52 protein-coding genes (1 of these 52 cut by a window edge) are annotated in these 56647 nt (G+C 71.7%); 29 read left to right on the top strand and 23 right to left on the bottom strand.

The window, feature by feature from the left end:
* The first annotated feature begins 320 nt into the window (after positions 1-320).
* The 7 genes from C4T42_RS13390 (at position 321) to C4T42_RS13420 (ending at position 6030) form a co-directional block, all read left to right on the top strand.
* Entirely contained in the window at positions 321-1070 is a 750-nt protein-coding gene (locus C4T42_RS13390; protein WP_026604896.1) for a pyridoxine 5'-phosphate synthase, read from the top strand.
* Complete coding sequence (gene acpS / locus C4T42_RS13395) at positions 1067-1477, top strand: holo-ACP synthase (protein WP_020092967.1); 411 nt, start codon at positions 1067-1069, stop codon at positions 1475-1477. The genes C4T42_RS13390 and acpS overlap by 4 nt, the downstream gene beginning before the upstream one ends.
* Before the next feature lie 188 nt (positions 1478-1665).
* On the top strand, positions 1666-2451 hold the full coding sequence (gene lepB / locus C4T42_RS13400) for a signal peptidase I (protein WP_020092968.1): 786 nt from the start codon (positions 1666-1668) through the stop codon (positions 2449-2451).
* Positions 2448-3227 carry a ribonuclease III gene (rnc, locus tag C4T42_RS13405; protein ID WP_081636475.1) on the top strand — a complete coding sequence of 260 codons (780 nt, stop codon included), beginning with the start codon at positions 2448-2450 and terminating at the stop codon, positions 3225-3227. Before lepB ends, rnc begins: the two co-directional genes overlap by 4 nt.
* On the top strand, positions 3224-4222 hold the full coding sequence (gene era / locus C4T42_RS13410; RefSeq protein ID WP_020092970.1) for a GTPase Era: 999 nt from the start codon (positions 3224-3226) through the stop codon (positions 4220-4222). Before rnc ends, era begins: the two co-directional genes overlap by 4 nt.
* Positions 4223-4370: 148 nt before the next feature.
* The gene (locus C4T42_RS13415; protein WP_020092971.1) at positions 4371-5276 is read left to right on the top strand and encodes a class I SAM-dependent methyltransferase; all 906 of its coding nucleotides are present in this window, start codon (positions 4371-4373) and stop codon (positions 5274-5276) included.
* A gap of 13 nt (positions 5277-5289) precedes the next feature.
* Positions 5290-6030 carry a 16S rRNA pseudouridine(516) synthase gene (locus tag C4T42_RS13420; protein ID WP_020092972.1) on the top strand — a complete coding sequence of 247 codons (741 nt, stop codon included), beginning with the start codon at positions 5290-5292 and terminating at the stop codon, positions 6028-6030.
* Positions 6031-6047: 17 nt separating this feature from the next.
* Here the strand turns inward: C4T42_RS13420 and C4T42_RS13425 are convergent, their stop codons facing one another.
* Positions 6048-6221, bottom strand: a complete 174-nt coding sequence (locus C4T42_RS13425; RefSeq protein ID WP_020092973.1) for a hypothetical protein — start codon at positions 6219-6221, stop codon at positions 6048-6050.
* Positions 6222-6545: 324 nt separating this feature from the next.
* Here C4T42_RS13425 and C4T42_RS13430 point away from each other — a divergent pair, with 324 nt between their 5' ends.
* From C4T42_RS13430 to dxr, 6 genes are all read left to right on the top strand, one after another.
* Positions 6546-7613 (top strand): 30S ribosomal protein S2, encoded by a 1068-nt coding sequence (locus C4T42_RS13430; RefSeq protein ID WP_020092974.1) that lies wholly within the window; start codon positions 6546-6548, stop codon positions 7611-7613.
* A gap of 118 nt (positions 7614-7731) precedes the next feature.
* Positions 7732-8658 (top strand): translation elongation factor Ts, encoded by a 927-nt coding sequence (tsf, locus tag C4T42_RS13435; protein WP_042676079.1) that lies wholly within the window; start codon positions 7732-7734, stop codon positions 8656-8658.
* Positions 8659-9160: 502 nt separating this feature from the next.
* A complete protein-coding gene (gene pyrH, locus C4T42_RS13440; RefSeq protein ID WP_026604897.1) occupies positions 9161-9883 on the top strand; it encodes a UMP kinase in 723 nt (240 codons plus the stop codon).
* Positions 9884-9996: 113 nt separating this feature from the next.
* Positions 9997-10560: a ribosome recycling factor gene (gene frr / locus C4T42_RS13445; RefSeq protein WP_042676077.1), complete on the top strand. Its 564-nt coding sequence runs from the start codon at positions 9997-9999 to the stop codon at positions 10558-10560.
* A 19-nt stretch (positions 10561-10579) separates the two neighbouring features.
* Entirely contained in the window at positions 10580-11437 is an 858-nt protein-coding gene (locus C4T42_RS13450) for a phosphatidate cytidylyltransferase (RefSeq protein ID WP_020092979.1), read from the top strand.
* Positions 11438-11456: 19 nt separating this feature from the next.
* Positions 11457-12635 carry a 1-deoxy-D-xylulose-5-phosphate reductoisomerase gene (gene dxr, locus C4T42_RS13455; RefSeq protein ID WP_020092980.1) on the top strand — a complete coding sequence of 393 codons (1179 nt, stop codon included), beginning with the start codon at positions 11457-11459 and terminating at the stop codon, positions 12633-12635.
* Positions 12636-12748: 113 nt separating this feature from the next.
* On the opposite strand, the gene C4T42_RS13460 is transcribed toward dxr, so the two are convergent.
* Positions 12749-13387 carry a TetR/AcrR family transcriptional regulator gene (locus C4T42_RS13460; RefSeq protein WP_026604898.1) on the bottom strand — a complete coding sequence of 213 codons (639 nt, stop codon included), beginning with the start codon at positions 13385-13387 and terminating at the stop codon, positions 12749-12751.
* Between the two features lie 137 nt (positions 13388-13524).
* Between C4T42_RS13460 and C4T42_RS13465 the strand changes: the two genes are divergently transcribed.
* From C4T42_RS13465 to lpxB, 9 genes are all read left to right on the top strand, one after another.
* Positions 13525-14787: an HlyD family secretion protein gene (locus C4T42_RS13465; RefSeq protein ID WP_020092982.1), complete on the top strand. Its 1263-nt coding sequence runs from the start codon at positions 13525-13527 to the stop codon at positions 14785-14787.
* 8 nt (positions 14788-14795) lie between these two features.
* Positions 14796-16382, top strand: a complete 1587-nt coding sequence (locus tag C4T42_RS13470; RefSeq protein ID WP_020092983.1) for a DHA2 family efflux MFS transporter permease subunit — start codon at positions 14796-14798, stop codon at positions 16380-16382.
* A gap of 180 nt (positions 16383-16562) precedes the next feature.
* Positions 16563-17717, top strand: a complete 1155-nt coding sequence (locus C4T42_RS13475; RefSeq protein WP_020092984.1) for an RIP metalloprotease — start codon at positions 16563-16565, stop codon at positions 17715-17717.
* Between the two features lie 422 nt (positions 17718-18139).
* On the top strand, positions 18140-20710 hold the full coding sequence (gene bamA, locus C4T42_RS13480) for an outer membrane protein assembly factor BamA (protein ID WP_026604899.1): 2571 nt from the start codon (positions 18140-18142) through the stop codon (positions 20708-20710).
* A gap of 50 nt (positions 20711-20760) precedes the next feature.
* On the top strand, positions 20761-21819 hold the full coding sequence (lpxD, locus tag C4T42_RS13485; RefSeq protein WP_020092986.1) for a UDP-3-O-(3-hydroxymyristoyl)glucosamine N-acyltransferase: 1059 nt from the start codon (positions 20761-20763) through the stop codon (positions 21817-21819).
* 109 nt (positions 21820-21928) lie between these two features.
* Positions 21929-22405 carry a 3-hydroxyacyl-ACP dehydratase FabZ gene (fabZ, locus tag C4T42_RS13490; RefSeq protein ID WP_020092987.1) on the top strand — a complete coding sequence of 159 codons (477 nt, stop codon included), beginning with the start codon at positions 21929-21931 and terminating at the stop codon, positions 22403-22405.
* Positions 22402-23220: an acyl-ACP--UDP-N-acetylglucosamine O-acyltransferase gene (lpxA, locus tag C4T42_RS13495; RefSeq protein WP_020092988.1), complete on the top strand. Its 819-nt coding sequence runs from the start codon at positions 22402-22404 to the stop codon at positions 23218-23220. The genes fabZ and lpxA overlap by 4 nt, the downstream gene beginning before the upstream one ends.
* An 11-nt stretch (positions 23221-23231) precedes the next feature.
* Positions 23232-24095, top strand: coding sequence for a UDP-2,3-diacylglucosamine diphosphatase LpxI (lpxI, locus tag C4T42_RS13500; protein WP_020092989.1), 864 nt, complete (start codon positions 23232-23234; stop codon positions 24093-24095).
* On the top strand, positions 24092-25270 hold the full coding sequence (gene lpxB / locus C4T42_RS13505; protein WP_026604900.1) for a lipid-A-disaccharide synthase: 1179 nt from the start codon (positions 24092-24094) through the stop codon (positions 25268-25270). The genes lpxI and lpxB overlap by 4 nt, the downstream gene beginning before the upstream one ends.
* A 9-nt stretch (positions 25271-25279) precedes the next feature.
* Here the strand turns inward: lpxB and C4T42_RS13510 are convergent, their stop codons facing one another.
* The gene (locus C4T42_RS13510; RefSeq protein ID WP_026604901.1) at positions 25280-25957 is read right to left on the bottom strand and encodes a hypothetical protein; all 678 of its coding nucleotides are present in this window, start codon (positions 25955-25957) and stop codon (positions 25280-25282) included.
* Positions 25958-25979: 22 nt separating this feature from the next.
* Entirely contained in the window at positions 25980-26612 is a 633-nt protein-coding gene (locus C4T42_RS13515) for a 2OG-Fe(II) oxygenase (RefSeq protein WP_103985214.1), read from the bottom strand.
* A 291-nt stretch (positions 26613-26903) separates the two neighbouring features.
* Here C4T42_RS13515 and C4T42_RS13520 point away from each other — a divergent pair, with 291 nt between their 5' ends.
* Both C4T42_RS13520 and C4T42_RS13525 read left to right on the top strand, forming a co-directional pair.
* Positions 26904-27221: a hypothetical protein gene (locus C4T42_RS13520; RefSeq protein ID WP_026604902.1), complete on the top strand. Its 318-nt coding sequence runs from the start codon at positions 26904-26906 to the stop codon at positions 27219-27221.
* Positions 27222-27369: 148 nt separating this feature from the next.
* Complete coding sequence (locus C4T42_RS13525) at positions 27370-29481, top strand: ABC transporter ATP-binding protein/permease (RefSeq protein ID WP_103985215.1); 2112 nt, start codon at positions 27370-27372, stop codon at positions 29479-29481.
* A gap of 155 nt (positions 29482-29636) precedes the next feature.
* On the opposite strand, the gene eda is transcribed toward C4T42_RS13525, so the two are convergent.
* The 3 genes from eda to C4T42_RS13540 all read right to left on the bottom strand — a co-directional run bounded on the left by eda (position 29637) and on the right by C4T42_RS13540 (position 33632).
* Positions 29637-30263 carry a bifunctional 4-hydroxy-2-oxoglutarate aldolase/2-dehydro-3-deoxy-phosphogluconate aldolase gene (gene eda / locus C4T42_RS13530; protein WP_181049165.1) on the bottom strand — a complete coding sequence of 209 codons (627 nt, stop codon included), beginning with the start codon at positions 30261-30263 and terminating at the stop codon, positions 29637-29639.
* A gap of 22 nt (positions 30264-30285) precedes the next feature.
* Complete coding sequence (gene edd, locus C4T42_RS13535; protein WP_103985216.1) at positions 30286-32112, bottom strand: phosphogluconate dehydratase; 1827 nt, start codon at positions 32110-32112, stop codon at positions 30286-30288.
* A 398-nt stretch (positions 32113-32510) separates the two neighbouring features.
* Positions 32511-33632: an asparaginase gene (locus tag C4T42_RS13540; protein ID WP_056533064.1), complete on the bottom strand. Its 1122-nt coding sequence runs from the start codon at positions 33630-33632 to the stop codon at positions 32511-32513.
* 170 nt (positions 33633-33802) lie between these two features.
* Here C4T42_RS13540 and C4T42_RS13545 point away from each other — a divergent pair, with 170 nt between their 5' ends.
* On the top strand, positions 33803-34045 hold the full coding sequence (locus C4T42_RS13545; protein WP_042674329.1) for a hypothetical protein: 243 nt from the start codon (positions 33803-33805) through the stop codon (positions 34043-34045).
* A 28-nt stretch (positions 34046-34073) separates the two neighbouring features.
* On the opposite strand, the gene C4T42_RS13550 is transcribed toward C4T42_RS13545, so the two are convergent.
* The 8 genes from C4T42_RS13550 to C4T42_RS13585 all read right to left on the bottom strand — a co-directional run bounded on the left by C4T42_RS13550 (position 34074) and on the right by C4T42_RS13585 (position 42418).
* Positions 34074-35393 carry an MFS transporter gene (locus C4T42_RS13550; RefSeq protein ID WP_042674330.1) on the bottom strand — a complete coding sequence of 440 codons (1320 nt, stop codon included), beginning with the start codon at positions 35391-35393 and terminating at the stop codon, positions 34074-34076.
* Between the two features lie 148 nt (positions 35394-35541).
* Positions 35542-36942 carry a sigma-54 dependent transcriptional regulator gene (locus tag C4T42_RS13555; protein ID WP_103985217.1) on the bottom strand — a complete coding sequence of 467 codons (1401 nt, stop codon included), beginning with the start codon at positions 36940-36942 and terminating at the stop codon, positions 35542-35544.
* Positions 36927-38390, bottom strand: a complete 1464-nt coding sequence (locus tag C4T42_RS13560) for a HAMP domain-containing sensor histidine kinase (protein ID WP_103985218.1) — start codon at positions 38388-38390, stop codon at positions 36927-36929. The genes C4T42_RS13555 and C4T42_RS13560 overlap by 16 nt, the downstream gene beginning before the upstream one ends.
* Before the next feature lie 228 nt (positions 38391-38618).
* Complete coding sequence (locus C4T42_RS13565; RefSeq protein ID WP_020093001.1) at positions 38619-38822, bottom strand: hypothetical protein; 204 nt, start codon at positions 38820-38822, stop codon at positions 38619-38621.
* A 104-nt stretch (positions 38823-38926) separates the two neighbouring features.
* A complete protein-coding gene (locus tag C4T42_RS13570; protein ID WP_056533079.1) occupies positions 38927-39280 on the bottom strand; it encodes a hypothetical protein in 354 nt (117 codons plus the stop codon).
* Positions 39281-39352: 72 nt separating this feature from the next.
* Positions 39353-40132: a YfdX family protein gene (locus tag C4T42_RS13575; RefSeq protein WP_244603203.1), complete on the bottom strand. Its 780-nt coding sequence runs from the start codon at positions 40130-40132 to the stop codon at positions 39353-39355.
* Between the two features lie 178 nt (positions 40133-40310).
* The gene (locus tag C4T42_RS13580) at positions 40311-40634 is read right to left on the bottom strand and encodes a low molecular weight phosphotyrosine protein phosphatase (RefSeq protein WP_020093004.1); all 324 of its coding nucleotides are present in this window, start codon (positions 40632-40634) and stop codon (positions 40311-40313) included.
* Positions 40631-42418, bottom strand: coding sequence for an ABC transporter ATP-binding protein (locus C4T42_RS13585; RefSeq protein ID WP_103985220.1), 1788 nt, complete (start codon positions 42416-42418; stop codon positions 40631-40633). Before C4T42_RS13585 ends, C4T42_RS13580 begins: the two co-directional genes overlap by 4 nt.
* Before the next feature lie 467 nt (positions 42419-42885).
* On the opposite strand from C4T42_RS13585, the gene C4T42_RS13590 reads away from it, so the two are divergent.
* Positions 42886-43227, top strand: coding sequence for an Hpt domain-containing protein (locus tag C4T42_RS13590; RefSeq protein ID WP_020093006.1), 342 nt, complete (start codon positions 42886-42888; stop codon positions 43225-43227).
* A gap of 21 nt (positions 43228-43248) precedes the next feature.
* Here C4T42_RS13590 and C4T42_RS13595 read toward each other — a convergent pair whose 3' ends face one another.
* From C4T42_RS13595 to C4T42_RS13625, 7 genes are all read right to left on the bottom strand, one after another.
* Complete coding sequence (locus C4T42_RS13595; protein ID WP_103985221.1) at positions 43249-44490, bottom strand: HWE histidine kinase domain-containing protein; 1242 nt, start codon at positions 44488-44490, stop codon at positions 43249-43251.
* A gap of 260 nt (positions 44491-44750) precedes the next feature.
* Positions 44751-46382, bottom strand: a complete 1632-nt coding sequence (locus C4T42_RS13600; protein WP_020093008.1) for an AarF/UbiB family protein — start codon at positions 46380-46382, stop codon at positions 44751-44753.
* Positions 46383-46536: 154 nt separating this feature from the next.
* A complete protein-coding gene (locus C4T42_RS13605) occupies positions 46537-47238 on the bottom strand; it encodes a substrate-binding domain-containing protein (RefSeq protein WP_103985222.1) in 702 nt (233 codons plus the stop codon).
* Positions 47239-47302: 64 nt separating this feature from the next.
* Entirely contained in the window at positions 47303-48133 is an 831-nt protein-coding gene (locus C4T42_RS13610; RefSeq protein WP_020093010.1) for an NAD(P)-dependent oxidoreductase, read from the bottom strand.
* Between the two features lie 45 nt (positions 48134-48178).
* On the bottom strand, positions 48179-49474 hold the full coding sequence (locus tag C4T42_RS13615) for an MFS transporter (protein WP_020093011.1): 1296 nt from the start codon (positions 49472-49474) through the stop codon (positions 48179-48181).
* Positions 49475-49635: 161 nt separating this feature from the next.
* Positions 49636-50691, bottom strand: a complete 1056-nt coding sequence (locus tag C4T42_RS13620; protein WP_234081191.1) for a lactonase family protein — start codon at positions 50689-50691, stop codon at positions 49636-49638.
* A gap of 177 nt (positions 50692-50868) precedes the next feature.
* Complete coding sequence (locus tag C4T42_RS13625; protein WP_020093013.1) at positions 50869-52176, bottom strand: alpha-hydroxy acid oxidase; 1308 nt, start codon at positions 52174-52176, stop codon at positions 50869-50871.
* 184 nt (positions 52177-52360) lie between these two features.
* Here C4T42_RS13625 and C4T42_RS13630 point away from each other — a divergent pair, with 184 nt between their 5' ends.
* The 3 genes from C4T42_RS13630 to C4T42_RS13640 all read left to right on the top strand — a co-directional run bounded on the left by C4T42_RS13630 (position 52361) and on the right by C4T42_RS13640 (position 54968).
* Positions 52361-53410 (top strand): LacI family DNA-binding transcriptional regulator, encoded by a 1050-nt coding sequence (locus C4T42_RS13630; RefSeq protein ID WP_020093014.1) that lies wholly within the window; start codon positions 52361-52363, stop codon positions 53408-53410.
* 85 nt (positions 53411-53495) lie between these two features.
* Positions 53496-54167 carry an aspartate/glutamate racemase family protein gene (locus C4T42_RS13635; protein WP_020093015.1) on the top strand — a complete coding sequence of 224 codons (672 nt, stop codon included), beginning with the start codon at positions 53496-53498 and terminating at the stop codon, positions 54165-54167.
* Between the two features lie 3 nt (positions 54168-54170).
* Entirely contained in the window at positions 54171-54968 is a 798-nt protein-coding gene (locus tag C4T42_RS13640) for a TIM barrel protein (protein ID WP_020093016.1), read from the top strand.
* 10 nt (positions 54969-54978) lie between these two features.
* On the opposite strand, the gene C4T42_RS13645 is transcribed toward C4T42_RS13640, so the two are convergent.
* Positions 54979-56647, bottom strand: the 3' portion of a protein-coding gene (locus C4T42_RS13645) for a TonB-dependent siderophore receptor (RefSeq protein ID WP_103985223.1). The gene runs 335 nt beyond the window's last position; only the last 1669 of its 2004 coding nucleotides appear in the window; the start codon falls outside the window, past its right edge — the gene reads right to left on this strand; it ends in the stop codon at positions 54979-54981.

Raw genomic sequence — 56647 nt, forward strand, 5'->3', positions numbered from 1 at the left:
GTGCGGGTGCGGACGATGACGCTGCCGGACGCCTACCAGGACCACGACAGCCCGGAGAAGATGTACGCCGAGGCGGGCCTCGACGCCACGACCATCGTCAGGACCGCCCTCGACACACTGCCCGAGCGGAAGGACAGCCGGTCGCGCCTGCGGCTCGCCTGACCGGGCGGGTCGGCCGCCGGAGCCCGCCCCCGAACCCCGACCGTCTTGCCGGCGCGCGCGATCCTCCGCATATCGCCGGCACGGGGTGAGGGCGCGCGGCGCCTTCCGACCCCCCGGTGAGCCTGTCGCGCCGCGCCGACACGGGGACGAACGAGCGGATGACCTCCGAGAAACTGCGCCTGGGCGTCAACATCGATCACGTCGCGACCGTCCGCAACGCCCGCGGCGGCGACTATCCGGACCCGGTGCGGGCGGCCCTGCTCGCCGTCGAGGCGGGCGCCGACGGGATCACCGCGCATCTCCGCGAGGACCGGCGCCACATCCGCGACACCGACATCGCGGCGCTCAAGCGCGGCCTGTCCGTGCCGCTCAACTTCGAGATGGCCGCCACCGACGAGATGGTGGCGATCGCGCTCGAGACCCGCCCGCACGCCGCCTGCCTCGTCCCGGAGAAGCGCGAGGAGCGCACCACCGAGGGCGGCCTCGACATCGTCGGCGGCCGCGCGCATCTCGCGCCGCGCATCCGCGCCCTCGCGGAGGCCGGCATCCGCGTCTCGCTGTTCGTCGAGCCCGAGCCCGCCGTCATGGACGCCGCCCGCGCCCTCGGGGCGCCCGTCGTCGAGCTGCACACCGGCAGCTACTGCGAGGCGGCGCTGGAGGACGACGACGCCCGGACCGCGCGCGAGCTCGCCCGCATCCGGCGCGCGGCGGAGCACGGGGCCGGCCTCGGCCTCGAGATCCACGCGGGCCACGGGCTTACCCTCGGCAGCGTCGGGCCGGTGGCGGCGCTGCCGCAGATCCGGGAGCTGAATATCGGCCATTCCCTGATCGCCGACGCGATCTTCGTGGGGCTCGACCGGGCGGTGCGCGACATGCGGGCCGCCATGGACCGGGCGCGGCACCCATGATCGTCGGGATCGGCTCGGATCTCTGCGACATCCGCCGGATCGCCCGGACCCTGGAGCGGCACGGCGAGCGCTTCACCCACCGGGTCTTCACCGACGGGGAGCGGGCCCGCTGCGACCGCCGGGCCGCCCGCGCCGAGGGCTACGCCCGCCGCTTCGCCGCCAAGGAGGCCTGCGCCAAGGCGCTCGGCACCGGCCTCAGCGCCGGCGTGTTCTGGCGCGACATGGAGGTGGTGAACCTGCCCTCCGGGCAGCCGACCCTGCGGCTCGCGGGCGGCGCGGCCGAGCGGCTCGCGGAACTCCTGCCGGCGGGGCACGCGGCGCGGCTCCACGTGAGCCTCACGGACGATCCGCCGATGGCGCAAGCCTTCGTGATCATCGAGGCCTTGCCGGTCCCTGTCGCCGGTTGAGGCCGCCGTCGCGGATTAGCCAGCGCCGGTCGCGCGTTGCGGGGGGCTCGCGCATGGTCTAGACCGCCGGACACGGCGGACACGATTGCGGCGCATTCCTCGGGACAACCGCACATCAGGCCGCGCGCGGCGGGGCCGCGCCCCGCGGATCGCGGGCGTCGCACCTCAATCGAAGACGGAACGCGCGCGTGGATTACGACGGCAAGCCGCTCAGGAAACCTGCCGACACCGGCACCTGGGCCAGCATCCGCGAGACGCTGAAGGTCGGCATCCAGGCGCTGCTGATCGCCCTCGTGGTGCGGACCCTGCTGTTCCAGCCGTTCAACATCCCGTCCGGCTCGCTGGTGCCGACCCTGCTGATCGGCGACTACCTGTTCGTGTCAAAATATTCTTACGGCTATTCCAAGTACTCGCTGCCGCTCTCGGAGTATATCCCGATCCAGGCCGACGGCCGGATCTGGGGCGCGGACCCGAAGCGCGGCGACATCGCGGTGTTCAAGCTGCCCAAGGACAATTCGACCGACTACATCAAGCGCGTGATCGGCCTGCCGGGCGACAAGATCCAGATGATCGACGGCGTGCTCAACATCAACGGCAAGGCGGTCAAGCGCGAGCGGATCGCCGACTACGAGACCACCGATCCCTACGGCCAGCCGACCAAGGTGCCCCAGTACCTGGAGACCCTGCCCAACGGCGTGGTCCACCGGGTGATCGAGCGCGACGGCGACAACGGCTTCTGGGACAAGACCGAGCTGTACACGGTCCCGCCCGGTCACTTTTTCATGATGGGCGACAACCGCGACAACTCCACCGATTCGCGCGATCTCGCCAATGTCGGCTACGTGCCCTTCGCCAACCTGGTCGGGCGCGCCGAGATGATCTTCTTCTCGATCGACGAGGGTACGCCGGCCTGGCAGGTCTGGAACTGGCCGGCCCACGTGCGCTGGTCGCGCCTGTTCACGACGATCCATTGACCGGCCCGGACTTGGACGACGCCGCGCAGCCCCGGGCCAACGCCCGATCCCGGCGGGCCCACAAGCCGCGCCCGCCGCTGACCGCGCTCGAAGAGCGGATCGGCCACAGCTTCGGCGATCAGGACCTGCTCACCCGCGCGCTGACCCACACCAGCAAGGCGAGCGGCCGGGGCGGCAGCTACCAGCGCCTGGAATTCCTCGGCGACCGCGTGCTCGGGCTCGCGGTCGCCGACCGCCTCTACGGCGCCTTCCCGGAGGCTGACGAGGGCGACCTCTCCCGGCGCCTTGCCGCCCTGGTCCGGCGCGAGACCTGCGCGGCCGTGGCCGCCTCCTGGGAGGTCGGCCCGCACCTGATCCTCGGCCAGGGCGAGGTCATGGGCGGCGGCCGGCGCAACCAGACGATCCTGGCCGACGTCTGCGAGGCGATCCTGGGTGCGATCTACCTCGATGCCGGGTTCGACGCCGCCCGGGCGGTGGTCGAGGCGCATTTCCATCCCGGCGAGCCGACCGCGGCGGCGCGGGGCCGCGACGCCAAATCCGCCCTGCAGGAATGGGCCATGGGCCGCAGCCTGCCGATCCCCACCTATGAGGTGGTGGAGCGCACCGGTCCCGACCACGCGCCCCGGTTCCGCATCGCCGTGCAGGTCGAGGGCCTGGAGCCCGGTCTCGGCGACGGCACGTCGAAGCGGATCGCCGAGCAGGCCGCCGCGCGGGCGCTGATGGAGCGGGAGGGAATCGGGGCCTCCGCGGACGCGGAACCGACGGAGACAGCATGAGCGCGCACGAGCAGGACGATCACGACGCGCAGGACGGGCCCGGCATCGCGCCGGCCCGGGACCCCGCGCGCGACCCGTCCACCCTTCCCGGCACGCCCGCCGACGCCCGGGCCGGCTTCGTCGCGCTGATCGGCGTGCCGAATGCCGGCAAGTCGACCCTGCTCAACAACCTCGTCGGCACCAAGGTCTCGATCGTCTCCCGCAAGGTGCAGACGACCCGGGCCCTGGTGCGGGGCATCCTCATCGAGGGCTCGGCCCAGGTCGTGCTGGTCGACACCCCCGGCATCTTCGCGCCCAAGCGCCGCCTCGACCGCGCGATGGTCCACTCGGCCTGGAGCGGCGCCGCCGACGCCGACGCCGTCTGCCTGCTGGTCGACGCGCGCAAGGGTGTCGACGCGGAAGTCGAGGCGGTGCTCGGCCGGCTCGGCGAGGTGAAGCGCGAGAAACTGCTGATCCTCAACAAGATCGATCTGATCCCGCGCGAACGGCTGCTCGATCTCGCCGCCAAGCTCAACGCCGCCGCGCCCTTCGCCGAGACCTTCATGATCTCGGCGCTCAACGGCGACGGCGTCGCCGACCTGCGCCGGGCGCTGGCCGCCCGCATGCCGGCGGGCCCGTGGCTGTATCCGGAGGATCAGGTCTCGGACGCGCCCCTGCGCATGCTCGCCGCCGAGATCACCCGGGAGAAGATCTACGACCGGCTGCACGAGGAGCTGCCCTACCGCTCCACGGTGGAGACCGACCAGTGGCAGATCCGGCCCGACGGCTCGGTGCGGATCGAGCAGACGATCTTCGTCGAGCGGGAGAGCCAGCGCTCGATCGTGCTCGGCAAGGGCGGCCAGACCATCCGGTCGATCGGGCAGGCGGCCCGGATCGAGATCGCCGAGGCGGCCGACGCCAAGGTCCACCTGTTCCTGCACGTGAAGGTGCGGGAGAACTGGGCCGACGACCCGGCCCGCTACCGCGAGATGGGCCTGGAATTTCCGCGGGGCTGACGCGCCGGGCCGCGCGGGAGGCTGGGCTTCGCGGCCGGTTCCGGTATAAACGCGGTGTTCCCCCGGATGAATCGAGTCGGGCGCGGGTTTACCCCGCTCCGCCGCGGATTCGCGTTCCGGTTTCGGCACTCCAAATCCCGAATCGTCTATGCGCCACGCCGTCTACGGCCTGCCGCCGGTGGACCTCGCCGAGGTCCCGGGCGACGCCGTCCAGCTCTCCCCATTGATCCCCGGCGCTGCGCGGCTCGAGGATCTGTCCGAGAACAGCCTCGACTCGGCCACCGTGCTGGCGCCGCCCGGAACGGTCGAGCGGCGCTACGTGCTGGCCCAGGTGCTGCGCGCCCTCGGGCCGGGCGGCCGCATGGTCGCCCTGGCGCCCAAGGATCGCGGCGGCACACGCCTCGCCAAGGAGCTGACGACCTTCGGCTGCGCGGCCGCGGACCAGCCGCGCCGGCACCACCGGATCTGCACGGCGGAGCGGCCAACGGCGCCGGCCGGCCTCGCCGAGGCGATCGACGAGGGCGGCCCGCGCCACGTCGACAACCTCGCTCTGTGCACGCAGCCCGGCATCTTCTCGTGGGACCGGCTCGATCCGGGCACGGCGCTGCTGCTCGCGAACCTCCCGGCCCTCAAGGGCCGCGGCGCCGATTTCGGCTGCGGGCTCGGGGTCCTCTCGCGGGCCGTCCTGGGCTCCGAGGCCGTGACCGCCCTGACCCTGCTGGAGATCGACCGGCGCGCCGTCGAGATGGCGCGCCGCAACGTCGCCGACCCGCGGGCGACGATCCTCTGGGCGGATATCCGGGCGTCCGGCGCCGTGCCGGATCACCTCGATTTCGTCGTCACGAACCCGCCGTTCCACGAGGGCGGGAGCGAGGATCAGGCCCTCGGCCGGGCGTTCATCGCGCGGGCCGCCGAGGCCCTGCGCCCCGGGGGGGCGCTGTGGCTCGTGGCCAACGCGCACCTGCCCTACGAGGCGAGCCTGCGCGAGGCGTTCCGGCACGTCGCGGTGGCCGTCCAGGCGAACGGCTACCGGGTCTACGAGGCCCGCCGGTGAGCGCGCCGCTTCCATGAGCGCGGCGAGATCCGTCCGCCTGGACAAGCTCCTCGCCAATCTCGGCTACGGCTCGCGCCGCGAGATCCAGGCGCTCGCCCGCGCCGGCGCGATCCGCCTCGACGGCGCGGAGCTCGCGGAGGCCGGCGACCGGATCGCCCTCGCGCCGGACCTGCCGGAGCGCCTCACGATCGACGGCGAGGCCCTGGACCCGCTCCCCGGCCTGTGCCTGATGCTGCACAAGCCGCTGGGCGTCACCTGCTCGCACAAGGAGGCGGGCCCGCTGGTCTACGGGCTGCTCCCCGAGCGCTGGCGCCGCCGCGACCCGCCCCTCTCCACGGTCGGGCGCCTCGACAAGGAGACCTCGGGCCTGCTGCTGCTGACCGACGACGGGGCGCTCCTGCACCGGATCATCAGCCCGAAGGCCCAGGTGGCGAAGCGCTACCGCGTGACCCTCGACCGGCCGCTGACCGGCCGCGAGGCGGAGGTGTTCGCCGCAGGGACGCTCGTGCTGGAGGGCGAGGAGCGGCCGCTCCTGCCGGTGCGGCTCGACGTCGAGGATGCCACGCGCTGCGCGGTGACGCTGACGGAGGGCCGCTACCACCAGGTCCGCCGGATGTTCGCCGCCGTCGGCAACCACGTCGCGGCGCTGCACCGGGACCGGGTCGGCGGTCTCGCTCTGCCGGCGGACCTGCCGGCGGGGGCGTACCGGGTGATGACGGCCGACGACGTGGCGGCGGTGTTCGCGGGCGGGTGATCCGGGCTGCGGGCCTGTCAGTGCGGCGCCCGGGCGAGGGCGACGACCGCGCCGATCACAGCGAGTGTCTGGAGGCCGATCAGGCCCGCCACCCAGCGCACGATTTCGGACCGCGTATCCGCCAGCTCGGCGCGCAGATCCGCCTTCGTGACGAGATCGCCCTGCAACGCTTCCGCCATGGCATCGGCCATGGCCCTCCGCCTGTTCCGGGGAGAGCTTGGCCTTCTCCCGGAGGACCCGGGCGAATTTCAGGGTGTCGAAGGCGACCGCCGCCATGGTCCGAACTCTCGCGAGGCGAGCCCGCGTGTTGCAAGCGGTCTGAACGCAGGCTGTGATTGAGGGCTGGCCCGCGCCGCCCCGGCGCTTCTTGCCTTCGGACCCGCCCTCTGCTAAGCGCCCGCCCATCCCACACGCGGAGCCGGCCTCATGCCTGAATGAGGCGTTTCCGGTGGTCGTCCGAACTCTCGGCCGACCGCATCCCTCCGCGGCGGATATAACCGGAGAGCACAAGAGCCATGGCCGTCGATTTCTCTATGCGTCAGCTCCTCGAGGCGGGCGCCCATTTCGGTCACCAGTCCCACCGCTGGAACCCGAAGATGCAGCCGTACATCTTCGGCACCCGCAACAACATCCACATCATCGACCTCGCCCAGACCGTGCCGGCGCTGCACCAGGCGCTCCAGGCGGTGAGCGACACCGTCGCCAAGGGCGGCCGTGTGCTGTTCGTCGGCACCAAGCGCCAGGCGGCCGACACGATCGCCGAGGCGGCCAAGCGCTCGGCCCAGTACTACGTCAACTCCCGCTGGCTGGGCGGCATGCTCACCAACTGGAAGACCATCTCGGGCTCGATCTCGCGCCTGCGCAAGGTCACCGAGACGCTGGAGACCGGCGGCCCGGGCCTGACCAAGAAGGAGCGCCTGATGCTCTCCCGTGAGAAGGAGAAGCTCGAGAAGGCGCTCGGCGGCATCAAGGACATGGGCGGCGTGCCGGACCTGCTGTTCGTGATCGACACCAACAAGGAGCAGCTGGCGATCAAGGAGGCGAACCGCCTCGGCATCCCGGTCGCCGCCATCGTCGACACCAACTGCAACCCGGACGGCATCAGCTACATCGTCCCGGCCAACGACGACGCCGGCCGCGCGATCGCGCTGTACTGCGACCTGATCGCCAAGGCCGCCATCGACGGCATCTCGCGCGCCCAGGGCTCGTCGGGCATGGATATCGGCGCCTCCGAGGAGCCGATGGCCGAGGAGCTGCCGGCGAACGACGACGCGGCCGTCACGGTCGAGTCCGACGCCCTCGACCCGGCCGACGTGGCGATGCTCGCCGAGTCGACCGAGCACTTCGAGCTGCTCGCTGCCCCGCGCGGCGCGCCGGACGACCTGACCAAGCTCAACGGCGCCGGCCCGCAGATCGTGCAGAAGCTCAACGACGCCGGCATCTACCACTACTGGCAGCTCGCCGCGATGACCCCCGAGGACGTCGCCAAGGTCGATGCCGACCTGAAGCTCAACGGCCGCATCGACCGCGATTCGTGGGTCTCGCAGGCCCGCGGCTTCGTCGAGGCCGCCGCCGCGGCCTGATCCAACGGGGCTTCGCGGCGGCACCGTCATCGGGCCGTCGCGGATCCAGGCATACCGGGCCCGGCCGCTCACCCGCGCGCCGGGCCTCTCGCATCCAGACCACACGAAAGGGACCGCCATGGCCAACATCACCGCCGCGATGGTGAAGGAGCTCCGGGAGAAGACCGGCGCCGGCATGATGGACTGCAAGGGCGCGCTCAACGAGACGCAGGGCGACATCGAGGCCGCCGTCGACTGGCTGCGCAAGAAGGGTCTCGCCAAGGCCGCCAAGAAGGCCGGCCGCGTCGCCGCCGAGGGCCTCGTCGCCGTCGAGTCCGCCGGCCGCCACGCCGCCGTGGTCGAGGTGAACTCCGAGACCGACTTCGTCGCCCGCAACGACGCCTTCCAGGCCTTCGCCCGCGAGGCCGCCAAGATCGCGCTCAACACCGACGGCACGCTCGAGGGCCTCCAGGCCGCCCATTTCCCGGGCGCCACCGAGACCGTCTCGGAGAAGCTGCAGGCCCTGATCGCCACGATCGGCGAGAACATGAACCTGCGCCGGGTCACCAAGCTCGAGGTCAAGAAGGGCGTCATCGCCTCCTACGTGCACAACCAGATCTCCGAGGGCCTCGGCAAGATCGGCGTGCTCGTGGCGCTCGAGTCCGAGGGCGACGTCGACGCGCTCTCGGCGCTGGGTCGCCAGATCGCCATGCACATCGCGGCGACCAACCCGGTGGCGCTGGACGCCTCGGGCGTCGACGCCGCCACGGTGGAGCGCGAGTCGAACATCCTGCGCGAGAAGAACGCCGGCAAGCCGGACCACGTGATGGCCAAGATCGTCGAGAGCGGCCTGAAGAGCTACTACAAGGAGGTCACCCTCCTGGAGCAGCCCTTCGTGCACGACGGCTCCAAGACCGTGAGCCAGGTCCTCAAGGAGGCCGGCTCCAAGGTCGGCGGCCCCGTGACCCTGACGGGCTTCGTCCGCTACGCGCTGGGCGACGGCATCGAGAAGGAAGAGGGTCCGGACTTCGCCACCGAGGTCGCCCAGCAGGCCGGCCGCGCCTGACACCGACCGCGAACGCCCGGTTTGCCGGGCCGTCATCGTGAGATCAGCCCCGTCCGGCACGCGCCGGGCGGGGCTTCGCGTTTCCGGAGGCGCCCGATCGATCCGCGCGGGGTCGTGTTGCGCCGCACACCCCGCCGTGCGGCGCCGCGCTAAGGTCCGGGCATGCCTCTGAAGCCCTTCTCCTACCTCATGATCGGCGTGTTCGCCTCCGGCCTCGCCATGACCGTCTTCGGCGCCGTCGGCGTCCTGGCTGGCAGTTGAGAACGGGCGCCGGCGCGGCGGATCGCCGTCACGCCGGCACCGCATCGACCGGGATCCCGCCGTTCCGGACCCGGACCGCGAAGGCGGCGCAGACATCCTCCACGGCCGCGCGCCGTTCGCGCGGCGCAGGCCTTGTACCCACGATCCCCGCCGGATCCGGGCCGGGCCCCTCGACGGCGCTCGGGCGGTTGACGTAGAAGCCTCCCCGCTCACGCGATGCGGGATGGAGCCGGGGGCCCAGATGCCGGAGACGACGCCGTTTCGCCGTATCCTCGTGAAGCTGTCGGGGGAGGCGCTCGCCGCTCCCGACGGCTACTGGTTGCATCCGCCGACGCTGGCGGCGCTCGCCGAGGACATCGCCCGCACGATCGAGTCGGGCGCCGAGATCGCCATCGTGGTGGGCGGCGGCAACATGATCCGCGGGGCGCGGATCTCCGCGGCCGGCTGGATCGACCGGGCGACCGGGGATTCGCTCGGCATGATGGCCACGGTGATGAACTCGCTGGCGATCGAGACGGCGCTCAACGCCGCGGGCGTGCAGGCGCGGACCATGTCGGCGGTTTCGATGCCGACCATCTGCGAGACCTATGCCCGCCAGCCGGCCCTGCACCACCTGGACAAGGGCCAGGTCGTCGTCCTCGCCGGCGGCACCGGCAACCCGTTCTTCACCACCGACACCGCCGCGGTGCTGCGCGCCGCCGAGCTGCGCTGCGACGCGGTCCTCAAGGCGACGCAGGTGGACGGCGTCTACTCGGCGGATCCGAAGAAGGATCCGAGCGCCACGCGCTACGACCGCATCACCCACGACGAGGCGATCGCCCGCGACCTGAAGGTGATGGACACCGCCGCCTTCGCGCTGGCCCGGGAGAGCCGCCTGTCGATCGTGGTCGGCTCGCTCCACCCGCCGAGCTCGATCGCCGCGATCCTGTCGGGCGACGCGCCCTCGACCCTCGTGGCGCCCTGACGCGCGGCACGACCGGGCCGCGACCGTTTGCGGCCCTGAAAAAATTCGTCCATTGAGGCCGCGACTGCCCGCGCCGGGCTCAAGACCACGTCAGACGTCTCGGGACGACCCTCATGGCCACACCGGAATTCGATCTCAACGACATCAAGCGCCGCATGCAGGGCGCTGTGTCCTCGCTCTCGAAGGATCTCGGCTCGCTGCGCACCGGGCGCGCCACGCCGTCGCTCCTCGACCCGATCCAGGTCGACGCCTACGGCTCGATGATGCCGATGGCCCAGGTCGCCACCGTCAGCGTGCCGGAGCCGCGGCTCCTGTCGATCTCGGTCTGGGACCGCAGCATGGTCACGGCCGTCGAGAAGGCGATCCGCGAATCCGACCTCGGCCTCAACCCGCAGACCGAGGGGCAGACCATCCGGCTCCGCATCCCCGAGATGAACGAGCAGCGCCGCAAGGAGATGGTCAAGGTCGCCCACAAGTACACCGAGGAGGCCCGCGTCGCCGTGCGCCACGTGCGCCGGGACGGCCTCGACCATCTCAAGAAGCTCCTGAAGGACAGCGTCATCTCGGAGGATGACGAGAAGCGTCAGGCCACCGACGTGCAGAAGGCGACCGACCAGTACATCGCCGAGATCGACGGCGTGCTGGCGTCCAAGGAGAAGGAGATCATGCAGGTCTGAGGCGAAGGGCAGGACGCGCGTGACCTCCGCCGCCGCACCGGCCGCGCGTCCCTCGGGACGGCGCGAGCTGTGGCTGCGCGTCGCCTCGGGCCTCGTGCTCGGCGCCGGCGTGCTGGCCGCTCTGGTCTATGGCGGCTGGCCCTTCGCGGGGATCTGGCTCGCCGCCGGCATCGTCGGCTTCGCCGAGTGGATGGTGATGAGCCGCACCGAGCCCCGCGAGGTGCTGATCGCGCTGGGCGCGGCGACGCTCGGCGCCCTGCTGCTCTGCCAGCGCGGCGGCGCCCCGACGCCGGCCTGCCTCGCGGTCCTGCTGCTCGGCGCCGCGGCCTGCGCCACGGTGGCGCGGACCGGACGGGGCCGGCTCCGCGCCTTCCTCGGCGTGCTCGGCGCGGCGGCGATCGCGGCGGTGCCGGTGGCCCTGCGCGACGACCCCGCCATCGGCCTGGTCGGGCCGGCCTGGATGTTCGCGGTGGTCTGGTCCACCGACATCGCGGCCTACTTCGCCGGCCGGAAGATCGGCGGCCCCAAGCTGATGCCCCGGGTCTCGCCCAACAAGACGTGGTCGGGCGCACTCGGCGGCCTCGTCGGCGCGGTCGCCGCCGGGACGCTGGTCCCGGTGGTCGCCGACCTCGCCGGGATGACCCTGCCCAGCGCCGCCTCTCTCCCGGTCGTGGCGGGCGTGAGCGCGCTCGCCTCGGTGCTGAGTCAGGCCGGCGACCTGATCGAATCCGGACTGAAGCGCCATTACGGCGTCAAGGATTCGGGCAAGATCATCCCCGGCCATGGCGGCGTCATGGACCGGCTCGACGGATTCTTCGCGGTCGCCGTGCTGGCGGCCGTCTATCTCGCCCTGCGCGGCGGCGGTCTGATCACGTGACGATGAGGGAGTTGAACCCGTGACCCAGGTCGTCACCGTCTTCGGCGCCACCGGCTCGATCGGCCGCTCCACCGCCGACCTCCTGGCGCAGCACGCCGACCGGTTCCGCGTCGGCGCCCTGGTCGGCGGCAAGGATCCCGTCGCCCTGGCCAAGGTCGCCCGCGAGCTCAACGCCTCCTTCGCGGCGCTCGCCGACGAGGCCGCCGGCCCGGCGCTCGCCGAGGCCCTGTCGGGCTCCGGCATCCCGAGCGGGGCGGGGGAGGCGGCCGTCATGGAGGCCGCCGCCCGCGACGCCGACATCGTCGTCGCCGCCGTGAGCGGGGCGGCCGGGCTGAAATCGACCCACGCCGCCCTCCGGCTCGGCCGCAAGGTCGCGCTCGCCAACAAGGAGAGCCTGGTCTGCGCCGGCGACGCCTTCATGCGCGACGCCGCCCGCTACGGCGCCACGATCCTGCCGATGGATTCCGAGCACGACGCGCTGAGCCAGGCGCTGGCCGGCCGGCCGCTCGCCGACGTCCGCACCATGATGATCACGGCCTCGGGCGGCCCGTTCCGGACCTGGACCCGCGAGCGGATCGCCGCCGCCTCCGCGGCCGAGGCCGCCGCCCATCCGACCTGGTCGATGGGCATGAAGATCAACATCGATTCGGCCAGCCTGATGAACAAGGGGCTCGAGCTGATCGAGGCGCACCACCTGTTCGGCATCGAGCCCGAGCGCCTCGACGTGGTCGTGCACCCGCAATCGGTGATCCACGGCCTGGTCTACTGGCTCGACGGGGCGGTGACCGCCGAGCTGGCGCTGCCCGACATGCGCGTGCCGATCTCGCACTGCCTCGGCCTCGGCGACCGGCTGACGATCGAGCGCGGCCGGCCCCTCGACCTCGTGAAGCTCGGCTCGCTGACCTTCGAGGCCGCGGACGAGGCGCGTTTCCCGTGCCTGCGGATCGCCCGCGCGGCCCTGGCCGCCGGAGGCGCGGCGCCCACCGTGATGAACGCCGCCAACGAGATCGCGGTGGCGGCCTTCATCGCCGGCCGGATCGGCTTCTACGGGATCAGCGATCTGGTCGAGCGCGCCTGCACCCACTTCGCCGGCCAGTACCGGGCCGCACCCGCCGACGTCGACGAGGCGCTCGCCATCGACGCCCACGTGCGGATCTGGAGCGCCGAGGCCCTGCCGGAGCTGCGCGCCGCCGGCTGAGCCGTCATTGCGAGCGTAGCGAAGCAACCCAGGGCGGCGCAACATTCTGCGAGCGTGGCGCCGCTGGGTTGCTTCGCTGCGCTCGCAGAGACGTTTCCCGCCTGAGCCGCGCCTCAGCGCGCGGGGCCGTACCCGGCCAGGAACACCCGCACCGCCTCGTCGACCTGATGGCGCATCTCGGCCTCGCCGGCGATGCCGCCCGCCGCGAACAGCAGGCGGGTCAGCAGACCCGCCTGGCAGAGATGCAGGAAGTGCCGGGCCGCGAGCTCGGTGTCGGCGATCGTCAGGCGTCCCGCCTGGACCTGCGCGTCGAGGTAGCGCGAGAGGCGCTCGACGCCGCAGGCCGGACCGGCCTGGTAGTAGACTTGCCCGAAGCGCGGAAACTTCTCGCTCGCGCCGATGACCATGCGGACCAGCGAGACGTGCGCCGGCCGGCACATCTCGGTCAGGAAGCTGCTTCCGAGCCGGGTCAGGACGCCCGGCACGTCGGGATCGTCCGCGTCCAGGGTGAACAGGGCCTCGGCGAGGCTGGCCTTCTCCTGGATGGTCAGCGCCTCGAACAGGTCTTCCTTGTTCTCGAAGTAGACGTAGAGCGTGCCCTTCGAGACCCCGGCCGCCCGCGCGATTTCGCCCATGCTGGCGCCGTCGAACCCCGCCGCCAGGAACACCGTCCGCGCGCCCTCGAGGATCTGCTGCCGCTTGTCGCCCTCGTGCTGGGCCTGACCCCGCTCCAACGCCGCACCCTGAGCCATGATCCCGCTCCGCACCGTGACACCGTCACGCTTGACCGAACCGTTCGGTCAAAATAACCTGCGGCTTCTTCGGGGGCGCGTCAAGCCGTGCCTCGTTATTGACCGAACGGTTCGGTCATTGATGTCGAGGCGCTGATATGTCCCTCCGCGAGGACGCCGATCGGCCGAATTCCGGTCTCGATGCCGCTATTGAGGCCCGAATCGAGGCCGGGGACGAGGCGCGCGCCGAGCGCACGGCGCCGGCCGCGCCGGCCCCCGCCGCGGCGTCCCTGCCGACACCCGTGCCGGTCGAGGCGCCGCCCGCCCGCAAGCGCTCCGTGAAGCGGCTCGTCCTGCTCGGACTGCTGACGGCCTCCCTGGGCGGCGGCGCGTATCAGGGATGGCAGTGGTGGACCGTCGGGCGGTTCTTCGTCTCGACCGACGACGCCTACGTCCAGGCCGACATCTCGGTCCTGGCGGCCAAGATCCCGGGCTATCTCCAGTCGGTCCCGGTCGTGAACGGCCTCGCGGTGAAGAAGGGCGACGTCATCGCCAAGCTCGACGACGGCGACTACCGCCTCGCGCTGCAGGCGGCGCAGGACAAGCTCGCCACCCAGGAGAGCACGATCGCGCGGATCGGCCGGCAGGCCGAGGCGGCGCAGGCCCAGGTCGCCCAGGCCGCCGCGCAGCTCGACGCGACCCGCGCCGACGCCGTCCGCGCCCAGGCCGACTTCGCCCGGTCGACGCAGATGCAGGCGGATTACGTCGCCAAGTCGCGCATCGACCAGACCCGCGCCGACCGCGACCGCACCGAGGCCTCCGTGAAGGCCATGGAGGCCGGCCTCCTCGCGGCCCGCGCCAACGTGGACGTGCTCCAGGCGCAGAAGCGCGAGGCGGAGAGCCTCGCGGCGGAGCTCCGCACCGCCGTCGACCGGGCCCGGCGCGACCTCGACTTCACGGCGATCCGCGCGCCCTTCGACGGGGTGGTCGGCAACAAGGCCGTCGAGGCCGGCGCCTATGTCGGGCCCGGCACGCGGATCGCCGCCCTGGTCCCGCTCCAGAGCGTCCGGATCGACGCGAACTTCAAGGAGACCCAGGTCGAGCGCATGCGTCCCGGCCAGCCGGTGACCGTGACGGTCGACGCCTATCCGGACCGCGAGATCCACGCCGTGGTGGAATCGTTCTCGCCGGCCTCCGGCTCGGTGTTCAGCCTGCTGCCGCCCGACAACGCCACCGGCAACTTCACCAAGATCGTCCAGCGCCTGCCCGTGCGGGTGCGCGTGCCCGAGGAGGTCGCCCGCGAGGGCCTGCTGCGGCCGGGCCTGTCGGCGGTGGTCCGGGTCGATACCCGCACCGGCGCGGACCGCTCCGTCCTCGACCGCGCCTCCGCGCCGCGGCCGGTCAGCACCGCCAGCCGCTGAGACCGGCGATGGCCGCCAGTGCCGCCCTCGCGCCCGGCGCGCCGATCCGCGCCGCCGAGCCGCCCCTCGACCGCCGCCGCATGGTGGCGTTCGTCTGCATGGTCTTCGGCATGTTCATGGCGATCCTGGACATCCAGATCGTCTCGGCCTCCCTGAACGAGATCCAGGCCGGCCTCTCGGCCTCCGGCGACGAGATCCCCTGGGTCCAGACCAGCTACCTGATCGCCGAGGTCATCTCGATCCCGCTCTCCGGCACCCTGTCGCGGGTGCTCTCGACGCGCTGGATGTTCGCCATCTCGGCGGGCGGCTTCACCCTGATGAGCCTGATGTGCGCCACCTCCTCGTCGATCGGCGAGATGATCGTCTGGCGGGCGCTCCAGGGCTTCATCGGCGGCGGCATGATCCCGACCGTCTTCGCCGCGGCCTTCACGATCTTCCCGCCCTCGAAGCGGACCATCGTCTCGCCGATGATCGGCCTCGTGGCGACGCTGGCGCCGACGATCGGGCCGACGGTGGGCGGCTACCTGACCGACCTGATGTCCTGGCACTGGCTGTTCCTGATCAACGTCGTGCCGGGCATCTTCGTGACGGTCTCGACCTGGATCCTGGTCGATTTCGACGAGCCCAATTACGGCCTGATCCGGTCGTTCGACTGGGCCGGACTCGCCTTCATGGCCGGCTTCCTCGGCTGCCTCGAATACGTGCTGGAGGAGGGGCCCAACCACGACTGGCTGCAGGACGAGGCGGTCTTCGCCTGCGCGGTCGTCTGCGGGACGTCGGCGCTGCTGTTCTTCTGGCGGGTGTTCACGGCGAAGCAGCCGATCGTCGATCTCAGGGCCTTCTCGGACCGGAACTTCGCCAGCGGCTGCGTGGCGAGCTTCGTGCTGGGCATCGGCCTCTACGGGCTGACCTACATCTACCCGGTCTACCTCGCCCGGGTGCGCGGCTACTCGGCGCTGATGATCGGCGAGACGATGTTCGTCTCCGGCCTGTGCATGTTCGCCACCGCGCCGATCGCCGGCCGGCTCTCGGGCAAGGTCGATCCCCGGATCATGATGGGGATCGGCTTCGTCGGCTTCGCCTGCGGCACGTGGATCGTCACCGGGCTCACCAAGGACTGGGACTTCTACGAGCTGCTCGTGCCGCAGATCCTGCGCGGCTGCTCGCTGATGCTGTGCATGATCCCGATCAACAACATCGCGCTGGGCACGCTGCCGCCGGCGCGGATGAAGAACGCGTCGGGGCTGTTCAACCTGACCCGCAACCTCGGCGGCGCGGTCGGGCTCGCGCTGATCAACACGATCCTCAACGACCGCTGGGACCTGCACCTCGCCCGGCTGCACGAGCGCTTCACCTGGGCGAACACGGCCGCGCTGGAGCGGCTCGACGCGATGCAGCGCGGCTTCGACGCCTACGGCAGCGCCGCCTCCGACATGGCGCTGAAGGCGATGACCAACACGGTGCGGATCCAGGGGCTCGTCATGGCCTTCGAGGACGTGTTCCTGTCCCTCACCGTCCTGTTCCTCGCGATGGCCTGCGCGGTCCCCATGATCCGGCGGCCGAATGCCGGCGCGGGCGGGGGCGGCGGCCACTGACGGGCGGTCCCCGACGGGCGGGACCGACCCCGCGCGATCGGCCGGTGCGGAACCGGACGGCGCGTGCGACCTTCCGCGGCCGGGCCGCAGGATTGCGTTGGCGGTCGGCACCGCCGATCTGCTAGACAGGGCGGATGGCCGGCCCGAGAAGCCGGCGCCGAGACGGCCAGGATACGGCTTATGGACTTCCTCAACGCGATGGGCGGAACCGCCGGCGGTTTCTTCGGCGCCGTGATCCCGTTCCTGTTCGTGCTCACCGTCGTGGTGTTCGTACACGAGATGGGCCACTTCCTGGTCGGGCGCTGGTGCGGGGTCGGCGTGCACGCCTTCTCGCTCGGCTTCGGTCCCGAGCTGTTCGGGTTCAACGACCGGCGCGGCACCCGCTGGAAGGTCTGCGCGATCCCGCTCGGCGGCTACGTGAAGTTCCACGGCGACGTGAACGGCGCCAGCATGCCCGATCCCGAAGCGGTCGCCCGGATGAGCCCGCACGAGCGGGCGATCAGCTTCCCGACCCAGCCCGTGTCCAAGCGCGCCGCGATCGTCGCCGCGGGCCCGGTGGCCAACTTCATCCTGGCGATCCTGCTCTTCGCGGGCGCCATCTGGCTCGGCGGCCGCTACGAGCTGCCCGCCCGGGTCTCGTCGGTGGAGCCGAACAGCGTCGCCGCCCAGGCCGGCTTCCAGCCCGGCGACGTGATCACCGCGATCGACGGCGAGAAGATCGGCGACTTCAACGCCATGTACCGCACGGTGACCGGCAGCGCCGGGACGCCGCTGACCTTCACGGTGGAGCGCAACGACCAGCCCATCACCATCCAGGCGACGCCGGCCACCTTCGAGGAGAAGACGCCGTTCGGCCGCCACCGGATCGGCCGGCTCGGCATCCGCTCGCCCGCGGGCTCCGAGGCGCGACTGGTGCAGTACGGGGCGCTCGACTCGCTCAATCTCGGCGTGAAGGAGACCTACTTCGTCGTCGAGCGCACCTTCTCGTATCTCGGCAAGCTCGTGACCGGGCGGGAATCCGCCGACCAGCTCTCGGGTCCGATCGGCATCGCCCGCGTCTCCGGCGAGGTCGCCAAGACCGGCGGCGTCGGCGGCCTGGTCGGGCTGATCGCCCTGCTCTCCGTCTCGATCGGCTTGCTCAACCTGTTCCCGGTGCCACTGCTCGATGGCGGCCACCTGCTGTTCTACGCCTTCGAGGTGGTGCGCGGCCGCCCGCTGAGCGAGCGGGCCCAGGAGATCGGCTTCCGCATCGGCCTCGCCCTCGTGCTGATGCTGATGCTGTTCGCCGCCTGGAACGACATCCTCAACCTCGGCGCCTCCTGGCGGAACACCTGATCCGGGGCCGGCGGGGATCCGAGGATCGCCGCCGGATCTCCACCGGAAACACTGCCCCAATCCCGCCGCGATCTCGCCCGGACACCGCCCGGATGACGCCCCGCCGAAGCGTCGAAACGGGGTTAACGGGACGTTCACGCGACCGTGAGCGGCGCGAAAAAGGGCCGGTCGCTCAGGCGTTTACGGCGCGTTCACCATGATCCGCGGTTTGCCCGTAAGCTGACCGCACCGTTAAGTGGCGCGAAGGCCACGACCCCCCAAAATCCCCTGACGATGGCCTCCCGCGCGTTTGCTTGGCAGGGGAATCCCGCTAAGAGCTACGCTTGGACCGAAGCCACGCTTGGACCAGGTGACGGGACGGCCGATCAACGGTCGCCCGTGACGGGCTAACCCCCGCGACCAGAACAGAAACGGGCGATTGCATGATGTCGTTGACGGGGAAGCCCCGACGTAAGTCGGTGCGGAAAACCATCGTCCTAGTCACTGCCGGTCTGGGTGTCGTCCTGAGCGGGGCTGCCCAGGCGCAGCAGATCGTCGTCCAGGGCAACCAGCGCGTCGATGCCGACACGATCCGGTCCTACGTGACCGGGACGGCGTCCGGCTCCGCCGAGGAGGCCCGCCGCAACCTGCTCGCGAGCGGGATGTTCTCCGACGTGAAGGTCGCCCAGTCGGGTGGCCGCACGGTGGTGACCGTCCGCGAGAACAACCTGATCAACCGCGTGGTCTTCGAGGGCAACAAGAAGATCGAGAAGGCCACCCTGGAAGGGGTGGTCGAGGCCAAGTCGCGCGGGCCCTACAGCGAGGCGATCATCAACGCCGACCTCGCGCGCATCCGCGACGTCTACAAGCGCTTCGGCCGCGGCACCGCCAAGGTGACCTACCGGACCGTCGACCTGCCCAACGGCCGCGTCGACGTGATCTACCAGATCGACGAGGGCGACAAGACCGGTATCCTCTCGATCAACTTCGTCGGCAACAACGCCTACTCGGAGCGGACGCTGAAGGGGCTGATGAGCTCCTCGGAGATGAACTTCCTGTCGTTCATCAAGACCTCCGACGTCTACGATCCCGACCGCATCACCAACGACCTCGACCAGGTCCGCCGCTACTACCTGAAGAACGGCTACGCCGACTTCCAGGTGGTCAGCGCCGACGCGCGCTACGTCGAGGGCGACAAGTCCGGCTACGTCATCACCATCACGGTGAGCGAGGGCGAGCAGTATCGGGTCGGCGCCGTCCAGGTGGATTCCCGCCTGCCGGGCCTCGACACCGCGAAGCTCGACAGCGACATCGCCACCTCCGTGGGCGACGTCTACAACGCCGACGACGTCGAGAAGACGCTCAACAACGTCACCCGCCAGGTCAACCGCGCCGGCTACCCGTTCGCGCAGGTCCGCCCGACCGGCCAGCGCGACCCGGCGAGCCACCAAGTCTCCCTGGGCTTCGTGGTCGAGGACGGCCCGCACGTCTACGTCGAGCGCATCAACATCCGCGGCAACACCCGCACCCGCGACTACGTCATCCGCCGCGAGCTCGATATCGCGGAGGGCGATGCCTACAACCGCGTGCTGACCGACCGCGCCGAGCGGCGCCTGAACGGCCTAGGCTTCTTCAAGAAGGTCCGCTTCTCGAACGAGCCGGGCTCGGCCCCGGACCGGGTGGTCATCAACATCGATGTCGAGGATCAGCCCACGGGCTCGTTCTCGGTGGCGGGCGGCTACTCCACCCAGGACGGCATCATCGGCGAGGTCTCGGTCTCCGAGTCGAACTTCCTCGGTCGTGGCCAGTACGTCCGGCTCGCCGGTACGGGCGGCCAGTATTCGCGCGGCGTCGACTTCTCGTTCACCGAGCCGTACTTCCTCGGCTACCGCCTCGCGGCGGGCTTCGATGCCTTCTACAAGTACTCCGACCTGACCCGGTACTCGCGCTACGAGACCACGGTGTACGGCGGTCAGCTGCGCCTCGGCCTGCCGATCACCGAGGAGTTCGGCATCACGCTGCGCTACTCGCTGTACAACACCGAGCTGAAGGTGCCGAACACCCTCAAGCGGCCGTACAACGACTGCTCGATCCCGATCCCCGGCTACACCGCCACCTACGCGGCGGGCACGATCGACCCGAACACCGGCCGCAACATCGGCGGCCAGTCGATCTACCCGAACTGCGCGTATGACGGCGAGGCCTCGATCGCCATCAAGGGCTCGCAGGGCAACACGCTGACCTCGCTGGCCGGCCTGACGCTCGCCTACTCGACCCTCGACGTGATCGGCGCGCCCCGCAACGGTCTCTACGCCGAGCTGAAGCCCGACGTCGCGGGCCTGGGCGGCGACTCCAAGTTCTTCCGCGTGACCGCCGACGCGCGGTACTACAAGGAGATCTTCGAGGACGTGGTCGGCTTCATCCGCTTCCAGGGCGGCCACATCTCGTCGCTCAACAACGACCCGCTGCGGGTGACCGACCAGTTCTTCCTCGGCCCGTCGCTGGTCCGCGGCTTCGCGCCGAACGGCATCGGTCCGCGCGACGTCGGCATCGCCGACGCCCGCTCGAACGCCATCGGCGGCTCGACCTACGTCGGCGGCACCCTCGAAGTGCAGTTCCCGCTGCCCCTCGTTCCGCGGGATCTGGGCCTGAAAGGCGCGCTCTTCGCCGATGCCGGCACGCTGTTCGGCTATCACGGCCAGCGGAACTTCAACGTGAACGGCGACGCCTTCATCAACGGCATTTCGCCGACGACCGGGAAGTGCAACTTCAACGCCTTCACGATCGGCGTGGAGCCGGAATGCGTGAACGTCCGCGACACGGCGGCGATCCGCTCCTCGATCGGCGCGTCCATCCTGTGGAACTCGCCGCTCGGCCCGATCCGGTTCGACTACGCCTACGCTCTGTCCAAGGACGAGGGTCAGAAGGTGTTCGTCCCGATCCTCGGCAAGTTCGGCCATATCGGCGCGGATCAGGTCCAGGCCTTCCGCTTCTCCGGCGGCTCGCGCTTCTGATAAAAAACACGCGCGCCGGCCGGATTCTCCCGGCCGGCGCGTTGTCGGACATGACAGATCCCGTCTTCTTCACCGCCGCCACCGGCCTCACCCTGGCCGAGATCGCGGCCGCCGCCGGCCTCGGCCTCCCCGAGGGAGCGGATCCGGATCGCCGGTTCAGCGGCGCGGCCTCCCTGGAGAGTGCCGGTCCAGACCACCTCGCCTACATGGACAATGCCCGCTACGGCGACGCCCTCGCGGCGACGCGTGCGGGCGTGTGCCTCATCTCGCCCCGCTTCGCGGCGCGCTGCCCCGCCGGAACCGTCGCCCTCGTCAGCCGCGATCCCTACCGCGCCTACGCGGCCCTGCTCGGCCGCCTGCACCCGGACGCGTTGCGTCCCGGTTCCCAGTTCGCGGTCCGCGGCGTCGCCTCCGGCGCCCACGTCCATCCCGAGGCCCGGCTCGAGGACGGGGTCACGGTCGATCCCGGCGCGGTGATCGGGCCGGGAGCCGAGATCGGCGCCGGCACGGTGATCGGGCCGAACGCCGTCATCGGGCCGGGGGTCCGGATCGGGCGCGACTGCGCGATCGGCGCGGGCACGACCCTCAGCCACGCCCTCCTCGGCAACCGGGTGATCCTGCATCCGGGGGCCCGGCTCGGACAGGACGGGTTCGGCTTCGCCATGGGCGCCACCCACCTCAAGGTGCCGCAAGTCGGGCGGGTCATCGTGCAGGACGACGTCGAGATCGGTGCCAACACCACGGTCGACCGGGGCGCCTCGCGCGACACGGTGATCGGGGAGGGCACCAAGATCGACAACCTCGTGCAGATCGCCCACAACGTCGTGATCGGGCGCCACTGCGTCATCGTGTCGGGGGTCGGCATCTCGGGCTCGACCACGCTGGAGGATTACGTCGTCCTCGGCGGGCAGGTCGGCGTCGTCGGCCACCTGCGCATCGGTCGCGGCGCGCAGATCGCCGGCTCGTCCAACGTCAACCGCGACGTGCCGCCGGGCAGCCGCTGGGGCGGGACGCCCGCCAAGCCGGTGCGGGCTTGGTTCCGCGAGCTGACGACGCTCGCGCGGCTCGCGGAACGTTCGGGCAAGGAGCCCGCCGGAGACGACGCCTGACCGGGAAGGCCTTGCGCTTCCGGCGATTTCTTCCGAATAGGGCGGTCGGCGCCCCGGTGGCGGCCGGATTGCGGGCCGCCGATGGCGGCAAGTCGAGGTGCGGATTTCGATGAGTGAGGCGGCGCGCGAGACCGGCAGCGAGCTGGGCATAGCCGATATCCAGACGCTGCTGGAGCTGCTGCCGCACCGCTACCCGTTCCTGATGGTCGACCGCATCGTCGAGATCGACCGGGACGAATCCTGCGTCGGCATCAAGAACGTCACGGCCAACGAGCCGCAGTTCATGGGCCACTTCCCCGACATGCCGGTCTTCCCGGGCGTGCTCCTGATCGAGGGTATGGCGCAGACGGCGGGGGCGATCTGCTGCCGCCACATCCGGGCGGACGGGCGGAACACCAAGCAGGTGTTCTTCATGACCATCGACAAGTGCAAGTTCCGCAAGCCCGTCACCCCCGGCGACCAAGTGCGCTTCCATATGACGAAGCTGAACCAGCGCCGGACCATGTGGTGGTTCCGCGGCGAGGCCCGGGTCGACGGCACGCTGGTCGCGGAGGCCGAGATCAGTGCCATGCTGGTGACGGAGTGACCGCCCCCGTCATCCACCCGAGCGCGGTGATCGAGACCGGCGCCCGCATCAGCGACGGGGCGCGGATCGGCCCCTTCTGCCATGTCGGGCCCGAGGTCGTGCTCGGCGCGGACTGCGAACTCATCAGCCACGTGGTCCTGGCGGGCCGCACCGCGATCGGCCCCCGCACCCGGATCTTCCCCTTCGCGTCCATCGGCCACCAGCCGCAGGACCTGAAATACCGGGGCGAGGCCTCGACCCTGACGATCGGCGCCGACTGCCTGATCCGCGAGGGCGTCACCATGAACCCGGGCACCAGCGGCGGCGGCCTGGAGACCGTGGTCGGCGACCACTGCACCTTCCTGGCCAACTCGCATGTCGGCCACGATTGCCGGGTCGGCGCCCACGTGATCTTCTCCAACAACGTCATGCTGGCGGGCCATTGCAGCGTCGGCGACTACGCGATCCTGGGCGGCGGCGCCGCCGTGATCCAGTTCGCGCGGGTCGGCGCGCACGCCTTCGTGGGCGGCCTGTCGGGCCTGGAGAACGACTGCATCCCCTACGGCATGGTGCTCGGCAACCGGGCCTACCTGTCGGGGCTCAACATCATCGGGCTGCAGCGCCGCGGCTTCGCCCGCGAGGACATCCACGCGCTGCGGCGCGCCTACCGCCTGCTCTTCGCCCCCGAGGGCACGCTGATGGAGCGGGTGGAGGACGTGGCCGCGACCTTCGAGTCCCACGCGGCGGTCGCCGAGATCCTCGACTTCATCCGCCTCGGCGGCAAGCGCTCGATCTGCACGCCGCGCGAGGTCCCGACCCCGATCAGCGCCGCCTGAGCGGCCGGGCCGTGACCGAGGCCGATCCCGCCCCCGAGGGGGCCCTGGTCCTGATCGCGGGGGCGGGGCGCCTGCCGGAGCTCGTCGCCGAGTCGCTCCGCCGGGCGCGCCGGCCCTTCCGGGTGATCGCGCTGCGCGGCTTCACCGGCCCGGCCCTGCGCGCCGGCGCCGACGCCACGGTCGACCTCCTCGATCTCGCGGCCACCCTGAAGCTGCTGCGGCTCTGGGGGCCGGCGACCGTGGTGCCGGCGGGCGGCGTCTCCCGCCCGAGCCCGGCCGCGATCCTCAACGCGGGCGCCGCCCTGCGCAACCGCGAGGCCCTGCTGGCGATCGCCGGCGGCGGGGACGACCGCCTGCTGCGGGCGGCGGTCACGCTGGTCGAGGAGGCGGGCCACCGGGTCGTCGGCGTCCACGAGGCCGCGCCGGACCTGCTCTGCCCGGACGGCCCGCTCGGGCGCCGGGCCCCGGACGCGGAGGCGGCCGCCTCGATCCGCACCGGGCGCGGCGTCCTCGACGCCCTCTCGCCCTACGATCTGGGGCAGGCGGTCGTCCTGGCCGGCGACCGGATCCTCGCCGTGGAGGGGCCGGAGGGCACGGACCGCATGCTGGCCCGGGCCCGGGCCCTGGGGCGGCGCCCCTTCGGGTTCGGCCGGGCGATGCCCGCGACCGTGCTGGTGAAGGCCCCGAAGGTCGGCCAGGACCGCCGCATCGATCTCCCGGCCGTCGGCGCCCGCACCGTGCGCAACGCGGCCCGGGCGGGCTGCGCCGGGCTCGCCCTGGAGGCCGGCGGGACCCTGGTCATCGACCGGGCGGCGACGGCCGCGGAGGCCGACCGCCTCGGCCTGTTCGTGGTCGGGTACGGGGGCGCGCCGTGACCGGCCGGCCCCGCACGATCTGGCTCGTGGCCGGCGAGGATTCCGGCGACCAGCTCGGCGCCAAGCTGATGCGCGCCCTGCGCGAGGCCGCGCCCGACACCGTCTTCGGCGGCGTCGGCGGCGAGGCCATGGCGGAGGCGGGGTTCGCGTCCCTGTTCCCCCTCGATGACGTGGCGGTGATGGGCTACCTGCCGGTCCTCGCCCGCGCGCGGACCCTGCTCCGCCGCATCCGCGAGACCGTCGAGGCGACGATCCGCGCGCGGCCCGACGTGCTGGTGATCATCGACAGCCCGGGCTTCACCCACGCGGTGGCGCGGCGCGTGCGCAGGGCGGCCCCCGGCATCCCGATCATCGACTACGTGTCCCCGAGCGTGTGGGCGTGGCGGCCGTGGCGGGCGAAGGGCATGCGGCCGTTCATCGACCACGTGCTGGCCCTGCTCCCCTTCGAGCCCGACGCGCATCTGCGGCTCGGCGGTCCCCCCTGCACCTATGTCGGGCATCCGCTGATCGAGCGCCTCCCGGAACTGCGGCCCGGCGCGGCCGAGCGGGGGCGGCGCGAGGCCGTTCCCTACAGCCTCGTGGTCCTGCCGGGCTCCCGCCGGTCCGAGATCGAGCGGCTGATGCCGGTCTTCGGTGCGGCGCTGGCCCGCGTCGCCGAGGGCCTGGCGGTCGAGGCGGTGCTGCCCGCCGTGACCCGGCACAGGGCCCTGATCGAGCGGCTGTCGGCCGGGTGGCCGGTGCCGGTCCGCATCGTCACCGGCGAGGCGCCGAAATACGCGGCCTTCCGGGAGGCCCGGGCGGCGCTCGCCGCCTCCGGCACGGTCACGCTGGAGCTGGCGCTCGCGGGCGTCCCGATGGTCGTCGCCTACAAGGTCTCGCGGGCGGAGGAGTTCATCGCCCGCCGGCTGATCCAGGTCCCGAGCATCGTGCTGCCGAACCTGATCCTCGCCGAGAACGCGATGCCGGAATTCGTCCAGGCCGACTGCACCCCGGAGCGCCTCGCCGGCGCCCTGCGGCCGCTCCTGGCCGGCGGTGCCGAGCGCGACGTCCAGCTCGCCGCCCTCGGCCGCATCGACGGGCGGATGCGGCTCGCCGCGGCGGACACGCCGAGCCGGGCCGCGGCGCGGATCGTCCTGCGCGCGGCCGAGGGGCAGGGAGCGGATCCGGCGGCGTGACGGCGCCGCTCAGCCGGCGCGGCGGCCGCAGCGGATATAGGTCGAGGTCCCGCGGCTGCTCGACCAGGTCAGGTGCTCGCCATCCACCTGCAGGCGGACCTGCGACGACCAGTGGCGGCCGCGATCGCTGCACTCGGCGGCCGTGACCCAGGCGCCGCCGCTTCGCCGCACGTCGTGGAACAGGCACAGCGTGCGGCCCGCGCGGGCGCGGTCCTGCGTGATCGTGGCCGGGATGTAGCCGCGGCGGCGCGAGCGCGCTCCGCAGGCCTCGGGCGTCGGGCCCCAGACACCGACATACTCGGCGGCGGGCACGGCGGCGGCCGGAGCGGCGCCCGGGGCGGGGCGGGCATTCGCCGTGGTCGCGGGCGGCGCCGCGGCACTCTGCGGGGCCGCCGGCGCCGGCGAGGCCGCCATGGCGGTCTGGCCGGGCGGCTCGGCCGGGGCGGTGAGCGGGTCGGGCTCGTCGAGCATCACGACGCGGCGCGCGGGGCGCGGCGCGGCGGACCTCGCCGCGGACGGGCTCGCTTCCGGCGGGGACGGGCGGAACGGCAGGTCCTCGGTGAGGTAGGCGGCGCTGTAGGCGAAGAGGCCCACCCAGCCGAGGACGAGGAGGGTCGGCAAGGCGAAGCGACGCCAGGAGCCGGAACGCGCCCCGTCGCCCGGATCCGCCAGAACGACCGCCCCCATGGTCTGCCCCCCTCTCGTCCGCTCAGCGGCCGAAGATGCCCTTCAGGAACTGCGCCGTGCGGTTGCGCTTGCGCTTGCGCTCCAGCTCCGACGCGTCCCTGAGCCACGCCACCTGGACCACGCGCCGCTCGCCCTCGAAGGGCTCGTGGCCGTGCCAGGAATTGTCCGCCCGCAGGAACGCGAACATCGTGCCCATGGTCGGCGGGACCTCCACCGCGAAGGGCTCGTAGTTGCGGCCGTCGTAGAGCACCCGCAGGCGGCCGGCCGCCGGGGCGTCCCAGGCGTCGTTCATGTAGACGAGCAGGGTGAGCACCTTCGACGGGCCGTCGGTGTGGATCGAGCCGTATTTCAGGTGGCTGCGGCGCATGATGGTCGTCAGGCGCGGGCAGGAGACGAGGTCGATGCCGAACTTCTCGCCGAGGATCTTCGAGAAGGCGTCGCTCTCCAGCTCGTCGATCAGCGCCTTGAACCGGCCCTTCAGGGTGATCTCGTCGACCGTGAGGTAGCCGGGCTTGGCGATGTCCGGGAAGTCGCGCCGGATGTCGTCGATCGCGTCGGGATTCAGGACGTTGCTGCCGAGCGTGTAGGCGTAGGGCTCGCGGGAGACGGGCGCGGCGCGCACGGCGGAGATGTCGAGGATCGAGAGAGCGGACATCGCTGGGTCCCTTGGCTCCGGCGCCGGTCGGCCGGCACGCGGGGCGCCGGAGACGCGTGCCGGGGGGCCGGTCCAGCCGTCGTGCCGGGGCCGCCCGCGCAGGCGTCCACGACCACAAATCTACTGCTGCTTCCGGCGATCCCGGAATCTCCTAATCCGCCGATTGCGGCGGTCCGACGGCGAAAGCGGCCCGGTGGCGCATTCCGGTGACAGTCTCGGGCGGCCCGCTTGTGCAGGATGGCGCCAGACCCGCGGGCTTTCTTCCCGGGTGTGTACCGGAACCCGTAACCGATGAGGCCGTTGGCCCTCGCTCTGCTGTTCGCCCACCTCGCCGCCGTCGCGGCCGGGGTCGAGGCCCGTGCGCAGTCGCGGCCGCCGCGCGGCTCGATGACGGCCCGCATGACCTGCTCCGAGGCGATGGCCCTGGTGAAGAACGAGGGCGACGTGATCATCGCCGCCGGGGCGGCGCCGGAGCGGTTCGTCAGCAATCCCGGTCAGTGCAGCGGCGCGGAGATCGCCGAGCTGCGCTTCGCCCCGACGCGCGACAACCCGCAATGCCCGATCGGCTACCATTGCCGCGAGCCCGGCTTCGAGGAGTGGAACTGGTAGCCGCGGCGCCCGCGAAAATCGCCGCACCGCCGGAACGTGACCAAAGTTTCACGCGACAGCGCGGGCCGAGTGCCACTATCTGGCCATCTGCCGGGGCCAAGGCCGCCGGCGGCGCCCCGGGCGGGCGCGCACGGATGGGGGATCGACGGTGGCAGCACTCAGGACCGGACTGGGCATCCAGGCCGTGCTCACGGCCCTGGCCGCGCTGATCCTGCTGGCGTTTCCCGGAATCCCGAGCCCGCCGCTATACGTCTCCCTCGCCGGCTTCGCCATGGCGGGCATCCTGATCGCCGCGAACGGCATCTCGGCCTACCTGAAGGTCTTCGTCTCGGTCTACGGCGTCGGCTACCTGCTGCTCGCCGGATCGAAGACGATCGCCGCCATGGGGCTGCTGCCGCCGGTGATCGCCGCGCTGCTCCCGCCGGCCTTCGCCGCCACCGGCGCGGTGGTCTTCGCCGCCATCGTGCTCGGCATCTCGCATCTCGAGCCGATCCGCGCGATCACCAACATCGCCGACCCGTACTTCGCCAATCGCGACAAGCCGACCAAGGAGATCGGCCTGTTCCGCTGGTTCGGCACCACCGAGGGCCGGATCGGCCGCAACCTCGTGGCGCTGTCGATCTTCGTGAACTTCGCCGACGTGGCGCTGACGCTGCGGTTCAATTTCTTCTACCGCGACATCTACAACTCGCTCCAGGAATACGACGCGAACGCGTTCTGGTACCAGCTGCTCTGGGTGTTCGTGCCGCTGGCCACGCTGAACATCGCCATCGGCATGTTCGACCTGTTCGTCGATTCCTCGCTGCTCATCCGCTGGCGCACGTGGCTGACCCACAGCCTGTACGAGCGCTGGCTCGGCAACGGCACGCATTACCGGATCCCGTTCACCGACGAGGAGGCGGACAACCCGGACCAGCGCATCCAGGCCGACGTCAACAGCTTCATCGTGCAGACCACGACGCTGTCGATCCGGCTCCTCAGCCAGGCCGCGCAGCTCGTCTCGTTCATCGTGATCCTCTGGACCCTGTCGCGCGACTTCGTCGTGCCGTTCACCGACACGGTGATCCCGGGCTTCCTGGTCTGGCTGGTGATCGCCTACGCGGTGGTCGGCACGTGGCTCACCCACCTGATCGGCCGGCCGCTCATCGGCCTGGACTTCCGGCAGGAGCAGGTCGAGGCGAATTTCCGCTTCGCGCTGGCCCGGAACCGCATCTACTCCGAGCAGATCGCCCTGCTGCGCGGCGAGCGGGCGGAGGCCTCGCGGCTCTCGAGCCTGTTCCACAGCGTGATCGACAACTACGTCGGGATCATCTTCCGCCGCATCAAGCTGATCGCCTTCACGTTCAGCTACCGGCAGGCGAGCGTCATCTTCCCGATGGTGCTGGCGGCCCCGTCCTTCTTCGCCAAGAAGATCACGCTGGGCGCGCTCCAGCAGACGTCCCAGGCCTTCAGCCAGGTGCAGAGCTCGCTGTCGTTCTTCGTGGATTCGTACACGACGCTCGCGGCCTACAAGGCCAACACCATCCGTCTCGGCTCCTTCCGCCGGGCGATGACCAAGGCCGAGGCGCTGGAATCGGCGGGCTACGGTCTCGTCCAGGGCAACGAGACCACCGGCGACGTCACCGCGCGCGGCCTCGTCCTCGCCCTGCCGAACGGGAAGCCGATCGTCACCGCCGACGCGCTGACCCTGTCGCGCGGCGGCGCGACCCTGGTCACGGGCCCCTCCGGCTCCGGCAAGTCGACCCTGTTCCGGGCGATCGCGGGGATCTGGCCGTTCGGCAAGGGCCGGGTCGACGTGCCCGCCGGGCAGTCGGCCCTGCTGCTGCCGCAGCGGCCCTACATTCCGCAGGGGACCCTGCGCGGCGCCGTTGTCTACCCGAACACCACCGACCAGTTCTCGGACGCGGCGATCCGGGACGCTCTGACGGCCGCCCAGCTCCCCCACCTCGTCGACCATCTCGACGAGAGCGACACCTGGGAGCGGCGCCTGTCGGGCGGCGAGCAGCAGCGGCTGGCCATCGCCCGCGCGCTGCTGGCCAAGCCCGAATGGCTGTTCCTCGACGAGGCGACGGCCTCCCTCGACGAGCCCTCCGAGGCCGCCCTCTACCGGATGCTGCGCGAGCAGCTCCCCGGCACGACGATCGTGTCGATCGGTCACCGCTCGACGCTGGACGCCTTCCACGACCGGCGCATCGCGCTCGAGCCGGAGAGCGGTGTCTTCGTCCCGCGGGTGCAGAGGCAGCCGCTGCCGGCGGAGTGAGGGGCTGCAACAGCTCCCACCGCTCTGCGGGGCGGGGCCGCGCCCTCTCCGTCATCACGAGCGCAGCGAAGTGACCCAGGGCAGCGCGACATCCTGGAGATGTGGCGCGACCCTGGATTGCTTCGCTCCGCTCGCAAGGACGTCGGTCGTGAGGCTTACGCCTTGCGCAACCCCGCGGCGGCCCGGGCCGCCCGCTCGATCGCCGCCGGATCCGGCGTGCCGGGCTTCACCACCCAGCTGCCGCCGACGCAGAGCACGGACGGGATCGACAGCCAGTCCGGGGCGCTCAGCTCGGTGATCCCGCCCGTCGGGCAGAACCGCACCGCGCCGAACACCGCCGCGTGCGCCTTCAGCGCCTTGATCCCGCCCGCGGCCTCCGCCGGGAAGAACTTGAACCGGTCGAGCCCGTGGTCGAGGCCGCGCATGATGTCGGCCGCCGTCGCGACGCCGGGCAGGTAGGGCACGCCGTTGGCCTTGGCGGCGTCGGTCAGCGGCTCGGTGAGGCCCGGCGAGACGATGAACTCGGCCCCCGCCGCCAGGGCCTTCTCGAGATCGCGCGGGTTGAGCACCGTCCCGGCGCCCACCACCGCGCCCTCGACCGGGGTCATCTCCCGGATGACGTCGAGGGCGGCCGGGGTCCGCAGGGTGACCTCCAGGGCGGTCAGGCCGCCCTTCACCAGGGCCTCGGCGATGGGCCGCGCCTGCGCCGCGTCGTCGATCACCAGGACCGGAATGACGGGCACGGAGCGCATCAGCGCGTCGATGCTGGTCAGATCGTTCATGGTCGGCAACTCCCTCTCGGTTTCAGAGGCCGGCGGCGGCGAGCATCGCGGAGGCGCCCCGCTCCGCCGTGTCGGCCCCGTGACGCATGAACGCGAACAGCTCCCGCCCGGTGCCCTGCGCGGGCTCCGGCGCCTCGGCCTCGGGGCGGGTGGCGAATTCCGCCTCGTCGACCAGCACCTCCAGCAGGCCGTCGGCCGCGCTGAGGCGGACGACGTCGCCGTCGCGGATCCGCCCGATCGGGCCGCCGCCGAGCGCCTCGGGGCTCAGGTGGATGGCGGCCGGCACCTTGCCGGACGCGCCCGACATCCGGCCGTCCGTCACCAGGGCGACCTTGTGGCCGCGGTCCTGCAGCACGCCGAGCGGCGGCGTGAGCTTGTGGAGCTCCGGCATGCCGTTGGCCCTCGGGCCCTGGAACCGGACCACGACCACGACGTCGCGCTCCAGCTCACCGGCCTTGAACGCCTTCAGCACCTCGTCCTGATCGGAGAAGACCCGGGCCGGGGCCTCGATGGTGCGGCGGTGCTCCTCCACCGCGCTGGTCTTGAACGTCGCCCGGCCGAGATTGCCCTTCACGAGCCGCATGCCGCCGTCGGGCTGGAACGGGTTGCCGGGCCGGCGCAGCATCGTGTCGTCCAGGCTCTCCGGCACGGCGTCCTCGAAGACCAGCTCCTCGCCGTCGAGCTTCGGGTCGCGGGCGTGGTCGCGCAGCGTCTGGCCCGACACGGTCAGGATGTCGTCGTGCAGGAGGCCCGCGTCGAGCAGGGCCGCCATCACGAAGCTCATGCCGCCCGCGGCGTGGAAGTGGTTCACGTCGCCGGCGCCGTTCGGGTAGACCCGGGCGATCAGCGGCACGGCGCTGGACAGGCGGTCGATATCCTCCCAGTCGATGACGATGCCGGCCGCGCGCGCGATGGCCGGCAGGTGGATCGCGTGGTTGGTGGATCCGCCCGTTGCGAGCAGGCCGACCGCGGCGTTGACGATCGCCTTCTCGTCGACGCAGAGGCCCAGCGGCCGGTAATCGTTGCCGGCGCCGCCGATCTCGGTGAGCCGGTGGATCGCCGCCCGGGTCACGGCCTGGCGCAGCTTGGTGCCGGGGTTGATGAAGGACGCGCCCGGCATGTGCAGGCCCATCATGTCCATCATCATCTGGTTGGAGTTGGCCGTGCCGTAGAACGTGCAGGTCCCGGCCGCGTGGTAGGAGGCGGACTCGGATTCGAGCAGCTCCGCCCGGCCGACCTTGCCCTCGGCGTAGAGCTGGCGGATCCGCTGCTTCTCCTTGTTGGCGAGACCCGACGGCATGGGCCCGGCCGGGATCAGGATCGTCGGCAGGTGGCCGAAGCGGAGCGCCCCGATCAGCAGGCCCGGCACGATCTTGTCGCAGATGCCGAGCAGCGCCGCGCCGTCGAACATGCCGTGGCTCAGCGCGACCGCGGTGGAGAGCGCGATCGTGTCCCGGGAGAACAGCGACAGCTCCATGCCGCTCTGCCCCTGCGTGACGCCGTCGCACATGGCCGGCGTGCCGCCCGCGACCTGCGCGGTGGCGCCGCGCTCCCGGGCGAACAGCTTGATCTGCTCCGGGTAGCGCCCGTACGGCTGATGGGCCGAGAGCATGTCGTTGTAGGCGGTGACGATGCCGATGTTCATCACCGTCCGCTCGTCGCGGATCGCCGCCTTGTCCTCGCCGGAGGCCGCGAAGCCGTGGGCGAGGTTGCCGCAGGCGAGCTTACCGCGCCGGACCCCCGCCTCGCGCTCGCGGGCGATCAGGTCGAGATAGGCGCGCCGGGTCTCGCGGGAGCGCGCCACGACGCGCTCGGTGACCGCCGCGACCTCGGGATGAAGCTCGGTCATGCTCGTTCCTCCAGGCTCGGTGCCGACGGGCGCGCGGCCGAGGCCGCGAGTCGGGATCGGCCGCGCGCCCGCGTCGGTGGCCGGTATCTAAGGGGTGCGCCGCGGGATGTAACCCGGGGCGGGCGCCGGCGCTGACATGAGGTCTGCCCGCCGGCTCAGGAAACCCCCAAGTCCGAGGCCGCGGTCGCTGTCGCGTTCGACCGATGCCGCCCGCATCGTCATCACGAGCGGAGCGAAGTGACACAGGGCAGCGCGACCCTGGAGTGCTTCGCCGCGCCCGCAAAGACGGTGACCGCCCGCCTTTGCCCGGACGCCCGACGTCGCCACGCCTCGAAGCGCTCGTTCGAGGCATGCTGCAGGACGGGGGCGAACCTCGGAGACCCGGCGCGCTCCCGGACTCAGTACTCCCAGAAGATGCGCTGCAGCTCCTTGGTGTCGCTGGTCTTGGTGAGCGCCACGGCGGCGAGGATCTTGGCCTTGGCGGGATTGAGGTCGTGGGCGACCACCCAGTCGTACTTGTCGTCGGGCTGCTCGGCGTTGCGCAGGACGAAGCCGTCCGGCACCCGCGACGAGCGGATCACGATGGCGCCCTTGGAGCGGATCTCCTTCAGCTTGTCGACGAGGTAGCCGGGGACCGAGCCGTTGCCGGTGCCGGCGTTGACGATCGCCTTGGCGCCGGCCTGGAGCTCGGCGTCGTAGACGCCCGGGATCATGTTGCCCGAGCCGTAGACGATGCCGACCAGCGGCAGGCTGTCGATCTGGTCGATGTCGAACTCGGAGCTCATGTTGTGCCGCTTCGTGAGCGAGCGGAAGAAGTAGGTCTTGCCCTCGACCACCATGCCGAGCGGTCCCCACTGGCTGTAGAAGGCGCTGGGCACGATGTTGGTCCGCTTGTTCACGTCGCGGCCGCACTGGATGTAGTCGTTCATCGTCACGGTGACGCCCTGGCCGATCGCCTCCTTGCTGGCGGCGACCGTGACGGCGTCGAGCAGGTTGAGGGCGCCGTCGGCCGAGATCGCCGTGCCCGGCCGCATCGAGCCGACCACCACGATCGGCTTGTCGCTTTTCACCACGAGGTCGAGGAAGAACGCGGTCTCCTCCAGCGTGTCGGTCCCGTGCGTGACGACGATCCCGTCGACGTCGTCCTGCTTCAGGAGCTGGGACACGCGCTTGCCGAGCTGGACCAGCTGGGCGTCGGTGAAGCTCTCGGAGGCGATCTGGAAGACCTGCTCGCCGCGGACGTTGGCGATGGTGTTCACCTGCGGCACGGCGGCGATCAGCTTGTCGACCGGCACCTTGGCGGCCGTGTAGGTGGCGCTGTTCGCGGCGTCGGCGCCGGCGCCCGCGATCGTCCCGCCGGTGGCGAGGATCACGACGTTCGGCTTCTTCGCCGCGGCGGCCGTGCCGGCCTCGGGCATCTCGCGGGCGACGAGGGGCGCCGCCCCGAATCCGCTGGCCAGGGCCAGGGCGAAGACCGCTCCGCGCAGGGGAAGAGCCGCGCCGCTTCGGCAGGAGAACATCGGAGATCCTCGATGGTTGACGGGAGAGCGAGTCGGACTCGACGCGGGGATGGTAGCCGCGCCCCGGCTCGAGGCAAGGATCATGCAGGGCGCCGACGCGCAGGGCGCGACGGATCGTTACGCAAGCTCGGGCGTTGATGGGGGTTGCTGTCCGCTCGGAGATAGATCCCATGCTGCATCTCGCCGGCCTGCTCGAGGAACTCGAGCGGAGCGAGCCCGCGCGGGCCGCGATGTCGATCCTCGAGACCTCTCTCGCGCGCCGCTCGACGGAAGAGCAGGGCGCGTTCTGGCGCGCCGTCGACATCTACTACGTCTCGCGGAAGGCCCCGCCGGAGGCGACCGTGCCGGGCCAACTCGGACCGGGCAAATCCGTGGCGAGCCAGGCCGCGCCGGAGCTGGCCGCCGCGTCCTGAGCCCGGCCTCCGGATCCGATCGCGGCGCTCAGGCGCTCGCCGGCACGGCCGGCGGCATGCCGGCGCCGCTCTCGGGCTCGCTGCCCGCGCGCACCGCGTCGCGGGTCTCGGGCATCAGCGCGAAGTAGAGGACGAAGCCGAGCGCCGCGATGGCCGCCAGCGCCAGGAAGGCGGTGGAGTAACCCGCCGACACGATGATCACGCCGGCCAGCGTCGCGCTCAGGGAGGCGCCGATGCCCTGGGCCGTCGCCACGGCGCCCTGGGCCGCGTTGAACCGGCCGCCGCCGCGGGTCAGGTCGGCGACGACGATCGGGAACAGCGCGCCGTAGACGCCGGCCCCGATGCCGTCGAGGAGCTGGACGCCCACCAGCCAGAACGGGTTGTCCGACAGCGTGTAGAGGACGCCGCGCAGCGCCAGGATGCCGAAAGCGGTGAGGAAGATCGGCTTGCGGCCGATCACGTCGGCCTTCGCGCCCACGAAGATCGCCACCGGCACCATCACGCACTGCGCCGCCACGATGCAGACCGCGATCAGCGAGGTCGCGTGGTCCTTGCCCGAGATGTGCGTCAGGAGCTGGCCCACCGAGGTCAGCATCGCCGCGTTGGCGAGGTGGAAGATCGCGCAGAGCACCGCGAAGATCAGCAGCGCCCGGTTCTGCAGCAGGGTGGCGAGGCCGGAGGGCTTCTCCTGCGCCTGCTCCTCCGCCTCGGTCATGCCGCGGGCGAGGTCGTTGTCGATGGCGTCGGCCGGCACCATCAGCATGGCGCCGATCGACAGCGCCGCCAGGATGCCCATCAGCCAGAACACGACCACCGGCCCGAAGAAGTAGGCGAGCCCGCCCGCCAGGGCGGCGGAGACCGCGTTGCCCGCGTGGTTGAAGCCCTCGTTCCGGCCGATCCGCTTGGCGAACATCTTCGGCCCGACGAGGCCGAGCGTGATCGCGGCCAGCGCCGGCGGGAAGATCGTCCCGGCGACGTGGGCGATCGATTGGGTGGCGGTGACGAGGTAGAAGTTCGTGATGAACGGCAGGACGAGGCAGCTGGCCGTCACCGCGATGGCGCCGCCGATCACCACCGCGCGCTTGTGGTTGGTGGCGTCGATCAGCGCGCCGGCGGGCGTCTGCGCCACGAGGCCGAGGATGCCCGCGATGGTCATCACGAGGCCGGTCGTAGCCTCGTTCCAGCCCTGGTCGGGGCCGCGCACGGCGATCAGGTAGATGGCGAGGTAGGGGCCGAGGCCGTCGCGCACGTCGGCGAGGAAGAAGTTGAGCGCGTCGAGGCCGCGCAGGGCCTTGGCCGAGGGTGCCCGGCCGCCGGCGCCGCGGGCGCCCGTCTCGATGCTGTTCATCCTGCCGCGATCCCCCGACCGACGGACGGCGCTGCCCCGATCCGGGCCGCGCCGTCGCACGCGGGGCTCGACGCCCGCGCGCGCCATCGGTTCCCGCGCGGCGCGGGCCTCACGCGGGATGTGAACGGTTCTCCGGCCCGCACGGGCCTCAGGCCGTGTCGGTGCCCGCCGAAGCGTCGGGATTCCCGACAGTGTCTGTCGTCTCTTCCGACAGGTCGGTGCCCGGCGCGCCGAGGCCGTAGCGCTCGATCTTGGCGTAGAGGAGCTGCCGCTGGATGCCGAGCCGGCGGGCGGCCCGGGCACGGTTGCCGTCGGCCTCGCGGAGCGCGGCCGCGATCATGGTGCGCTCCAGGCGGGCCACGGCCCCGGGCAGGTCGCCGGCGAGCCAGTCGGCCGCGCCGTCCTCGCCGCGGCGGTCGGGTCGCGCGGTCGGCAGATCGATGGCCTCGGCCGCGATCACGCCGCCGCGCACCAGCATGGCGGCGCGCTCCACGACGTTGCGCAGCTCGCGGACATTGCCGGGCCACTCGTAGGCGAGCAGGCGCGAGGCAGCCCCGCCGCTCAGGCGCTTGCCCGAAGGGACCAGGAAGTGCTCGGCGAGCGGCACGATGTCGGCCAGGCGCTCGCGCAGGGGCGGCAGGGTGATCGGAACGACGTTCAGACGGTAGTACAGGTCGGCGCGGAACCCGCCCGCGGCGACGAGCGCCGGCAGGTCGCGATGCGTCGCCGCCACGAGGCGGACATCGACCCGGGCAGGGCGGCCCCCCAGCGGGGTCACGACGCCGTCCTGGATCACCCGCAGGATCTTCGCCTGCATCGCCGCCGGCATGTCGCCGATCTCGTCCAGGAACAGGGTGCCGCCCTGGGCCTCGTGGAAGGCGCCCGCGCGGTCGGCGGTCGCGGCCGCGAAGGCGCCCCGCACGTGGCCGAACAGCTCGCTCTCCAGAGCCTCGGCCGGGATCGCCGCGCAGTTCACCGGAACGAACGGCCGCGCGCGCCGCCGCGAGAAGGCGTGCAGGGCCCGGGCGACCTCCTCCTTGCCGGTGCCGGTCTCGCCCTGGACCAGGATCGTGGACGCGTTGTCGGCGACGAGACCGATGGTCTTCTGGACCTTCCGCATGCCCGCGCTCGACCCGATCAGGACCGGATGGTCCGGCGGCGGCGCGGCGCCGACGGGATCGGAGCGGGCGTCGCGCAGCATCGCGTCGAGGACGGCGGCGAGGTCGGCCCGGCCGATCGGCTTGGTCAGGTGGTCGTGCGCCCCGAGGCGCATCGCCTCGATCGTGTTGGCCGGGCTCGCGAAGGCCGTCAGGACCGTGACGGGCGGCGGTTCCGGCAGGGCCCGGATCCGCTCCAGCGTGGCCATGCCGTCGAGGTCTCCGGGCATGCGCAGGTCGAGGAGCACCGCCGCCACCGGACCCTCGCCCAGCCGCGCCAGCGCCTCCGAGCCGGAGGCGACCGGGAGCGCGGTGTGCCCGAGATCGGTCACCGTCTCGGCGAGCCCGTCGCGCAGGGCTCTGTCGTCGTCGACGATCAGGATGGTTGCCATGGCAGATCCAGGACAAAGGTGGTCTCCGGCGCGCCCTCGACCAGCCTCGCCTCGCCCCGATGCGCCAGGGCGATCTCGCGCACGATCGCGAGCCCCAGGCCGGTCCCGTCGGGCCGGCCGGTGACGAAGGGCTCGAACAGGCTGGCGCGGATCGCCGGGTCGACCCCGGCGCCGGTGTCGGCGACGCTGAGGCGCAGCCGCAGCGCGCCGTCGACCGTCACCCGCTCGGCGCCGAGGCGGACCCGCCCGCCCGGCGGCGCGTGCTGCAGGGCGTTCAGCAGCAGGTTGTCGACGGCGCGGGCGACCTGTGCCCGGTCGAGATGCGGGTGGTCCGCGGCGGGCAGCCTGTCGGCCTCGACCGCGATCCGGACCGCGCGCGCGCGCGCCAGGTCCTCGTGCAGGCCCGCACACTCGGCCAGGAGTGGTGCCACGGGTGTGGGCATCCGGTTGAGCGGCCGCGCCTGCGTCAGGTTGAGGAGGTCGCGCAGCAGCGTGTCGACCCGGGCGATCTGGCCGAGAACGGTCTCGAGGGCGACGGCGGCGCGGTGCGGATCGCCGCTGACCAGGGCGTTCTCGGCCTTCAGCCGCATCGCCGCGATGGGATTGCGGATCTCGTGGGCGATGCTCGCCGCCAGACGGCCTACGGCGGCGAGGCGCTCGGTCGCCACGATCCGGGCCTGGGCCTCCCGCAGCCGCCCGCTGGCGGCGTTGAGGGCGTCGACCAGCCGGTCGAGCTCGCGCTCGCCGGTGCGGTCGAGATGGGGCAGGTCCTGGCCGTCCGGACGCGGCGCGGCGAGCGCGGCCTCGAGCCGGGCGATCCGCCCCGAGAACCCGTACAGGAACCAGCTCAGGAACGCGGCCGATCCGAGCACCGTCGCGGCGAGGAAGCCCAGGCCCGCGAGGAAGCGCGTGTAGGTGGGGCCGTCGTTCACGTGCGCGCGCGTCATCGACCACGCGGTCAGGCCGGCCTCCGGCCCGTGCAGCGGGCAGGCCTGGAGCATGAGAACCTGGGTCCGGCTCGGCCGCCGCTCCGAGGCCGCGTGGTCGACCCGCAGGGCCTGCGCGTTCAGCGCCGCGATGGCGTCGCGCTCGGCCGCCGGAAAGTCGGTCTTCGGCCCGGATCCCTCGTAGGTCGGATAGGCGTAAGCCACCGACCCGCGCGCGGTGCTCCAGATCCCGCCCTCGATCCCCGGGAAGCGCGTCAGCGCGGCCGACACGGTGCCGACGAGATCGGCCTCCGCGATCCTCGGGCCGCGGGCTCGGACCAGAGCGGCGTACCGGTCGATGATCTCGCGGCAGGCCCGCCCGACCGCGAGATCGGCCTGCGCCACCTGGACGCCCGTCGACTGGTCGTAGACGCCGAGCATCAGGTAGGCGGTGGCGGCCGCGGAGGCGACCAGCAGGACCCAGAGCGCGAGCAGCCGGGCGCGCAGGCTGTAGGCCGTCACGGCGGTGTCCGACCCGGCATGGCGGTGGCTCCTGCGGCGGCGTCGCGCGCCCGGACCCCGTTCCTAAGCCATTGTCCGGTCCCCGACCACGCGAAGACTGCGCGGGTCCCACGGTGACGGGCCGACGCGCGCTTACGGCCCCGGGCCGGGCCCGGGACCGCCGGGAGCGGGGCGCCGCGTCCGGCACCCCGCTCGGACGTACGATCGATCAGTCGTCGGCGCGCGCGCTCACTTGCGGTTCGTGATGAGGCTGTCGACGTTCTTGTTGGCTTCCTTATTCTCCTTCCGCTGCATCACCACTTCGTGCTTGGTGTCCTTCATCGACATCTCGTCACGCTTGCCCTGGGGCATCTCCTTCGGGGCCGCCAGGGCCGGCGTGACCGACCAGAGACAGGCCAGGCAAAGAGCAGCGCGCGCCGTAGTCTTGAACATGATGCCTCCTCCACTCAATCGACATTGCAGGACGTCTTGGCGATGCCGCCGGTTCCTCATGCGCGGATCACGGGCGTGCGATCCGTCGCGCGGATGATCTCAGCTCAGGGCTGGCCCGACGGGTTGATCGGCAGGGCGTCGCTTCCGAGCTGCACGCAGGTCAGCATCGCCACGTAGGACGGGGTGCCGCCGATCTGGCTCTCCGTCGCGCAGGTCCGGCGCTCCGCCACGTCGAACGTCGCCCAGCGCTTGATCAGGGTGCGCCGCGCGGCGGCCTCGTCGGAGAGGCACCCGCGGTAGCTCGCCCGGTCGACGGCGGTCGATCCAGCCCGGTGCTCCGGCGCGCAGATCGCCCGGATGTTGAAGTCCGGAACCCCCGCCGTCCGGGCGGAGGCCGCCAGGGTCCCGCCGAGGAGGAGTTCGAGTCCCAGGATGGTCGAGATCCAGAATCGCCGCACGCGACCCTCCCTCCTGTGCGCCGACCGGGCCGCGCCCGAGATCCGTCAGGCGCGGCCGTCGTCGGCGTTCGGTCACTTGCTGGTCTTGGCACCCGCCGTCGTGCCGGTGGCCTGCGGCGCGCCCTTGTCGGCCGTGGCGGCGGCCGCCTTCTGGGGCACCGCGATCGCGTCGATCACGTCGAAGCGCATGTTGTCCTGGGCCGTCTTCAGGGCGGCGTTGGCCTCGTAATACTTGCCCTGATTGATCAGCGTCGCGGCCTGATCGACGTCGGTGATGGTCTTGTTCAGGGGCAGGACCGCCATGGTGAAGTTGACGTCGACATGGGCGAGCTTGAGCTTCTCCAGGGCCCCCTTCTGGTCGCCCTGAGCGAGGTTCTTGTTCGCCTCGGTCACCGCGGAGGCCTTGGCGGGCGTGGCCACGAAGTCGTCGCCGAGGGTCAGCTGCGCGTCGACCGGGACCCAGGCCACCTGCTCCTTGGAGGCAGTCTTGGTATCGGCCTTGGTGTCGGCCTTGTCGCTCGGCGCAGTCGCCTTGTGGGCGGCCATGTCGGCCGGCGACTTGAGGTCGGCCTCGGCCTTGGTGAAGACCGCGTCGTCGGTCTTGGCCTTGGCGAAGGCGGCCTGCGCCTTGGCGATCATGTCCTTGGCTTGGCCGGGATTGGCCTCGAAGATCGCGAGGCGGGTGAGCTGGAGATCTCTGAAGCCCTGTGCGCCGTCCTTCGAGAGCTTGCCGACATCCTTGTCGACCGCCGCTTGGCTCGCGCTGATCTGCGTGCCATTGGTCTGGACGGCCTGCTCCGCCGCGTAGGCGGTTCCACCGAGGATTGTGGTGAGCACGAGAGCCGCAGCCATAGATTTGCGATAGGACATAGTAATATCTCCCTCTAGTGCCGGAGATAAGGCCTTCATCTGCATTGGCCTTATTCATTCCGTGTTCAGATAATAGATCAGCCACCATTTGGTCGCATGACCGGAAGATTAAAGAACGGCAATGCGCCGCCGGTCGTGGCGGGTGTCGGCGCGGCGGGTCTCAGCGCGGCAGGAAGCGGCCGGCGCGCGCGTCGAGCAGCGCCACCAGCGCCGGCGCCATGAAGTCGTGCACGTCGGGGATGTCGAGGCAGACGAGGCGGGTCCCGCGCAGGGCGGCCCCGAAGCGGCGCATCAGCTTGCGCCGGTGCGCGCGCTCCATGACGACGACGATCTCCGCCCAGGCGAGATGATCGGCGTCCACCGGCTCGTCGGCGTCGGGTGACACCCCCGCGCTGGCGGTCTCGATGCCGGGCAGCCGCGCGAAGATCTGTTCCGCGGTCGGGCTGCGGGCACGCGCCCGGCCGCAGACGAACAGGATCCTCACGCGCTCTCCGCGAGGTCGGCTTGCCGCTCGAACAGGGCGCGGTACGCCCCATTCGGGCGGCGCAGCAGGGCGGCGTGAGGCCCGTCCTCGACGATGCGACCGCGGTCGAAGACGAGGATCCGGTCGAGGGCCCGCACCGTGGACAGGCGGTGGGCGATGACGATGGCGGTTCGTCCGCGCATCAGCCGCGCCATGGCCTCCTGCACCAGCGCTTCCGACTCGGAATCCAGGCTCGAGGTCGCCTCGTCGAGGATCAGGATCGGCGCGTCCGCCAGGAAGGCGCGGGCGAGCGCCACCCGCTGGCGCTCGCCGCCCGACAGCTTGACCCCGCGCTCGCCCACCAGCGTCGCGTAGCCCTTCGGCAGCCGCGCGATGAAGTCGTGCGCGTTGGCGAGGCGCGCCGCCCGCTCGATCTCCTGCGCCGAGGCGCCGGGCCGGGCGTAGGCGATGTTCTCGGCCAGGGAGCGGTGGAACAGCACCGGCTCCTGGGGCACGATGGCGACCTGCGCGCGCAGGCTCGCCTGGCTCGCCGACGCCACGTCCTGCCCGTCGATCGTCACGCGCCCGCCCGACACGTCGTAGAGCCGCTGGATCAGCTTGACGAAGGTCGTCTTGCCGGAGCCCGAGCGCCCCACCAGCCCGACGCGCTGGCCGGCCGTAATCGTCACGGTCAGCCCGTCGTAGAGGGGCCGCGTGTGGTCGCCGTAGTGGAAGCGCACGGTCTCGAACCGGATCGCCCCGCCCGCGACCGCGAGCGGGACCGCGCCGGGCCGGTCGGCGACGCCGACGGGTTCGGCCTCCAGGGCGACCAGCTCCTCCATCTCGTTGATGGCCCGCTGCAGGTGGTTGATGTGGCCGCCGATGTCGCGGAGGTAGCCGTGCACCACGAAGGTCGCGGTCAGGACGTAGGCGACGTCACCCGGGCTCGCCCGCTCCCGCCACCACAGCCACAGGGCGATGGCGACGATGGCGGTGCGCAGGACGAGCAGCAGCCCGAGCTGGCCGGTGCCGCCCCAGGTGACGATCATCCACGTGCGCCGGGTCCGCCGCTGCCACTTCGCCAGCAGCCGGCCGAGCCGCGCCTCCTCCCGCGCCTCCGCGCCGAAGGCCTTGACGACGGCGTTGTTGCCGATCGCGTCGCTCAGCGCGCCGCCGAGGCGGGTGTCGAGGGCGTTCGAGAGCGCGGCCGCGGGCGCGATGACGCGGGTCGCGAGCAGCGCGGTCGCGCCGACATAGGCGCCCGCGCCGATCGCGACCGTCGCGCCGAGGGCCGGCCAGTGCAGGCCGAGGACCAGGGCCGTGCCCACGAGGACGACGAGCGCGGGCAGGAGCGACAGCAGCAGCGTGTCGTTGAGCCCGTCGATCGCCCACATGCCGCGGGAGATCTTCCGGACGGTCGAGCCCGAGAAGGTGTTGGCGTGCCACTCCGTCGAGAAGCGCTGGACCCGGGCGAAGCCGTTGCCGACGATGTCGCTCATGGTGCGCAGGGAGAGCGGCACCACGAGGCTCCAGGCGACGTGCCGCAGCAGCGCGGTGGCGAGGCCGAGCCCGGTCATCGCCAGGAAGGCCGGCCAGGCCGCGTCCAGCGCCGCGCGTCGGTCGCTCCCGGAGAGCGCGTCGACCAAGCGGCCCGCGAAGAGCGGCAGCAGCACCTCCGCCAGGGTGGCGAGCGTGATCGCGCCGGTGAGACCGGCGACGAGGGGCCAGCGCCTGCGCCAGCTGCGGACGACGAAGGCCAGGACGCGACGGACCGCGTCCGCCTTCCGGGGAGACGACAGAGACATGCGAGTGCCCGACGCGGGCGAGCGTCGGCTCCGGGTGACGCCGCGTCCCATCGCGAACGATGCGCGCCGGCGAGATCAGGCAGGATCGGGTTCAGAGGCGCCGGGCGGCAGGGCCGGGCGAGAGCGGGAAGCGGCTAGCCGACCCGCGCGGGGGCGCCGACGAATCCTGCTCGGAGGGTGGCAAACACAGCGATCATGCAGCTCCCTCCCTGGTACGAGCGCGACAGGAGCACGAGGCTAGGAGAGCCCGAACTGATTCGCAACGACCATCGCGAAGCTTCGGCCAGTCGCGACGGCCGATCCATGCACCCGGGTCAACCCTGCGGAGCCTGGGGAACGGTCACGCTTCGTTGAAAAGCTGACGCAACGCGGTGTAAACACTTCGCTGCAAACTGGGCCGTTGGGCGGCGCCTCGGTTGCGCGCCTCTCTCGGATCGCTGTCGCGGATCCGTACTTGGAGACCGACGGTGTCGCACTCCCTGGTGAACCGGGACGCGCTCGAGGAACTGACGGCCGTGATCGGCACGGAAAAGCTCGTCCGCATCCTCGATCGGTTCGTCGTCAGCCTGACCACCGCCTTCGAGGGACCGGATCGCGCGAACGACGATTACGGCCGCGAGGCGCACACACTGGTCTCGATGTCCGGCATGCTGGGCTGCGCCGAGCTGTCCCGGGCCTGCCGCGGCCTCGAGGAATCGGCCCTGTCGGGCGACGATCTGACCCGTTCGCTGGTCGACCTGAGGACCCTGCGCGACCGGACCGTCGCGGCCCTGCGGGACCTGCAGGCGGAGACCCGGCTGAGCGCCTAGGGCCGCGCGGCCGCGTCGGGATCAGGCGACCATCACCGCGTCGAGGGGCGCCTCGAAGGTCAGCACCGCCCCCTCGCGCGGGTAGCTCATGCGGGCGGTCCCGCCGAAGCTGTGGGCGAGGCTGCGGGCGATGAGCCGTGTGCCGAACCCCGTGCGGGTCGGTGGCGTGACCGGCGGTCCGCCGCTCTCCTCCCAGCGGAACCGGAGGGTCTGGCCGCCCTCTGCCTCGGCCACGTTCCACGTGATGCAGACCCAGCCGGCGGCCACCGACAGCGCGCCGTACTTGGCCGCGTTGGTTCCGAGCTCGTGCAGCATCAGCGCCAGGGTCATGCCGTGGCGCGGTCCGAGCGTCAGCTCGGGACCGGCGATGCGGAACCGGCCCGCGACGCCGTCCCCGTGGAGCGACACGGCGCCCTCGACCAGGCCACTCAGGGAGGTCCGGGTGAAGGAGCCCTGGAGCAGCACGTCGTGCGCCTTCGCGAGCGCCAGGAGCCGCGCGGCCAGGGCCTCGCCGGCTGCCTCCAGCGACGGCGCGTTGCGCATGGTCTGCGTCGCGACGGCCTGAACCATGGCCATGGTGTTCTTCATCCGGTGGGCGAGTTCCTGCATCAACAGCGTCTGGCGCGCCTCGGACAGCTTCTGGTCGGTGATGTCGCGCGACACCGCCAGGATCCGCTCGGGCCGGTCCGGCGCCGCGCCGATCGGCGTGACGGCCACGTCCCACCAGCGGAGCGCGCCGCCGGATTCCGACTGGGCCTGGAACCGGCTCGGGCGGCCGACCCGGGCCCGATCGAGCGCCTCGGCCACCGCCTCCCGGTCCTCGGGGCGCGTCCAGGCGTCGATCCAGGGCCGGCCGATCGCGTCCGCCTCGTCCCCGGCGGCGGACAGGGCCGGCCCATCCTCGCTGGCGGTGATCAGGCGCCCGTCGCGGTCCAGCAGTTCCAGGTAATCGTTCGGGGCCTGCGGCAGGCCGATCGCGCGCGCGCGGCCGGAGGGGCGCGGCCTCGCCTCGAGCCCGAGTCCGGCCGGTTCGCGGGGCGACGGCCCGCGGGGCGCCTCGACCCGCTCGGCCGCCATGCGACCGGCCTCGACGCGGCTCGCCGTCTCGATGATTCGGCCGAGCCGCCGGCTCCGCTGCCGCTCCCAGTCGGCCTGGGCGGTCGCCTGGCTGAGCAGGCTGCGCAGGCGGATGTTCTCCGCCTCGAGCGTCTCGACGCGGCGCTCCGCCCCGTCGATCCGCGGCCGTACGATGTCCACTTCCATCGCCCGCCCCCCTCGTCATCCCGACGGGGCGCCCGTGCGCGGCGCGCCGTCGGAGCTCCCCGACCGCGCGGCGCGGCAACGGATGTCGATGGCAGGGCCGCACCGGCGGTTCAGACCGCTTCTGGTGCCGGTTCCCCGCCCGCAGCCGAGCGAATCGTTGGATGTCTCACGCTAGCATGGCGCGCAGGATTATCAAATCAGCTCGGTATTCGCCTGCGGATGAAAACTTATGTTGGAGCCCTGTGCGGGTGCGAAGACGGTTACTTGTTTCGCATCAGCAGCACGAGCCAGCCGATCCCGAGGATAAAAATTATCAATCCGATCGAGACGAAGACGGGCGTGCCGAGATCGATGAGGCGGGGTGCGAGCTGCGTGGCGAAGGCCGCCACCACCAGGGCCACGGCGACCCGCGCGGCCGCGCGCTCGATGCCGCGGGTGACCTTGTCGAGGCCCTTCACCTCGATCTCGACGGTGACGCGACCCTGCTTCAGCCGCACCAGCATCAGGTGGATCAGGGTCGGCAGCTCCGAGGCGGCGCCGTAGAGGCCGACGCCCAGGGCCTCGGCCTTCTGCTTGAGGGCGGAGAGCGAGAACTGCGTCTGCATGCTCGCCCGGACTGTGGGACCGGCGGCGGCGAACAGGTCGAAATTCGGGTCGAGGTGGCGCATCACGCCGTCGGCGGTGACCAGTCCCTTGAACAGAATGGCGAGGTCGGTCGGCATCGCGAGGTCGTTCTCGCGGGCCATGTTCATGAAGTCGGTCAGCACCAGCCCGAGGTTCAGCGGGATCGACGAGTGGCTCTCCACGAAGGACTGGGCCGAGACCTGGAGGCGGGTGAGGTCCGGGTTGCTGGTGCCGGTCCAGTCGAGGAGCACGGCCATGAGGCCGTCGGCGTCCTGCTTGAGCATGGCGCCAATCAGCACGAGCAGCTGCGAGCGCCGCCGCTGCGACAGCCGCCCGATGATCCCGAAATCGATGAAGCCGATCTTGTTGCCGGGCAGGGCCAGCATGTTGCCGGGATGCGGGTCGGCGTGGAACACGCCCTCGATCAGCGCCATCTGCAGGAACGCGTCGGTTCCCTTCTGGGCGAGCAGCTTCTTGTCGATACCCGCCGCGCGGAGGGCCGCCTCGTCGTTGGGCGGGATGCCGTGGATGAAGTCCTGCACCAGCACCCGCTCGGAGCAGTACTCCCAGTGGATCTTCGGGAAGACGATGTCGTCGCGGTCCTCGAAGATCTGGGCCAGCAGCTCGCAGTTGCGCGCCTCGTTGAGCAGGTCGAGCTCGCCGTTGAGACCCTCCGCGAGGTGGCGCATCTGCTCCCGCGGCTGGTAGCGGGCCATGTCGGGCCACTCGTTCTCGACGATGCGGGCACCGTGCGCCATGAGGCGCAGATCCGCCTCGATGATCTTGCGCAGATTCGGCCGCAGCACCTTGACGATGACGTCCTCGCCCGAGTGCAGTCGCGCCCGGTAGACCTGTGCGATCGACGCCGAGGCGATCGGGTTGGTGTCGAACTCGGCGAACACCTCCATGGGCGAGGCGCCGAGATCGAGCTCGAGCTGCGGGCCGATCTGCTCCCACGTCACCGGCACGACCTGGCTGTGGAGCTTCTGCAGCTCCTCGGTCCAGGCCGGCGACAGGAGGTCCGGCCGGCTCGCCAGCACCTGCCCGAACTTGATGAAGGTCGGCCCGAGCGCCTCGATCGCCCGGCGCAGCCGCTCCGGCTCGGACAGGCGCGTGACGTCGACCCGGGGCTGCCGGCGCGGCAGGAGCGGCAGGTAGCGCAGGCCGAGCCGGTCCACGACGCGGGTGACGCCGAAGCCGATGAGGATCGTCGCGATCTCCGACAGCCGCTGGCGGTCGCGGGCGGCAACGAAGGCTGTCTTCAGCATGAATGGAGCGATCCGGTCGGACGGGATTGGGCGTCCGGACAGCACGAGCATAAGGACTTTTTTGCGGTCGCGAACCCCGGTCCCACCCCGCCGCTTCAACTTAAGCGGCGCAGAGCGGGGCCGGAATGCGCGCGGTCGGGGGCGTCGGCCGCCGTCAGTAGGCCGGCTCCAGCCCGCTGGTCCGATAGGCCTCGGCCGCCTGCGGCGTCGTCAGCCCGGCGAGGAATCGGGCCGCGCCGTCCCGGTCCGTCGCGCCGCGCAGGATCGCCGCCGCGAAGGTCGTCATCTCCTGCACCGGGTCGGGGAGGGGGCCGACCACCTCGATGCCGGGCACGACCATCAGCTCGCTGATCTGCTGGACGGCGATGTCGGCCTCCCCGGAGACCAGCTTCTCGGCCGTGAAGCCCTGCGGGATGATCGTCGCCCGGGCGTTCACCGCGTCGGCAAGGCCGAGCCGCGGCAGCAGGCCGGCGAAGTAGATCCCGCTGGCGCCGGTCCGCGAGTAGGCCACCGACCGCGCCTCCACCAGGGTGCGCTTCAGCGCCTCGACGGTCGCGATGTCCGGATGCGGAGCCCCGGCCTTGACGGCGATGCCGTAGCGCGAGCGCACCACGTCGACCCGGCTCTCGGGCTCGACGCGGTCCTCGGCGACGAGCCGATCCATGGCATCCGACAGGACGAGCACCGCGTCGGCGGTCTCGCCCTCGGCGAGGGTCTTCATGATGACCGTGGTCGGCGCCCAGTGGATCGCCGTCCGGCCCCCCGCGGCCTCGAAGGCCGGGACGACGTGGGCGTCGAAGGCGCCGCGCACCACCAGGGCGCATTTGAGGCGTATCTCGGGTCGCTCGTTCGGCATCGTGTGTCCAGTCTCTCGTCTCGGGAGGAGCGGTCGGGCGGCCGCGCGCCGAAGAAGCGGTCCGTCACCGCGGCGGCGCGGCGCGGGAATAGTCGATCGCCGTGAAGCCGCCGCCCTGGTAGCGCTCCACCACCGGGTTGCCGCTGGTCTTCCCCTCCAGCGCCGCCGCGTGGGAATCGGCGCTGTCCTGCGGCGTCCAGCCGATGACGGCGCGCCCGTCCTTCCGCCACCAGGTCATGCGGCTGTTGTTCGAGGCGCCCCAGATCACCACCGAGCCCGTCGGGCCGAGGTCCGGGGCCAGGGTGGCGCGGGTGATCAGCCGGGTCAGGTCGGCGTAGGACAGCCACGTGGCCAGCATCCGCGCGTCGGTCGGCTCCGGGAAGCACGAGCCGATCCGCAGGAAGACGCTCTCGACCCCGTGCTTGTCGCGGTAGAGGCCGCCCATCAGCTCGCCGTAGGCCTTGGACAGGCCGTAATAGCCGTCGGGCGCGAGGCCGCAATCGTCGTCCAGCACCTCGGACCGCGGGTGGAAGCCGATCGCATGGTTCGACGAGGCGAAGATCATCCGGGCGCCCTCGCGCCGGGCCGCCTCGTAGGCGTGGTAGAGGCCGCGAATGTTCGGGCCGATCACGGTCTCGAACGGGTGCTCCACCGAGATCCCCCCGAAATGGAGGATCGTGCCGCAGCCCTCCGCCAGCCGGAGGATCGCCGGCCCGTCCTCCAGGTCGGCGACCTGGAACCGCGCCCCCTCCGGCAACGGGTCGGGGAAGGGGACGCGGTCCGTGAGCCGGAGCGTCCAGCCCTGCGCGCCGAGCGCGCGGGTCAGGACGCGCCCGAGGGCGCCGGAGGCTCCGGTCAGGAGGACGGGTTTGGGCGGGACGGTCTCGGGGCTCATGGGACGCTGCTCCAGATTCCGGCGGACTTGATCGGACAGCCTCGGTCAGACGGCCTTGGCCGCGGTGAGGGGGCCGGCTTCCGCCGGGTTGCGCGGCCGCCGCACGAAGATCGCCATCGCGACGACGCCGGCCGCCGCGATCAGGGCGGCGATCACGAAGGCGCTGGCGTAGCCCCCGAGATACTGCACGGCCAGTCCCGTGGCAGTCGGCCCGATGATGCCCGAGATGTTGCTCAGGAGGTGGATGAAGCCGCTGACGCCGCCGACCCGGGCCTCGGGCACCAGCTCGTGGATCGTCGCCCAGCAGGATTGCACCGAGCTGGTCAGCATCAGCACGGCGAGCGCGATCAGCGAGACCGCCATGGCGGTGCTGGTCGCGGCGTTGACCATGATCAGGGCCACCCCCGCGATGGCGAGCGGCACGATCGTGGTGATCTTCCGCGCGGCGAGCTTGTCGCCCATGCGCGTGTAGACGAAGTCCGCCACCACGCCCCCGCCGACATAGCCGACGAAGCCGCAGGCCCAGGGGATCGACGCCACGAGCGCCATCTCCTTCACCGGCATGTGCAGCGCGTCGGTGAGATAGCTCGGGAGCCACGAGAGGAAGATGTAGAGGGTGTAATTCACCGCGAACATGCCGAGCCCGAGCGACAGGGTGCTCGGCAGGAACAGGTACTCCTTCAGCGAGCGGGCATGGTCGGAGGGCGCGAGGTGCGTGACCGCCCGGCTGCGCTCCACGAGGGCGATCTCCTCCGGATGGACCCGCGGGTTGTCCTGCGGCCGGTCGGTCATCAGCATCCGCCACGCCACGACCCACAGCAGGCCGACGGCGCCGATGGCCACGAACGCCACGCGCCAGCCGTACTGGATCGCCAGCAGGCCGACGACCGGCGCCGCGATGGCGCTGCCCACCGTCTGGCCCGAGAAGGTGAAGCCGATGGTCCGAGCGGTCTCCTCGCGGGGGAACCACGTGGTGATGGTGCGGTTCGTGGTGGAGTTCATCGGCCCCTCGGCGAAGCCGAACAGGGCGCGGACGATGAACATCTGGGCGAAGCCGGTCACCGCCCCTGTGAGCATGCACAGGACCGACCAGGAGGCCGCCGCCCAGCTGTAGACGCTGCGCGGCCCATAGCGGTCGGCGAGCTGCCCGCCCACGAAGGCGAACAGCGCGTAGCCGAAGAAGAACGTGCTGAAGATCACCCCCAGCTCCGAGGGCGACAGGTTCAGGTCCTGCTTGACGAAGGGCGCGGCGACGCCGAGCGCGGCTCGGTCCATGTAGTTGATGATACCGGCGATGAACAGCAGGAACGCGATCAGGAACCTGTAACGCTTGGCGAACATGGGCATCCTCCAGAATATTCATGATTTTCTTTTCTTGTTTGCTTGGTGCGGCCCGGCGGTCAGAGGTCACGGCTCGACCGCCGCCGGTTCCGCCTCTCTTGCCCCTTCGAGGGGCATGGTCGGGCCCGCGCGCGGCGCGGGCCTGAACGCGTCGGCGCCTCCTACAGGAACGCGATCGTGCAGGGACTGAGGCTCGGGCGCGAACCGGTCCGAGTGAGGTCTCCGCTCTCGGGATCGATGGCGAAGGCGACGAGGCAGTCGCCCTGCTCGTTGGCGACGAGCAGGTGGCCTCCGTCCGGTGCCAGGACCATGAAGCGCGGGTCGCGGCCGCCGGAGGACGTCCAGCCCGCGGGTTCGAGGCGCCCGGCCGGGTCCGCCCGGAACCGCGCGATCCCGTCCTGTCCGCGGTTCGACGCGTAGACGAATCGTCCGTCGGGCGTGACCGCGATGGCCGCGGCGGTGCTCGCGCCGAAGAAGTCCGGCGGCAGGGTCGAGACGAGGTGCAGGGGCGTCAGCGCTCCGGCGTCCGCGTCCCACCGGCAGGTGGCGACGCTCGAGTCGAGCTCGTTGACCAGGAAGGCGAGCGGCTCATGCGGGTGGAACGCGATGTGGCGCGGGCCGGCGCCGGGACGCATGGCGGTTTCCGAGACGATGGCGAGCCGCTCACCCGCGAGCTTCAGGACGAAGACGCGGTCGAGGCCCTTGTCGGGGACGATGACGTGGCGACCGTCGGGTGACAGGACCACGTGGTGCGGGTGGGCGCAGGCCTGCTCGGTTCGGTGCGGGCCCGGCTCGCCCGGGAGCGGCAGCACTTGGCACGCGGGCTCCAGGCCGCCATCGGCGCGCACCGGCATGAGGGCGACCGATCCGCTGGCGTAGTTGGCCACGATCAGGAACCGACCCCCGGGGTCGAGGGCCTGGTGCACGCTGTTGGTGCCGCCGGTGGCGGCGCTGCCGAGGCCACGCAGGGTGCCGTCGGGCTCCAGCGCGAAGGCGCTCGCTGCCTCGCCGTCGCCCTGGACCGTGTAGAGGATCGCGCGCGCCGGGTCGGTCACCAGGAAGGACGGGTTCGTCAGGTTCTCGACCCGGCCGAGATGCGTCCAGTCGCCGAGGTCGCGACCGGTCCGGTAGATGTCGATGCCCCGGCCGCGCGCCCGGCGCCGCTCGGTGGTGAAGCAGCCCACGAAGGCGAGGCCGCGGGGGGCGGGGTCGGTCATGCGGAGCATCCGGATCGGGGACGGGGCTGCGGGGACAGCCGGCGGGATCGACGGTGCAGGGATGCCGGGCGCCCGGGCGCGGCGGCCCCGGCGCCCCGGGCGGCTGTCCCGCTGCCGCTCGCCGGCGCGCCGCGCGTGTCCGGGAAGCCGATCACGGTCGATCCTCCCGCCATCGGCTCAGGCCCGCCGCGGGGTGCGGCGCAGGAAGTCGGGATTGAGTTCGGACAGGCGATTCACCCCGATCAGCGCCATGTCGCGGTTGAGTTCCTCCTTGAGGATCCGCATCGCGTGCTCGACCCCCGCGGCGCCCCCGAGCGCCGCGGCGAACATGAAGGGCCGGCCGAGCAGGACGAAGTCGGCGCCCAGCGCCAGCGCCTTCATCACGTCGGTGCCCCGGCGGATGCCGCTGTCGACGATGATCTTCAGCCCGCCCTTCCGGGCGGCGATCTCCGGCAGCACGTCGAGGGGGGCGACGGCGTAGTCGAGCTGGCGGCCGCCGTGGGTCGACAGGATCACGCCGTCGGCGCCGCACTCCCGCGCGATGTCGACGTCCTCGGGCGCCAGCAGGCCCTTCACCAGCAGGTTGCCGGACCACCGCTTGCGGATCGCCTCCAGGTTCTTCCACGAGAGCTGGTCGCGGGCGATGGTGTTGCGCACCGCGCCCTGGGACATCATCGGCGGCCCGCGCTCGGCCTCGGTGTTCTCGAAGTGCGGGGCCCCGTGCTTGAGGAAGGTCCGGGCGACGGTTCCGAGCAGCCAGCGCGGGTGGGTGGCGCTCTGCCACGCCACCTTCGGCGTGACCTTGATCGGCATGGAGAAGCCGCTGCGAATGTTGTGCTCGCGGTTGCCGAGGGTCGGCGTGTCGGCGGTCACCACGAAGGTCCGGTAGCCGGTGGCTTCGACCCGGTCGAGGAGGCGGTCGATCCGGTTCTGGTCGCCCGGCAGGTAGCCCTGGAACCAGGCCTGCGGGTTCTGGGCGTGGACGTCCTCCAGCCTGATCAGCGAGGACGCGCTCAGGCACATCGGCAGGTTCATCCGCCGGGCCGCCTCGGCGAGCACGAGGTCGCCCCGGTAGGCGATGAAGGCGGCCCCGCCCAGCGGCCCGATCCCGAACGGCGCCGCGTAGGTCTGGCCGAACAGCGTGGTGGCGGTGTCCCGCGCCGAGGTGTCCCGCATCAGGCGGGGGACCAGGGCGTAGTCGGCGTAGGCGCCGCGGCTCTGCGCCAGGGCCGAGCCGGTCTCGACCCCGCCGGCCACGTACTGGAAGATCATCGGCGGCAGGAGCTTGCGGGCGTGCCGCTCGAAATCGTCGAGGGCCAGCAGGTCGCGGAACCGGTAGGGCGTCACCGCGTCGCTGCGCTTCAGGCTGGTGATGATGGCCTGCGGGGCCGCGATGCCCGGCGCCGCGGCGTCCGCGCCGCCGACGGTCGGCGCGGCGCGCTCTGGGGCTCCCAGTCCGGAGGCCGGCCGGTCGAGCGTCGCCATCGGATCCTCCTGTGGGCCGCCCGATCGAGCAGCCTCTTGAAAGCGCTTTCAGATAGCCAGCGGTCGGGTGGGGTGTCAATATACTGCCGGTTCGGCCCGCTTCTGCTGGCCGGGCATCGCCGCGTCGCGTATCCGGGGCCGACGCGCTGCCCCGCGGGGCCGTTCGGGAGGAGGATCGATCTCAGTGCTGGACCTGCCGGAGGAGATCCTCGAGCCGCCGACGCGCAGCCCGGTTGCCCGGGACGTCGCCCGCCGCGCCGGCGTCTCGACTGCGACGGTGTCCCGGGTGCTGAACGGCTCCGCCGGCGTCCGGGCCGACAAGCGCGCGGCGGTGATGCGGGCCGCGCAGGATCTCGGCTTCGTCGCCAACGGGGCGGCCCGGGCGCTCTCGACGCGCCGCTTCATGGCCGTCGGCGCCGTCGTGCCGAACATCGAGAACGAGGCCTTCGTGCGCGTCCTGTCGAGCTTCCAGGACCGGCTGCGGCAGGCGGGCTACACCCTGGTGGCGGCCAATGCCGGCTACGACCTGGAGGACGAGCTCCGCGAGGCGACCTTCCTGCTGGAGCGCGGCGTCGACGGACTGATGCTGGTCGGCGACATCCACCACCCGGACCTCCACGCCCGGATCGCCCGCGCCGGCATCCCGATGGTGCAGACCTTCAGTCTGTCCCGCGAGCGCCCCTGCGTGGGCTTCGACAACGCTGCCTCGGCGGCCCGGGCGGCCAACTACCTGATGGATCTCGGCCATCGCCGGATCGGGGTGATCTCGGGCCTGCGCAAGGACAACGACCGCGGCGGCGCCCGGGTGACGGGCATCGCGGCGGCGCTCGCGGCCCGCGGCCTGCGGCTCGCCCCGGAGCACGACATCGAGATCTCCTACGGGATCGGCGGCGGCCGCGACGGGTTCCGCCAGATGCTGGCCGGCGGCCCGCCCCCGACCGCGATCATCTGCGGCACCGACCAGATCGCCTTCGGGGCGATGATCGAGGCGCGGGCAAGGGGGCTCTCCATTCCCGGCGACCTGTCGGTGATCGGCCACAACGATTCCGACTTCGCGCCCTTCCTCGACCCGGCGCTGACGACGATCCGCATCCACTCCGCCGAGATCGGCCACGCCGCCGGCGACCACCTGATCGCCCGGATCCAGGGGCGGCCGATGGTCCGTCTCACCGAGATCGACGCCGAGCTGATCCTGCGCGCCAGCACGGCTCCGCCGCGGCGTGCCGACGCCTGACCTGCGCTATCTTGCCACCCAGTTGAAATCGCTTACAACATGCGGACCGGCCCCGTCCGGCTCCGTAGACTCTCCGGAACACAGCATGGCTCCCCGCATCGTCCTCCTGCACGCGACGCCGGTCGCCATGGCGCCGATCCAGGCCGCCTTCGCCGAGCGCTGGCCGGAGGCCGAGACCGTCAACCTGCTCGACGACGGCCTGTCCCTCGATCGGGCGAGGGAGCCGGGCGCGATCTCGGAGACGATGATCGAGCGCTTCGTGCGGTTCGGCCGCTACGGCCACGACATGGGCGCCGACGGCATCCTGATCACCTGCTCGGCCTTCGGTCCGGCCATCGACCGGCTGATCGAGACCGTACCGGTCCCGGTGCTCAAGCCCAACGAGGCGATGTTCCGCGCGGCGATCGCGCAGGGCGCGCGCATCGGCATGCTGGCGACCTTCGGGCCCTCGGTCGGCACGATGACGGACGAGTTCGAGGAGTTCGTCGCCGAGTCCGGGCGCCCGGCGAGTCTGCGGACGGTCCTGGTGGACGACGCGATGGCGCGGCTGCGCGCCGGCGACGCCGAGACCCACAACCGGCTGATCGCCGAGCGGGCGCCGGACCTGCGCGACTGCGACGCGATCATGCTCGCGCATTTCTCCACCTCGCGCGCGGCCGAGGCCGTGCGGAAGGCCGTCGACGTCCCGGTTCTGACCGCGCCCCACGCGGCGGTGGACCGGATGCGGGCGATGATCGAGACCGGCGGGAGCGCCTGACCCATGAAGCTCGGTGCCTACAAGGATCGTCTCAGCGGCCATTGCGGCTTCCTGTTCACGGAGCTGCCGCTGGCCGAGCGCTTCGCGGCCGCGGCCCGTGCCGGGTTCCGCGCGGTCGAGCATCCCAACCTGTTCGCGACGCCGGCTCGGGAGGTCGCGGGCTGGCTGGAGCGGGCGGGCGTGCCGCTGGTCCAGACCGGCTTCCCGGCGGGGGACGCCGCCAAGGGCGAGAAGGGCTTCGCGGCGCTGCCCGACCGGATCGATTACTTCCGCTCCACGATCGAGCCGACCCTGGACTACGTCGCGCAGCTCGGCTGCCGGATGGTCCACCCGATGGCGGGCGTCCGGCCCGCGGGAGTCGAGCGGGCGCGGCTCTGGGACACCTATCTCGACAACCTCGCCTTCGCAGCCGACGCCGCCGGCGCGCGCGGCATGACGGTGATCGTCGAGCCGATCGGTCCCGGTTCGATCACCGACTACGCGATCGACGACCCGCTGCTGGCGGTCGAGGCGATCCGGGCGATCGGCCGCGACAACGTCAAGCTGCTGTTCGACGCCTATCACTGCGTGTGCCTCGGCCATGACCCGGCGGCGCTGATCCGCGCGCACGCGCCGCTCATCGCCCATGTCCAGATCGCCGACGATCCCGGGCGGCACGAGCCGGGGACCGGCACGATCGCCTTCGACCCGATCTTCGCCGCCCTGGAGGAGGTCGGCTATTCCGGCTTCGTCGGCTGCGAGTACCATCCCGCGGCCGGCACCGAGGCAGGGCTCGGCTGGATGCGGGCGGCAGCGGCGTAGCGCCGGGGCCTCAGAACCGGGCGGCGACGCCGCCGATGATCGTGCGGGGCTGCCCCGGCGTCGCGTAGCGGTTCTGGAACGCGCGGTCGTAGAACGTCGCGTCGAACACGTTGTCGACGTTGAGGTAGATCCGCACGCCCGGCGCGATCTGGTAGTACGAGATCAGGTTGACCAGCGTGTATTGCGGCAGGTTGAAGGTCGCGAGCGCCGTCCCCGCGGCGCGCCGGCCGACGAAGTCGAGGCCGCCGCCCAGGCCGAGCCCCTTCAGGTCGCCGCTCTGGAACTCGTAGACGGTCTGGAACGCGAGGCTGTTGGCGGGCACGTTGGCGATGCGCGTGCCGACCGGCAGGGTGTTGTCGCGGGCGACGGCCGCGTCGACGCGCGTGTAGGTCCCGATCACGCGCCAGCCCGGGGCCAGGTAGCCGGCGGCGGTCAGGTCGAAGCCGCGGCTGCGCACCGTGCCGGTGGCCACGCTGAAGTTCGGGTCGACCGGATCGGTGCTCAGGACGTTGGAGCGCCGGATCTCGAACAGGGCGGCGGTGGCGTCGAGGCGCCCGTCGAGCAGGCTGACCTTCGCGCCGGCCTCGTAGCCCTCACCCTCCTCGAACGCGAAGGGCCGGCCGCTGCGATCCGTGCCGATATTGGGCCGGAACGAGCGCGCGTAGTTGCCGTAGAGCGCGACCGTGTCGGTCAGGTCGTAGAGCAGGCCGAAGCGCGGCGTCGCAACCAGACCCTGGAGGCTGGTGGTGCTCTTCGTGAGGTTGTTCGTCGAGACCAGCCCGAGGTCCTCGACCCGGACACCCAGGAGGGCGTGGAGGCGGGGCGTGAGGTCGATCTGGTCCTGCACGTAGCCGGCGTAGCTCTCGGTCTTCTGCAGGAAGTTCGTGACCTGCGCGGTGATCGGCGGCAGCGGCTGGCCGTAGCGCGGCGCCAGCAGGTCGAGGAGGAACGGGTTCGTCGCCACGTTCGAGCGGTTGAACACCTCCCGGTAGCGGTAGCTGTCGTATTCCAGCCCGAGCAGGAGCGTGTGGCGGAACGGGCCGGTCTCGAACTTGCCCGCGAGATTCGCCTGCAGGTCGAGGTCGGACCACGTCAGGTCCCGCCATTCCAGGGTCCGCCGCTGGGTCCGGCCATCCGGCAGCAGGCCGATGGCGCCGACCCCGTAGCCCGACAGGTTCCCGCCGAGAACCTGGGCACCGACGTTCAGCACCCAGTCCTGGTCGAACCGGTGCTCGACGCGCAGCTGGCCGAGGGCGTTGTCGACATGGGCCGGCGGCAGGCCCGGCTCGCCGATGAAGCGGCTGCGCGGCAGGGCGCGCACGTTGCCCCCCAGCGGGACGATGCCGCGGTCGAAGGTCTGCGCCGTGCTGACGAAGTCGCCCTCCAGGGTGACGGTCGTGTCCGTCGTCGGCTTCCAGGCGATGACCGGGGCGAGGGCGTAGCGGTCGCTGGTGACGAAGTCCCGGAAGCTGCCGTTGTCCTCGACAGCGCCGGTGACGCGGGCCAGCACCTGCCCGCTCTCATCGAGGGCGCCGGTGGCGTCGAAGGTGCTCCGCTTGGCGCCGAAGCTGCCGTACTGCGTGCCGACCGTGAGGGAGCGCGCCGCCAGCGGCTGCTTGGTCACGATGTTGAAGGTGCCGCCGGGATCGCCGCGACCGTACAGGAAGGCCGAGGGGCCC

The organism is Methylobacterium sp. 190mf, assembly GCF_900107945.1.
Classification (GTDB): domain Bacteria; phylum Pseudomonadota; class Alphaproteobacteria; order Rhizobiales; family Beijerinckiaceae; genus Methylobacterium.

Coding starts and splice junctions, on each gene's coding strand:
- C4T42_RS13390 (WP_026604896.1), top strand. CDS start 321: ATGACCTCCGAGAAACTGCGCCTGGGCGTCAACATCGATCACGTCGCG.
- acpS (WP_020092967.1), top strand. CDS start 1,067: ATGATCGTCGGGATCGGCTCGGATCTCTGCGACATCCGCCGGATCGCC.
- era (WP_020092970.1), top strand. CDS start 3,224: ATGAGCGCGCACGAGCAGGACGATCACGACGCGCAGGACGGGCCCGGC.
- C4T42_RS13415 (WP_020092971.1), top strand. CDS start 4,371: ATGCGCCACGCCGTCTACGGCCTGCCGCCGGTGGACCTCGCCGAGGTC.
- C4T42_RS13420 (WP_020092972.1), top strand. CDS start 5,290: ATGAGCGCGGCGAGATCCGTCCGCCTGGACAAGCTCCTCGCCAATCTC.
- C4T42_RS13425 (WP_020092973.1), bottom strand. CDS start 6,221: ATGGCCGATGCCATGGCGGAAGCGTTGCAGGGCGATCTCGTCACGAAG.
- C4T42_RS13430 (WP_020092974.1), top strand. CDS start 6,546: ATGGCCGTCGATTTCTCTATGCGTCAGCTCCTCGAGGCGGGCGCCCAT.
- tsf (WP_042676079.1), top strand. CDS start 7,732: ATGGCCAACATCACCGCCGCGATGGTGAAGGAGCTCCGGGAGAAGACC.
- pyrH (WP_026604897.1), top strand. CDS start 9,161: ATGCCGGAGACGACGCCGTTTCGCCGTATCCTCGTGAAGCTGTCGGGG.
- frr (WP_042676077.1), top strand. CDS start 9,997: ATGGCCACACCGGAATTCGATCTCAACGACATCAAGCGCCGCATGCAG.
- C4T42_RS13460 (WP_026604898.1), bottom strand. CDS start 13,387: ATGGCTCAGGGTGCGGCGTTGGAGCGGGGTCAGGCCCAGCACGAGGGC.
- C4T42_RS13465 (WP_020092982.1), top strand. CDS start 13,525: ATGTCCCTCCGCGAGGACGCCGATCGGCCGAATTCCGGTCTCGATGCC.
- C4T42_RS13470 (WP_020092983.1), top strand. CDS start 14,796: ATGGCCGCCAGTGCCGCCCTCGCGCCCGGCGCGCCGATCCGCGCCGCC.
- C4T42_RS13475 (WP_020092984.1), top strand. CDS start 16,563: ATGGACTTCCTCAACGCGATGGGCGGAACCGCCGGCGGTTTCTTCGGC.
- bamA (WP_026604899.1), top strand. CDS start 18,140: ATGATGTCGTTGACGGGGAAGCCCCGACGTAAGTCGGTGCGGAAAACC.
- lpxD (WP_020092986.1), top strand. CDS start 20,761: ATGACAGATCCCGTCTTCTTCACCGCCGCCACCGGCCTCACCCTGGCC.
- fabZ (WP_020092987.1), top strand. CDS start 21,929: ATGAGTGAGGCGGCGCGCGAGACCGGCAGCGAGCTGGGCATAGCCGAT.
- C4T42_RS13510 (WP_026604901.1), bottom strand. CDS start 25,957: ATGGGGGCGGTCGTTCTGGCGGATCCGGGCGACGGGGCGCGTTCCGGC.
- C4T42_RS13515 (WP_103985214.1), bottom strand. CDS start 26,612: ATGTCCGCTCTCTCGATCCTCGACATCTCCGCCGTGCGCGCCGCGCCC.
- C4T42_RS13520 (WP_026604902.1), top strand. CDS start 26,904: ATGAGGCCGTTGGCCCTCGCTCTGCTGTTCGCCCACCTCGCCGCCGTC.
- eda (WP_181049165.1), bottom strand. CDS start 30,263: ATGAACGATCTGACCAGCATCGACGCGCTGATGCGCTCCGTGCCCGTC.
- edd (WP_103985216.1), bottom strand. CDS start 32,112: ATGACCGAGCTTCATCCCGAGGTCGCGGCGGTCACCGAGCGCGTCGTG.
- C4T42_RS13540 (WP_056533064.1), bottom strand. CDS start 33,632: ATGTTCTCCTGCCGAAGCGGCGCGGCTCTTCCCCTGCGCGGAGCGGTC.
- C4T42_RS13545 (WP_042674329.1), top strand. CDS start 33,803: ATGCTGCATCTCGCCGGCCTGCTCGAGGAACTCGAGCGGAGCGAGCCC.
- C4T42_RS13550 (WP_042674330.1), bottom strand. CDS start 35,393: ATGAACAGCATCGAGACGGGCGCCCGCGGCGCCGGCGGCCGGGCACCC.
- C4T42_RS13555 (WP_103985217.1), bottom strand. CDS start 36,942: ATGGCAACCATCCTGATCGTCGACGACGACAGAGCCCTGCGCGACGGG.
- C4T42_RS13565 (WP_020093001.1), bottom strand. CDS start 38,822: ATGTTCAAGACTACGGCGCGCGCTGCTCTTTGCCTGGCCTGTCTCTGG.
- C4T42_RS13575 (WP_244603203.1), bottom strand. CDS start 40,132: ATGGCTGCGGCTCTCGTGCTCACCACAATCCTCGGTGGAACCGCCTAC.
- C4T42_RS13585 (WP_103985220.1), bottom strand. CDS start 42,418: ATGTCTCTGTCGTCTCCCCGGAAGGCGGACGCGGTCCGTCGCGTCCTG.
- C4T42_RS13595 (WP_103985221.1), bottom strand. CDS start 44,490: ATGGAAGTGGACATCGTACGGCCGCGGATCGACGGGGCGGAGCGCCGC.
- C4T42_RS13600 (WP_020093008.1), bottom strand. CDS start 46,382: ATGCTGAAGACAGCCTTCGTTGCCGCCCGCGACCGCCAGCGGCTGTCG.
- C4T42_RS13605 (WP_103985222.1), bottom strand. CDS start 47,238: ATGCCGAACGAGCGACCCGAGATACGCCTCAAATGCGCCCTGGTGGTG.
- C4T42_RS13610 (WP_020093010.1), bottom strand. CDS start 48,133: ATGAGCCCCGAGACCGTCCCGCCCAAACCCGTCCTCCTGACCGGAGCC.
- C4T42_RS13615 (WP_020093011.1), bottom strand. CDS start 49,474: ATGTTCGCCAAGCGTTACAGGTTCCTGATCGCGTTCCTGCTGTTCATC.
- C4T42_RS13620 (WP_234081191.1), bottom strand. CDS start 50,691: ATGACCGACCCCGCCCCCCGCGGCCTCGCCTTCGTGGGCTGCTTCACC.
- C4T42_RS13625 (WP_020093013.1), bottom strand. CDS start 52,176: ATGGCGACGCTCGACCGGCCGGCCTCCGGACTGGGAGCCCCAGAGCGC.
- C4T42_RS13635 (WP_020093015.1), top strand. CDS start 53,496: ATGGCTCCCCGCATCGTCCTCCTGCACGCGACGCCGGTCGCCATGGCG.
- C4T42_RS13640 (WP_020093016.1), top strand. CDS start 54,171: ATGAAGCTCGGTGCCTACAAGGATCGTCTCAGCGGCCATTGCGGCTTC.